Here is a 55,968-nt window from a genome sequence, read left to right as displayed (position 1 = left end):
GCCGCGAAAGACGAGTGGGCAGACCAGCGCGCCGCCGCCAGCGCCCAGCAGGATGCACAGCGCAAAGCAGAGCGTGTTTTCAATCAGCAGGATTACGGCGATATGGCGGCGGCCCAGCCCGAGAATGGCATACAAGGCCAGCTCGCGGCTGCGGTTTTTGAGCAGGTAGCTGTAAATATAGACCAGAAACGGCAGGAGGACGACCGGCATCAGGAAATACCCCACGCTCATCAGGATTTGGATATTCCCGCCGTTCGGGATGCTCCGCCCGAACGATTCGTTATATACAAAGGCGGCGATCACAAAATACACCATTGCCATGAAAGCGGTTGCAAGCAGGAACGGCAGGTACAGGCGGCGGTTTCCGTACAGGCCGCGCAGGGCGAGGCGGGGGAGCAGCGTGTTACGCAAGACGGACACCTCCCTGCTGCAGCGCGGTCTGACAGGCGGCAAGGCGGGGGTAAAAGTCCGCGCGCGCCAGCCCCTCTCGGCACGCCTCGCCCGCAATCAGGCCGTCGCGCAGGAATAAAACGCGCGAGGCATGGCTCGCCGCGTCCAGACTGTGGGTGACCATGACGGTGGTTTGTCCCTCCGCGTTACATTCGTCCAGCATGCCGAGCAGCTGCGCAGCCGAGCCGGAATCGAGCGCGCCGGTCGGTTCATCCGCAAGGAGCAGGTCGGGGCGTGTGATCAGCGCGCGGGCGGCTGCGGCGCGCTGGCGCTCGCCGCCGGATACCTCGTACGGGAATTTTTCGAGCAGCGGTGTGATGCCCAGCCGTCCGGTCAGAGGAAGCAGGCGGGCTTCCATCTCGCTGCGGGCGGTTCCCGCCAACACAAGCGGGAAAACGATATTTTCCCGAAGAGAAAGCGTGTCCAGCAGGTTGCAGTCCTGGAAGATAAAGCCCAGCCGGTCCCGCCGGAAGGCGGAGAGAGCGCGGCTGGGGATCGCGGCCATATCCTCTCCATTGAGCAGGATCCGCCCATCCGTCGGTCGGTCGAGCGCGGCGAGCAGGGTGAGCAGTGTGGTTTTGCCGCTGCCGCTTTCCCCCATTACGGCAACAAATTCGCCCTGTTCCACTGAGAAGCTGACGCCGCGCAGCGCAGGCACCCTGCGCCCGCCAAAGCGGGTCACATATTCCTTTACCAAACCATCCACTGTAAGCAGCATAAAAAAACCTCCATACCAATGTATTAAATTAATGATACAATAATACAACGAAAAAGCGGGATTGTCAACCACTTTTTCGGAACGGGGGAGGAGCAAAAAGTCGGGGCGCCGCCCGAAAGTGGGGGAGCGGCCGCACCGCTCGCGGTTTCGATTGAAAATCGCTAAAACCCTTTGCAAAATGAGCCGTGATAGGGTAGAATAGAAAACAGGAAAATGAAGCAAGAGGAGTGTGGAATATGGAAGCACACAAATATAAACGCGTACTGATCAAAATCAGCGGCGAAGCCCTTGCGGGTGACAAGCATTTCGGGCTGAATTTTGATGTGATCGGACCGGTGTGCGATGTGATCAAGAAGTGCAACGAGCAGGGTTGCGAGATCGGCGTTGTAGTAGGCGGCGGCAACTTCTGGCGCGGCGTCAAGGACGGCGGCGGCAAGATGGAGCGCACCCGCGCCGACCATATGGGGATGCTGGCCACCACAATCAACGCCCTTGCGCTGGCGGACGCGCTCGAGCAGCGCGGCGTGCCGGTGCGCGTGCAGACCGCGATCGAGATGAACCGCATCGCAGAGCCGTACATCCGTCAGCGCGCGACGCGCCACTTGGAAAAAGGCCGCGTGGTCATTTTCGGCTGCGGCACGGGCAACCCATTTTTCTCGACCGACACCGCGGCGGTTCTGCGGGCGGCAGAAATCGGCGCGGAAGTCATCCTGCTGGCCAAAAATGTGGACGGTGTGTATGATTCCGACCCGGCGAAAAACCCGAACGCAAAAAAATATGACCACCTTTCCTACATGGATGTGCTTAATCAGGGCTTGGGCGTAATGGATACCACTGCAACTTCGCTTTCCATGGATAACCACATTCCGATTTTGGTGTTTGCACTTTCCGATCCGGAAAATATTTACCGTGCAGTGTGCGGTGAAAAGATCGGCACGATCGTAGAGGAGGAAAATTAAAATGAAAGCTCAACTGACCGCGTATGAGGAAAAAATGAAGAAAACGCTCGACGTGCTGGCAAAGGAGCTGGCCGCAGTCCGCGCAGGACGGGCCAATCCCGCGGTGCTGGATAAGATCACGGTCGAGTATTACGGCGCGCCGACCCCGCTCAACCAGGTGGCGGCCATCGCGACGCCCGACCCGCGCTCGCTTTCGATCCAGCCCTGGGACGCTTCGGTTCTCAAGGCGATTGAAAAGGCGATCCAGACCTCGGACCTGGGCATCAACCCCCAGAACGATGGCAAGCAGATCCGGCTGAATTTCCCGCCGCTGACAGAGGAGCGCCGTAAGGAGCTGATCAAGGGCGTGTCCAAGACCGGCGAGGAAGCCAAGGTCGCGCTGCGCAATATCCGGCGCGACGCGATTGAAAAGTTCAAGGCAGCGCAGAAAAAGAGCGAGATGACCGAGGACGAGCTGCACGAGGGCGAGGAGAAAATGCAGAAGCTGACCGATAAGTACGTCAAGGAGATCGACGGTATGGTCGCGAAGAAGTCCAAGGAGCTGGCGGAAGTGTAATGTCTCGAAAGAGGACCGTCCTGCCCTGGAAAGCTGAAAATAACGTGGGGGCGGCGGGAGCGCCGCCCCTTTGCATGGGGGAAGTATAGTTGGGCCTGTTTACACGGAAAAGGAAAAGAGCGCCCGTGCCGGCGGACCGGCCGGTACCGCGCCATATCGCGGTCATTATGGATGGAAATGGGCGCTGGGCGAAAAAACGCGGCCTGCCGCGTCAGGCGGGGCATAAGGTCGGCGCGGAAACCTTTCGCACGATCGCGACCTACTGCAAGGATATCGGCGTGCAGTACTTCACGGTATATGCGTTTTCCACCGAGAACTGGAAGCGCCCGCAGGAGGAGGTGGACGCGCTGATGAACCTGTTCCGCACCTATCTGAAAGAGGCGGCGGAAACCATGTTCCAGCGCGGCGTGGCCGTGCGTGTGCTCGGCGACCTGTCGCCGCTGCCGGAGGATATCCGCGCGCAGATACGGGAGGTGGACGGGATCGCCGACCGGCTGGGACCGGATGCCGCGACCGCCTCCCTGTGCATCAACTACGGCGGACGGGATGAAATCAAAAACGCGGTCCGCGCGATCGCGCGGGAGGTTCAGGCCGGCGCGCTGGCGCCGGGGGATATCACCGAGCAGACGATCGGCGCACATCTGTACACCGCCCATATGCCGGATCCGGATCTGATCATCCGGCCGTCGGGCGAGGTCAGGACCTCGAATTTCCTGCTGTGGCAATCCGCCTATTCGGAATATTATTTTACGGATGTGCTGTGGCCGGATTTCAAAACAGCGGATATGGATGCGGCGATCAACGCATTTAACAAGAGAAACCGCCGCTTCGGCGGGGTATAAACCGAAAGTTCGGGGTGCAAGGATATGAAAGCAAGAGTGTTGTTCGGCGTGATCGGCTTTGTTTTTGTGCTGCTCGCGCTGTATGTGTTCCCGCCTGTTGTGCTGGAAGCGGCGCTTGCCGCGCTTTGCGTGCTGGCAACGTATGAGGTGCTTGGTTCGACTAAGCTGGTGCATAACCGGCTGGAGCTGATCTTATGCGGCTTGGTGTCGCTTCTACTCGCAGCGGGGCATTCGTCATTGGCCCCGTTTTCCCTGGACTGGACGCTGCGTGGTCTGGCGTTCCTGCTGCTGGTTGGCTCGTTCCTGATTTTGCTGCGCTTTCACGACAGCATGAACGCCTCGCAGGTGCCGTGGGCCTTTTTCGGCGCGTTGCTGGTACCCTACCTGCTGCTCAGCCTGCTGCGCATCTTCCAGATGGAGGAGCATAGCGGCCCGTTCATCGTGCTGCTGCCGCTGCTCGCCGCGTGGGGCGCGGATACCTGCGCGCTGTTTTCCGGCATGCTTTTCGGCAAGCACAGGCTCGCGCCGGTCGTCAGCCCTAAAAAAACGGTTGAGGGCGCGATCGGCGGCGTGATAGGCGGCGCGGTTCTGGTAATGCTTGCGGCGCTGCTGATGAATGTCCTGCTCGATCTGGATATGCCGGTCTGGGCGGCGGCTGTGCTTGGCGGTCTGGGCGCGGTGCTGGGCGAGATCGGGGACCTTTCCTTCTCGGTCATCAAACGGCAGACCGGTATCAAGGATTACGGCCATATCTTCCCAGGGCATGGCGGGGTACTCGACCGGTTCGACAGCGTGCTGTTTGTCGCGCCGATGGCGGAGATGCTGTTCCGGCTGATCTGGTAAGTGCAGGACCGAAAGATGCCAAAGCGCCGCATCAGGGGCGCGTACAGGAGACTGTTGAAATGAAAAAAATAGCGATTTTAGGCTCGACCGGCTCGATCGGCACGCAGACTGTCGATATTTTGCCGTCGGTTGGGGCTGAAGTCGTCGCATTGACGACGAATAAACGCATAAACTTACTTGAGGAACAGGCGCGCGCGCTGCACCCTGAAATGGTATGCGCATTTGACGAGGCGGCGGCGCGCGACCTGAAAATAAAACTTGCGGACACGGATATCCGCGTGCTCTCTGGTATGGGGGGATTGACCGCCTGCGCCGCGGAGAGCGGCGCGGATATGGTCGTGACCGCAGTGGTCGGCATGGTTGGCCTGTTGCCCACGCTTGCCGCCATCGACGCGGGCAAGGACATTGCGCTGGCCAACAAGGAGACGCTGGTCTGTGCGGGTGAGCTGGTCATGCGCGCGGCGCGCGAAAAGGGCGTGCAGCTCCTGCCAGTGGATTCCGAGCATTCGGCGATTTTCCAGTGTGCGCAGGCGGCGCAGGGCAACCGGCTGGCGAAAATCATCCTGACTGCGTCGGGCGGCCCATTTTTCGGCTGGACCGCTGCGCAGATGCGGGATGTGACCAGAGAACAGGCGCTCGCGCATCCTAACTGGTCGATGGGCGCGAAGATCACCATTGACTCCGCGACCATGATGAATAAGGGGCTCGAGCTGATCGAAGCCATGTGGCTGTATGACATGGCGCCGGAGGATATCGAAATCGTGATCCACCGCGAGAGCATCGTGCATTCTGCGGTTGAGTTTGACGATGGCGCGGTGCTCGCGCAGCTTGGACTGCCGGATATGCGCCTGCCGATCCAATACGCGCTGACCTGGCCGCAACGCGCGGCCTGCAAGGTGCCGCGCCTGCGCTTGGCGGAGGCCGCAAAGCTGACCTTTTTCGCGCCGGATTACGAGGCGTTTCCGGCGCTCGGCTTGGCCCAGCGTGCGGCGGCGCAAAAGGGCGACCGCGGCGCGGTACTCAACGGGGCGAACGAGGCGGCGGTCGGCCTGTTCCTCGCGGGCAGGCTCGGCTTTGCCGAGATTGCGGAAAGCGTCGCCCGGGCGCTGGACGCGATTCCCTGTCAAAAGGAACTCACACTGGACGGCGTCCTTGCGGCGGATGCCGCCGCGCGCGAGCTGGTGCTCGCGCACAGCCCGATCTGACCCGCTGAAAGGAGAACTGCTTTGCTGCAAATCATTCTGGCTATATTAGCGTTCGGCATTCTGGTCATTGTGCATGAATTCGGCCATTTTATCACCGCCAAGCGCGGCGGGGTTCAGGTAAATGAATTCTGGATCGGTATGGGGCCGACGCTGCTCAAAAAGCAGCATAACGGCACGCTGTACTGCTTAAAGCTCCTGCCGTTCGGCGGCGCGTGTGTGATGGAGGGAGAGGACGGAGAGAGCGAAAACGAGCGCGCGTTCGGCAAGGCGAGCCTGCCGCGCCGCATGCTGATCGTGGCGGCGGGCGCGCTGATGAATTTCCTGATCGGCTTCCTTATCGTACTTGCCGTTATCCGGCCGAACGGGCCGGAGGGGGGCTATGTTGTCTCCACGCTTGACAGCGTGGATCCGGCAAGCACCGCCGCAGCGGAGGGCGGCCTACAGGCGGGGGACGAGATCCTTCGGGTGGACGGCTACCATATTTTGCTGCGCGGCGATTTTGAAACCGCGCTGGCTCGCGGCACGGATACGGTCTACGAGGTCGTTGTGCGGCGGGATGGGCGGAAAATAACGCTGCCCGCGGTCACGCTGGCGCCAGCGATAGAGGGGGAGGACGGCCGCATGCTGATCGGGCTGAACTTCGCGGAACAGCCGAACAGCATTGGCATGCACCTGAATATGGCGGCGCGCACCTCGGTAAATTACGCGCGGCTCGTCTGGTCGAGCCTTGGCATGCTGGTAACGGGACAGGTCGGCGTGGACCAGCTTTCCGGACCGGTCGGTGTGGCAGAGGTGATGGCGAGCACAGCCAGATACAGCATATCGGCGTTTTTGCAGTTGGTGGCGTTTATTTCCATCAACCTCGGTGTGATGAACCTGCTGCCGCTGCCCGCCCTGGACGGAGGGCGGCTGGTATTCCTGCTGATCGAGGCGGTCCGCCGCAAGCCGGTGCCGCCCAAATATGAGGGATATATCCACGCGGCGGGGCTTATGCTGCTGCTTGCGCTGATGGTCTATGTGACTGGACAGGATATTTTGCGCATCGTTTCCGGCAGATAGGCGGGCGGACCGCCGTTTGCCGCGACAGGCAAAGGAAAGGACGGAATATGAAACAGACAAAGCAAATCAGGCTCCGCGACGTGCGGATCGGCGGCGGCGCGCCCGTTTCGGTCCAATCCATGACCAACACGGACACGCGGGACGCGCAGGCGACGCTGGCCCAGATCCGCGCGCTGGCCGAAGCAGGCTGCGATGTCGTGCGCTGCGCCGTGCCGGATGCACAGGCCGCGGAAGCGCTCAAAGCGATCTGCGCCGCCTCGCCCATACCGGTCGTGGCGGATATCCATTTCGACTACCGGCTTGCGCTGGCATCGATCGAAGCGGGCGTGGATAAGATACGGCTTAATCCCGGCAATATCGGCGGCGCGGACCGCGTACACGCGGTCGTGCAGGCCGCGAAAGAGCGCCGCATCCCGATCCGCATCGGGGTCAACTCCGGTTCGGTGGAAAAGCATATCCTGGAGAAGTTCGGCGGGCCGACGCCGGAAGCCATGGTCGAATCCGCGCTGTACCATGCCGGACTGCTGGGCGACTGTGGGTTTGACGATATCTGCATTTCCATCAAATCCTCCTCTGTGCCGGACACCATGCAGGCCTATTTGCTCGCGCACGAAAAAACCGCTTACCCGCTCCACCTCGGCGTGACCGAAGCGGGGACGGAATACATGGGTACCGTCAAGTCCGCGGCCGGTATCGGCGGCTTGCTCGCACTTGGCGTGGGCGATACCATCCGCGTTTCCCTGACCGATGATCCGGTCAAAGAGGTTTACGCGGCGAAGGCGATCCTGAAAGCTGTGGGGTGTGCGGAGGAAGGCATCAATGTGGTTTCCTGCCCGACCTGCGGGCGTACCCGCATCGACCTGATCGGCATTGCCAGAGAGGTCGAGCGGCGCTGCATGGAAATACGCGGCAAGCGCTTGAAGGTGGCGGTCATGGGCTGCGCGGTCAACGGACCGGGCGAGGCGCGCGAGGCCGACCTCGGCATCGCGGGCGGGGACGGCGTGGGTCTGCTCTTCCGCCGCGGCGAAATCATCAAAAAGGTGCCGCAGGAGCAGCTTGTGGACGTGCTGATGGAGGAGATCGCGCATTTTGAAGGAGAATGACCGTGTCTGGCAAGCTCATTGATATTTTTGGAAACTGCAAAAGCGTGGCGGAAGAACAGCACCTCGCCGGGGGCGAGGTGCGTTCTCTCGCGTTTGGGGATAACAATACCGTGATGGTGGTCGAGTTGGGACTTTCGCAGGTGGTCAGCCGAAAAGCGATCGCCCAGGTGGAAAAGCAGATCGCAAAGCAGTACGGGCTGGAGCGCGTGTGTATCGAGCCGCGCTACAGCATGCCGGACGGGCTGACCGATGCGTACATAGGCTCGCTGTATGAGGATATGGCGTACCGCATGCCCTCCGCGCGCGGTCTGCTCGACTGCGCCAAGTGGAAATACGAGGGCGGCGCGCTGTATATTCCGATGGACGAGGTGAGCGAAAAGCATTTTGCCAACGCGCTGCGCCATCTGGAAGCGCGAATCCGACGCGAGCTGGATATGGTGTGTCCGGTGCATGCGGTGCGCGCGGCGGCAGAGGATTACGCGCCCCCGTCCGACGCGCCGAAGCGCGAGGAGATTTTGCAGCAGGCGGTCGCGGAAGCAGTGTCCGCGGCTCCGGCGGCGCCCAAGCCGAAAAAGCCGCGTCCCGCGCCCCGGCCGGAAAATGCGGGCTACCAGCGCCCGCGCACGGAAAAGGTGCGCGACGACGACCTGATCTTCGGCAAGCTGATACAGGATCCGATCGTGTCGGTCAACGAGGCGATCGCAGCTTACGATATGGTCACCATTCAGGGCGAGGTGTTCTTCACCGACAACAAGGACATCCACAGCAAAAAGACCGGCAAGGACTATGTAAAGATTGCGTTCGATATGACCGACCGCACGAACTCGGTGCGCGTGTCCAAATTCCTGGCTGCGGACAAGGCGGGCGACACGGCCTCCCACATCAAAAACGGCCTGTACTGCACGGTGCAGGGCAAGATGGTGTATGACTCGTTCGCCAAGGAGATGGTTTTGGAGCCGACCGGTATCGTCAAGGCGAAAAAGCCCGTACGGCAGGACAAGGCCGAGGGCATGAAGCGCGTCGAACTGCATCTGCACACCAATATGAGCGCGATGGATGGTATGTCCTCCACTGCGGCGCTGTTGTGCCGCGCTGCGCAGTGGGGACACCGCGCCATGGCGATCACCGACCACGGTGTAGCGCAGGCCTTTCCCGAAGCCCTGCATGCGCAGGAGGGCAAGCAGAAGGACATTATTGGGGATATGAAGATCATTTATGGCATTGAGGCGTACTATGTCAACGATGCGGACAGCCTTTCGGTCGTGCGGGGCGGCTCGGTCGAACCGCTGGAGGGAACGTTCATCGTGTTTGACCTGGAAACCACCGGCCTCAATCCCGCGAGCGAGGAGATCACCGAGATCGCGGCCGTGCGTGTGACCGACGGGGCGATCCACGACGCGTTCCAGACCTATGTCAACCCGCACAAGCCCATTCCCGAGGAAATCACCAAGCTGACCGGCATTTCGGATGAGACGGTCGCGGACGCGCCCGACCTCGGCGAGGCGGTCCCCAAATTCCTCGCTTGGGCGGGGGAGGGGCGGTATCCCCTTGTTGCGCACAACGCGGGCTTTGATATGGGTTTTCTGCGCGCGGCCTGCAAGCGGCTTTCCATCGAGCGGGAATTCACCGCGATCGACACGCTGGAAATGTCGCGCATGATGCTGCCGCACCTGCATAAATTCAAACTGAACATTCTGGCCAAGGAGCTGCAGGTCGGCCCGTTCGAGCACCATCGCGCGAGCGAGGACGCGGCCGTGCTGGGGCGCATCTTCGTCAAGCTTCTGGCGCGCCTGCGGGAGGAAATGCACGCGCGGACCGTGGCGGATATCAATCCGGTGCTCGCCGCGACGACCGACCGCAAGAACAAGCTGAAAAACCTGCCGCGCTATCACTTCATCATCCTGGTGAAAAACCAGGCGGGGCTGCGCAACCTGTACCAGCTCATCTCCAAGAGTTTTCTCGAATACTACAATAAGCGGCCGATCATGCCGCGCTCGGAGCTGATCCGCCACCGCGAGGGGCTGATCTTCGGTTCGGCGTGCGAGGCGGGCGAGGTGTTCCGCGCCTTGACGAGTAATGCGGAGTGGGACGAGCTGAAACGGCTCGCGTCCTTTTACGATTATCTGGAGATCCAGCCCATCGGCAACAATAACTTTATGATCGGCAAGGGCATGGCCAAGGATGAGGAGCAGCTCCGCGACTGGAACCGCGCGATCCTGCGCCTTGCGGACGAGCTGGGCAAGCCCTGCTGCGCGACCGGCGACGTACACTTCCTCGAGCCGGAGGACGAGGCGTTCCGCCGCATCCTGATGGCAGGGCAGGGCTTCGGCGACGCGGACAACCAGGCGCCGCTGTACTTCAAGTCCACGGACGAGATGCTGAAGGAATTCGCCTACCTGGGCGCGGACCGCGCGTACGAGGTCGTGGTCAGGAACACGAACAGGATCGCGGACATGTGCGACGTCATCCGTCCCGTGCCGCGCGAAAACTACCCGCCGCACATCGACGGCTGCGAGGACGACCTGCGCAATATGTGCTATGAAAAGGCGAGGCGCATCTACGGCGATCCGCTGCCCGAGTTGGTGCAGGCGCGGCTCGACCGCGAACTGAACTCCATCATCGGCAACGGCTACGCGGTCATGTACATCATCGCGCAGAAGCTTGTGACCAAGTCGCTCGCGGACGGCTATCTGGTCGGCTCGCGCGGGTCGGTCGGCTCGTCGCTCGCGGCGTTTATGTCGGATATCACCGAGGTAAACTCGCTCGCGCCGCATTACCTGTGTCCGGACGACAAATACGTCGAGTGGCACGAGGAATACTCCTGCGGCGTGGACCTGCCGGACAAGGTATGCCCGACCTGCGGCAAGCCGCTGACCAAGCAGGGCTTTAACATCCCGTTCGAAACCTTCCTCGGCTTCGAGGGCGATAAGGTGCCGGATATCGACCTGAATTTCGCGGGCGAGTACCAGTCGCGCATCCACCACTACACGGGCGAGATCTTCGGACACGACCATGTGTTCCGCGCGGGTACGATCGGCACGGTGGCGGAAAAAACCGCTTACGGCTATGTCAAGAAATACATGGACGAGCGCGGCATCGAGTGTTCGCGCGCGGAGGAGAACCGTCTCGCCGCGGGCTGCACGGGCGTGCGCCGCACCTCGGGCCAGCACCCGGGCGGCGTGGTCGTGGTACCCAAGGAGATCGAAATTTACGATGTGTGTCCGGTGCAGCATCCGGCGGATGATCCGGATTCGGACATCATCACCACCCATTTTGAATATCACTCGATCGACGCCAACCTGCTCAAGCTCGACGAGCTGGGACACGATGACCCGACCATGATTAAGCACCTGGAAAACCTGACCGGCGTTAACGCGCAGGAAATCCCGCTTGACGATCCGGACACCATGAGCCTGTTCCATTCGTGCAAGGCGCTGAAATACACGGGCGAAAATCCGGATACCGACCCCATCCTGGGCGACCTCGGCTGCCTGGCCGTACCCGAGTTCGGCACCAAGTTCGTGCGCGGCATGGTCAAGGAGACCCATCCCTCGACGTTTGCCGAGCTGGTTTCCATTTCCGGCCTGTCGCACGGCACGGACGTGTGGCTGGGCAACGCGGCCGAGCTGGTGCGCCGCGGCATCCCGCTGTCCGGCTGCATCTGCTGCCGCGACGATATCATGAACTACCTGATATTGCAGGGCGTCAAGCCCAAGCTCGCGTTCAAAACCATGGAAAGCGTGCGCAAGGGCAAAGGTCTGACCGAGGAAATGGAAGCCGCGATGAACGAGCAGAGTGTGCCGGACTGGTACATCGATTCGTGCAAAAAGATCAAATACATGTTCCCAAAAGCGCACGCGGTCGCTTATGTGATGATGGCGTTCCGCATCGCGTGGTTCAAGGTACACCGGCCGCTGGCGTTCTATTCCGCGTATTTTTCCGTGCGCGCCAAGGGCTTTGACGCGTCCTGCATGATTAAGGGCGATAAGGTGTGCATTGACAAGATTAAGGAGCTGCAGATGAAAGACCGCGAGAAGACGATCTCCGCGGCGGAAAAGGAAATGATGACCACGCTCGAGGTGTGCCATGAGTTTTACCGGCGCGGCTTCGCATTCGAGCCGATGGACATTTACACCTCGGCCGCGACCGATTTCATCGTGACCGAAAAGGGACTGATCCCGCCGTTTACCTCGATGCCCGGCATCGGCGAGCAGGCGGCGCAGAACATCGTGGAGGAACGGCGGAACGGCAGGTTCCTCTCCGCCGAGGAGATGGCGGTGCGCTGCCCCAAGGCGTCCAAGGCGGTGGTCGAGCTGCTCGACCAGATCGGCGCGCTCGGCTCGATGCCCAAGACCACGCAGATCAGCCTGTTTGCGTAATACGGGAAAGGATAGGATAGATATGGCAAAATACGAAAAACAGTTAACCGGAGACTTTGACGACGTGTTGAGCCGCCTGTTTGACGCAGTGATGAACGGCAGCATGTCCGCTTCCTATGAGGATGGGAGTGACTGGGAAGCGAACGGCGTGCGCTGCGCGGTGCGCGTGTTCGAGCGTTACAGTTGGGCGGGCGGCAACCGCGTGAGCATGAACCTGACGCTTGCGGGCTATGGGAACAGCCTGTTCCTGTCAGCCATCACCTCGGGCGGCAGCCAGGCAATGTTTTGGAAAGTCAACACCATGGGAGAGGAAAGCTTTCTGGAAACGCTGGTGCCGGTCGCGGAAGAGTACGCGGCAGGGCGGTAAGGAGGGCGCGCGGATGTACTGGATATGCTTTGGGGAAAGCGCCAAAGGCTGTCTGTCTGTTGCCCGACACCGCATTGCGCCGGACATGCCGAAAGAAAAAATCATTGCACTGCTGGATGATTACACGCAGGGTGATATTCGCAATGTAGGCAACCGTGCCGCGCGGGAGGATATTCTTTTCCCGTGGCAGGAGGAGCAAGACGCGGACCCTGCATGGATGCGGGATTACATTGACCGGCATTGGGAGGCGTTCGGACGCCTGGACGAAGTGGACAAGGCGGTGATCTGGGCTGCCGGAGGGAATGCCGTGGAGCAGTGCGGTCTGCGGTATGTAGTCAGCCGGCTGTATGAGCGGCGCGTGCCGGTTTGGCTGGCCGAAGTGGAGGAGATTCCGCTGGGTGAGATCAAGGAGGAGGACGAGGGGAGGATCGGCGGTGCGGTCTCGGTCGTTACAGGCAGCCGTGTACTGAACTTCCTCCTGCGTTTTGTGCCGCAGCCGCTGGTGCGGCGGTATGCGGCGCACGTCTCGCGCCGTGTCAGGAGCGAGCGGGCAAAAGAGGGACGGGTACGGTACAGCGGTGTAGGGGAGATGGACTCGGGGGCGGCGCGGTATTTTTACAGGCGCCGCCGCCTGCTGACCGAGACTGAGCAGGGGCTTTTGCTGACCGAATGGAAGCGCATGCAGGAGGAAAACGCTCCTCTGCGCGTGATGGCATCCGGCAGGCCGCGATCCGCAGCGATAGATTTTTACGACGAAGCGATCCTTGCCTGTGTGTCGACGCAGGAGAGACGCGCTGCGTTGACCGTTGGCAAGGCGCTGGTTAAACTCGCTGAGGCGGGCGACTGTGTGAGCGATATGATGATCTTCTCGCGGATCCGCGCGCTCGGCGCGGCAGGACGGCTGGAGATCGTGCGCGACGCGCCGACCTATCGGGACATGACCATCCGCAAAATCAGGTCTTGACAAGGATAGACGTTTTATGCTATTATTTTAACGCGATAAATCGATAAAGGAGTTTTCGGCCATGAACCGTTTTCGTATTTCCACACCAGAGGGGACGCGCGACCTGCTGTTCTCCTCCTGCCGCGCCTTGCGGCAGACCGAGAACACCATACGCGCCTCCCTGGAAAACCGCGGCTACAGTGAGATTATCACACCGGCTGTCGAATATTTCGACGTGTTTGCGCAGGCCAATCCAGAACTGGATCAGGAGCAGATGCTCAAGGTGATCGACCGGTCGGGACGCATCTGCGTGGTGCGTCCGGACAATACGACACCGATCGCCCGTATCGCGGCGACGCGCCTGGATAACGCGGCGCTGCCCGTACGGCTGTATTACAGCCAGAAGGTGTTCCGCTCGGTTGTGGGCGGGCATGGCCACAAGGGGGAATTCCTGCAGGTCGGCGCGGAGTTAATCGGCGCGGACGGGCTGGAGGCGGATAAGGATATCCTTTCCGCGGCGTTCGGCGCGCTGACGGAAACCGGCGCGGCAGGCTTTCGCATCGAACTGGGGCATGCGGAGATCTATAAAGCCCTGATTGAGGAGCTGGGCGTGGACGCAGCGGCGGCAGAAAGCATCCGCCGCCTGATCGAAAATAAATCGTTCGCTGCCTTGGGCGACACGCTCTCGCCTTATGGCGACCGTCCGGCGGCGGGGGCGCTCCGCGCGATGCCGCAGTTGTTTGGAGGCATGGAAGTACTTGATCAGGTCGAAGCGCTGACCGGAAACGTGCGTGTACTCGGCGCGGTTTCCTATCTGCGCCGGCTGTACCGCGCGCTGGACGAAACCGGCTATGGGGACCGCATCATGATCGATCTGGGCTTGGTGCATGAGATGGATTACTATACGGGTGTGATGTTCCGCGGCTACATCGGCGGCGCGGGCGCGGCTATCCTTGCGGGCGGGCGGTATAACGCGCTGTGCGCCAAGTTCGGCAAGGACATGCCGGCGGGCGGCTTCGGTATCGATGTGGAAAGCGTCGCGGAAAGCCTGCAGGGCGCTGCGGGTACGGAAACCGGAACCCGACGCGATACGGTGCGCATCGCGCTGACCAAGGGGCGGCTGGAGAAGAAGACGCTCGCGCTGCTCAAAAGCGCGGGGTATGATATTTCCGAGTTGGAAGCCGGCTCGCGCAAGCTGATCTTTGCCCTGCCGGATACGGGCGTGGAGATCGTGCTGGCCAAGGCGGCGGATGTGATCACCTATGTCGAGCACGGCGTTTGCGATATGGGCGTGGTCGGCAAGGACACGATCATGGAAAAGGGCGGCAGCTTTTACGAAATGGTAGACCTTGGGTTCGGCAAATGTCGCTTCGCATTGGCGACCAAAAAGGGGAAGGACGTTTACGGCGGCTATCAGACACCGGTCATCGCGACCAAATATCCGGCGGTCACTAAGGCGTTTTTTAACCGCAAGAATATGGACGTGGAAACCATCAAGATCGAGGGTTCGGTTGAGCTTGCGCCGCTTTTGGAGTTGGCGGACGCGATTGTGGACATCGTGGAAACCGGTACGACGCTCAAGGAAAACGGGCTTGAGGTGATCGAGGACGTCGCGCCGATCTCGGCGCGCGTAATTGTCAATCTGGCGAGCGCCAAGCTGAAAAAGGCCGCGATCCAGAAGGTGATTGCCGAGCTGGAAAGCGGGTTGGAGGGATAATATGTTTTTGAAGACCGTTCTTGCGGACGGGCAGGCCGAGCAGGCTGTTATCCGCGAGATGAAAGCCCGCGCCGCCGGCGCGCGCGGGGATATTGAGCAGACCGTGCGCGCGATTATGGACGACGTGCAGGCGCGCGGCTGTGATGCGGTGTGCGAATATGCGGGGAAGTTCGATGGTAAGGCGCCCTATATCGTCGCGCCCTCCGAGCTGGAAGCGGCATATGCCGCGTGCGCGCCCAGCCTGACCGCGGCGCTCGAAAAGGCGGCCGCGAATATTCGGGATTACCATGAGCAGATGCTCATAAAATCTTGGGAATGGGAACGCGGCAGTGGGGAAACGCTTGGACAGACCGTGCGCGGGCTGGCGCGCGTGGGCATCTATGTGCCGGGCGGCACGGCGGCGTATCCGTCCAGCGTATTGATGAACGCCATACCGGCTCAGGTCGCGGGGGTAGGGGAGATTATCATGGTTACCCCGCCGACCGAAAACATGTCGATCGAGGTGCTGGCCGCAGCGAAGATTGTGGGCGTGGACAAGGTGATCGCCGTGGGCGGCGTGCAGGCGGTGGCCGCGCTGACCTATGGCGCGGGCATGATTCCCCAGGTGGATAAGATCGTTGGCCCGGGCAACGCCTATGTCGCGGCGGCGAAAAAGCTGGCTTTCGGCACGGTGGATATCGATATGATCGCGGGGCCGAGCGAGGTGCTGGTCATTGCCGACCACACAGCCAACCCGACCTGGGTGGCGGCCGACCTGCTGAGCCAGGCCGAACACGATCGGTTGGCCTCCGCCGTGCTGCTGACCGATTCAATGGCGCAGGCGCAGGCGGTTTCATGCGAGATGGAGCGCATGGCGCGCGCGCTGCCGCGCTGGGAGATCATCCGTGAGAGCGTGGCGGGTTACGGCTGCGCGATCGTGTTCGAGGATCTGAAGGAGGCCTGCAAAATGGCGGATATGGTCGCGCCCGAGCATTTGGAGGTCATGACCGCCGCGCCGCGCGAGCTGCTGCCATATCTGCATAATGCGGGCGCGATCTTCCTCGGCCGGTATGCGCCCGAGCCGCTGGGAGACTATATGGCAGGACCCTGCCACGTCCTGCCGACCTCGGGTACGGCGCGGTTTTTCTCGCCGCTTTCGACGGACACGTTCCTGAAGAAAACCAGCATCATCGAATACACGCGCGACGCGCTGCAGGGCTACGCGCAGGATATTATTGCGCTCGCGCAGAGCGAACACCTGGACGCGCACGCGAACTCGGTCGCGGTGCGCTTTGCGGAGGAAGCACAAGATGAGAAATGCTGAAATCAAACGCAAAACCAAAGAGACCGATATCACGGTCGCCCTCGACCTGGAGGGCGGCACACGGAAAATCGACACCGGTATCGGCTTTTTTGACCATATGCTGAACAGCTTTGCCGTACACAGCGGCTTCGGGCTGACGCTTACCTGCAGGGGAGACCTTGCGGTGGACGGACACCACACGGTGGAGGACTGCGGTATCGCGCTCGGACAGGCGCTCCGCCAATGCTTGGGCGACAAGGCGGGCATCGCGCGGTTCGGCCAGGCGTTCGTACCCATGGACGAGGCGCTCGGTTTCTGCGCGCTGGATATTTCGGGACGGCCGTATCTGGTATACGACGCGCCCATGCCCCAGCCCATGTGCGGCGGGTATGATACCTGCCTGACGGTCGAATTCATGCGCGCGTTCAGCGTGAACGCGGGGCTGACCCTGCATCTCAAATGCGAATACGGCGACAACGCGCACCACATCACCGAGGCGCTGTTCAAGGCGCTCGCGCGGGCGCTCAAGCAGGCGGTGGCGCAGACAGGCGGCGGTGTGCTTTCCGCGAAAGGGGTGCTGTGATTGAAATATGTGTTCGCGGGGCTGGGAACGGTTGCTGCGGTATTTGTTATTGCAGCGTTTGCCGCTGAGATGTGGCCACTTGCCGCATCGGTGGATCTGGGCGTACGCTTTTGCATGTATGCACTCTGTATTGGCTGTGGGCTGGTCGTAGGCTTTGGCTGGAAGATACTCGATGTGGTCAAAGCCCTGAAAAACACCTTAATGGATAAAGAGGACGGTCAATGAGCTATATTGCGATCGTAGATTACGGCGCGGGAAATCTGATGAGCGTACATAATTCGCTTGATTTCCTGGGTTATGAAAATAAAATAGCGGACACCGCGGAGGATCTTGAGCGGGCGGCGGGCGTGATCCTGCCCGGCGTGGGTGCGTTTCCGGACGCGATGGACGCGCTGTATGCCTCCGGACTGACTGGCGCGGTGCTGGAAGCGGCGCGGAAAAAGCCCTTCCTGGGCATCTGTCTCGGCATGCAGATGCTGTTCGAGGGCTCGGATGAGGTACGCCCCTGTGCCGGGCTCGGCCTGCTGCCGGGACGTATCACGCGCATCCCAACCGCGCTCAAGCTGCCGCAAATCGGCTGGAACGCACTCGACATCCTGCGCCCGAACGCAATGACCGCGGGGCTGGAAAACGGCGCGTATGTGTATTTTGTACACAGCTTCATGGCGCGGCCGGCGGTGGAGGACGACTTGGCTGCCGTGACGGACTACGGTGTGCGCGTACCCGCGATGGTGGCGCGCGGAAACCTGTTCGGTTGCCAGTTTCATCCAGAAAAAAGCGGAAAAGTAGGGCTGCGCATGCTGCAGAGCTTTGCAAAATTGACGGAGGTGGGAAAATGAGGGTTCTCCCTGCCATTGACCTGAAGGACGGGCAGTGTGTGCGCCTGCAGAAAGGTGATTACGGCACCGCGCACAGGGTCGCGGAGGACGCGGCGCAGACCGCGCGGGCTTTCCTCGACGCAGGCGCGGAGTTGATTCATATGGTTGACCTGGACGGTGCGAAGGACGGTTCGCACGCGAATTACAACGTCGTCCAGCGCGTGATCGAGGAGACGGGCGCGGCGGTCGAGCTGGGCGGCGGCATTCGGACGATGTCGGATGTGGAAGCGGTACTGGCGCTTGGCGTGACGCGCGTGATCATTGGCTCGGCGGCGGTGCGCAGCCCGCAGTTCGTGGCTGATGCGGTGGAGCGGTACGGAGACCGGATCGCGGTCGGCATCGACGCGCGCGGCGGCACGGTCCGCACCGAGGGCTGGCTGGTCGACAGCGGCACGGATTATATCGCGTTTGCCAGACAGATGGACGGTTACGGGGTGAAAACCATTATATTCACGGATATCGACAAGGACGGCATGCTCGAGGGGCCTAACTTCGACCAGCTCGCCGCGCTGCGGCAGGCGGTAACGTGTGGTATTGTCGCGTCGGGCGGTGTGTCCACGTTAGAGGATATCCGGCGGCTTAGGACGCTGGGCATCGATGAGGCGATTGCAGGCAAAGCGGTCTATTCCGGCTCGCTTGACCTGGCTGCGGCGATCAGGGAGGCGAAGTGATGCTTGCAAAACGGATCATTCCCTGCCTGGATGTCAAGGACGGGCGGGTGGTCAAGGGCGTGAACTTTGTCGGCCTGCGCGACGCGGGCGATCCAGTCGAGCTGGCGAAGTTCTATTCCGCCGAGGGCGCGGACGAGATCGTGTTCCTCGATATCACCGCGACGAGCGATGACCGCGCCACGATCGCGGACGTGGTGCGCCGCACCTGCCGCGAGGTGTTTGTGCCGGTCACGGTCGGCGGCGGCATCCGTACGGTGGAGGATTTTCGCGAGATCCTGCGCGCGGGCGCGGACAAGGTTTCGGTCAACTCGGCGGCGGTCAAAAATCCAGGGCTGATAGACGCGGCTGCGGAGAAGTATGGAAGCCAGTGCGTTGTCGTGGCCATCGACGGGCGGAAGACCGGAAAGACCCCCTCGGGCTTTGAGGTATATGTTGCGGGAGGGCGCACGCCGACCGGCATCGACGCGGTCGCATGGGCGGGCGAGGTATCCGCGCGCGGCGCGGGCGAGATCCTGCTCACCTCGATGGATCGGGACGGCACTAAGTCCGGCTTTGACTTGGATCTGACAAAGGCGGTCGTGGAGACGGCCGGCATTCCGGTGATCGCGTCCGGCGGCTGCGGCGCGCTTGATCATTTTTCCGAGGTGTTCGAGTGGACGGACTGCGATGCCGCGCTGGCCGCAAGCCTGTTCCATTACAGAGAGCTGACCGTGGGGCAGGTCAAGGCGCATCTGCGCGAAAAAAACATTCCGGTGAGGTTGTAAATCATGGAACTAAACAAATTTTTTGTCAAGGCGCCGCTGGTTCCGGTTATCTGTCAGGACGAGCGCAGCGGCGAGGTCCTCATGCTCGGCTATGCGGACGAAGAGGCGCTGCGCCTGACGATGGAGACTGGCACGGCGTGGTTTTTTTCGCGCTCGCGTCAGAAATTGTGGAACAAGGGCGAAACCTCGGGCAACGTTATTTTTGTGTCCAAAATACTGTCCGACTGTGATGACGATACGCTGATCTATGTCGGCACGCCCAAGGGACCGGTCTGTCATACGGGCAACCACACCTGTTTTTTTACAACGCTGTGGGAGAAAGAAAGGCACCTGTAGCGGGGCTTCCCAATTGTTTTTGATAGCAGGCGGCGGTCGCGGTGATGGGCGGCTCTATCATAGTGGCCGTTGACTGGAATGGAAGCGGCAAAAAAGATAGGAGGATGAATAGCATGAATTCCTTTGAGCAAATGGAGGCTGTGATCGCACAGCGTAGGGCCGAGCCGCAGGAGGGCTCGTATACCTGCTACCTGTTTGAAAAGGGTCTGGATAAGATTTTGAAAAAGGTCGGCGAGGAGTGCGCCGAAACCATTATTGCGGCAAAAAACGGCGATAAGGCCGAGCTGGTGGGCGAGATCAACGACGTGTTCTATCACATGATGGTGATGATGAACGAATGCGGCGTGACGCTCGCGGACGTGTGCGCGGAAATGGATGTCCGCGCACAGAAGATCGGCAACCTGAAGCAGTTCCACGCTTCCGACCATAATACCTGAGAACAAGCCTCGTCCCTGTGCCGTGTTGCTTACAGGAGGGAAAAAGCCCCCGTTCGCCGCAGATATTCTGCAACGGATCGGGGACTTTCTGACTCTTATAGATAGAAGGGGTCAGAAAATCTTAAGAAATCCCCTGCCGGAATCTTAAGAAAGGCCCGCTATACTGTAAACACGGTACGGCGGACGCGCGCAAAGCGCCCGTCGGGAAAGGGAACGGATATGACGACACGATACATCAGCATACCAGGGGAGACGGTACGCCGGTCGGCCGCGGCCGCGCCGGGCAGGACAGCCCCGCGCCGGCGCAGGCGGGTGAAAAAGCGCCGCCATCCCCTCCGCGCGCTGTTACTGCTGGCGGTGCTGGCCGCGGTGGCGTGGGGCGGCCTGCGCCTGCTGGACGGCCTGCGCGTGGAGGCCGACTGGGCCGCGCGCGGCATCGCCGTGAAAGACGGGACGGCTGCGTCGATCGTCCAGCTCGCGCACAGGGACAGCCGCGCGCAGGCGATCGTGGACGCGCCGGAGGCTTATCCGCCGGAATACCTCGATCTGCTCGCCCGCAACAGCGAAACGCTGGAGTTTGTGCTGGGATATCCGGCGCACCATGGGGACGCGCCGGGGCAGTCCCTCACGGAACCGCTGGACACCATGCCACTGCTGCTGCAATGGGATATGCGGTGGGGGTACCAGCCCTATGGGGAAAGTACGGTTGCGGTCAGCGGCTGTGCGCCGGCGTGCCTTTCCATGGCAGCGGCCTATCTGACCGGCGACCCGACGCTCACCCCTTACCGCGTGGCGCAGTTCGCCGCGGAACAGGGATACTATGTGCCGGGGCAGGGGACAAGCTGGTCGCTGCTGAGCGAGGGCGCGCCCTCTCTGGGCGTACAGTGCCGCCAGCTTGCGCTCGACCAGGCGCAGGTCGACGCTGCGCTGGACGCGGGCCATCCGGTGATCTGCTCCATGCTGCCGGGAGATTTTACGACCGAGGGACACTTTATTGTGCTGTACGGCCGCGCGGATGGAGGGTATACGGTCCGCGATCCGAACAGCGTGGAGCGGAGCGGAAAGGTATGGTCCTATGATACGCTGTCCGGACAGATCGCCGGTCTTTGGGAGTGCTCTGCCGCCGGATAGGGGTTGCCCAAAAGGGAAAAACATGGTATGCTTGTCCAGAGGTGAAGAAAAATGCGCAGAAAAGACAGAGAGATCACAGGGCGGGAGAATATAGAGCCGATCCTCCGTGCCTGCAAAACCTGCCGCGTGGCGATGAGCGCGGAAGGGATGCCGTATGTGATCCCGCTCAATTTCGGCTATACCTGGGATGAAAGCGGCCTGACGCTGTATTTCCACAGCGGCCTGAAAGGGAAAAAGATCGACGCGCTGCGCAAAGACCCGCGCGTGTGCTTTGAACTGGACACTGAGGATGGGCTGACCGGAGAGGGCGATCTGGCGTGCCGGTACAGCTTTGCGTTTTCGTCCATTGTGGGCTACGGCAGCGTGCAGTTCGCGCAGGATAATGAGGAAAAACGCCACGGTTTTGACATTATCATGCAACACCAGACCGGACGTGGCGGCTGGACATATACCGACGCGGCTCTGTCGGTGGCCGAGGTGTTCTGGGTGCGCGCGGATTCGTTTGAGGCATCGCGCAAAGTGCGGTAACAACATGAAAAAGAGGCTTCCACTGAGGAAAGCCTCTTTTCTATTCCATGCTGCGCTTGCTCAAGCCCAGAAGTGCGCGGCGATCTGGTCGGCCTGCTTTTCAGCCTGCTGGAGCAGGGCTTCGACATCGTTTCCGATGATATCCAGCCCTTGCGCCGCGAGGGTGTCAAAGCGGCCGCCGCAAAGCAGCTTACAGATGGATTCCAGATAGGCGCTGCCATGGTCGGCGAGTGCGGGATCGCTGTTATCGACGATGCCGCCGCGCGTTGTCACATAGAGCAGCCGCCGCGGCCTGCAGTCCGCAACCGGCTGGCCGTATTGGTTATAGTGGAACGTCAGGCCGGTCACGCACAGGCGTTCCAGATAGGCGCGCACCATGGCGGGAAAGCTCAAGTCCCAGAAAGGGCAGGCCAAGACGACGGCATCCGCGTTTTTGAACTGGTTTGCAAGCGCAAAAAACGGGGCGTCGAAAGCGCCGGCGCGGGAAAGTGCATCCCGTTCAGCGATCTCTGCCGCGCCGTAGGGCGTCAGATGGAGGGCGGGAAGCAGAAGCACATCGATATCCGCATCCGGAATGCGGCTGATAACGTGCTGGGCAAGCCGCAGGGTGCGCGAATCCCTGCCACGGATACAACCATTGACAAACAACAGGTTTTTCATCATATACGGTTACTCCTTTATTCGTTTTCTGCCGCGTATGCGGCAAAGAATGTGCAGCAAAACATTGATCGCGAGCGGTGGGGAAGCCGCGCGCCGGTCCGTCCCCATCATAACACGGCGGAAGGGCAAAGGCAAGAAAAAGCACATCCCCCTTTTGCCCAAAGAGGGATGTGCCGGAAAGCAAGAGGAAACGCCGCTATGCTTCGCTTCGCTTGACGAACTTGCTGCGCGGCGCGCGGCAGATCGGACAGATGAAATCGTCTGGAATGTCCTCAGCCAGCCGGACATAGCCGCATACCGTGCATTTCCAGCCCGCGTCCGCGGATAATTCGTGATAGACCGGCGCAACGGGTGGAACATCCTCGCCGCGCTTCTCAAACTCCTTGACGGTCAGGCAATCGCCGTCGCCGAGCACCTCCGCGTCGAGCAGCTCGCAGATAAATAGCGTGTAGGAGCCGATCGCAACGGTTTCCGTTACTTTCAGGCTCAGGCGGGACACCATGCCATCCGTCAGATAGGGGCAGCCTTGGCTGTCGGTCTGAACGGCAAAAGAAGCAAACTTATCGATCGCGCGGCCGGATTTGTAGCCGAACTCGTTGACGAGCCGGTCCTCCGCCTGCTTGGCGAGCAGGGTGGCCGCGGCAACGCCGCTCTTCTTGAGCGCCGCACAGGTCGCGGAATCATTGTTCAGAGAAAATGTGAATTTGGGAGGACGGGACGAGGTGACCTGGTGCAAGGAGTTGATGATGCAGCCGAAATTTTTGCCGCCCTCTGCGGTGGACAGCAGCGCAAGGCTGTAGTCCAGCTTTTTATATGCAGCGTTGTTCATAAAACCGTTCCTTTCTTGTCAATGCTCGTTATTGAAAATGAATATCAATTACAAATTTATACTATCACAATTGACAGGAAAAAGCTATATTTTTTTCCACAAAAAAGAATGAATTTTTTTGTGCTTTTAGAACAGGTTTTTCAGGTTCGGCTGTTCCAGATCAGGCAGATGGCGGAGTTGAGCGAGCAGCTCTGTCCGGTCGAGCAGAAGGTCGTCCGTTATTTGCTCCTTCTGGGCGGTGCGCACACGAGCGAACAGGCGGTTAACCTCGTCCAGCTCTTCGTGCAGGAGCAGGGAGCCGAGCAAGGTCTGCGCGGCCGACCATTTTTCGTAGGCCTGTTCCAGCCGGCCGCTTTCCATATCCTGAACGATGGCGTCCACCGTGGCTTCCACCGTCCGGCTGCTCCACAAGCTGCCCCAGATCAACAGGGCGAAAAGGGAGAGGGCAAGAAAAAGCCGCTGCATATCACGCATCCCCCTTTCGTTGAATAAAGGAATTGCCGCAGTCATCCAGCGTCATTAGAAAAACCTCGGATAAGGCGATGCTTTGGTTTTTCAGCCGGTTTTCGATATCCCGTGCGTCAAGGCGGAGAAGCTGGAGCGAGCGGGCGACCAGCTTGCCGTCCGACACCACAACGAGCGGCAGACCGGTGTCCTTGGGGGTCAGGCCGAGCATTTCCGCCGTGACCGGTTGCTGCGGCTGCTTGAGAATGACGGTCAGCGTGCCGTCCGGCTCGATCACGCCGTATTTGACGTCCGAGACCGATGCCACATTCTGCTTGCGCAGGGTTTCGATGATTTCGTCCGTGGTCAGCCGCATCTGGCGCAGCTTTTTGACATCGAGCAGCCCGCCGCGGATGATGATTGCCGGCTGCCCGTTGAGCAGGCGCCGGAAAAGGCGGCTTTTCAGCGCGACATAGCTCATCAGGATTTCGAGCGCGACCAGCGTGGCGATTGGAACCAGTCCGGCGAACATGGGGATACCGAGATCCTGCATGGGAACCGCCGCCAGGTCGGAAACAAGAATGGTGACCACCAGCTCGGAGGGGTCGAGTTCGCCGATCTGCCGCTTGCCCATGGCGCGCACGGCAATCACAACGGCAAGATAAAGGATCAGTGTACGCAACAGTGGCACAGCCATAACGCATCCTCTTTTCTTGATGGATTCCGGTGTAGTATGGCCGCAAAAACGGGAGAATATTCCTGTGACAAGAATTTAACACAGTAAAATGCGAAAAGGTGTTGACATTTCCCGAAAGCGGTCTTATAATATGAATAACATTTTGAATATTGCAATAGGCGATGACCGGAAAAGTAGCGCCTGGAATCCAGCGAGAGAGCCGTCGGTTGGTGCGAGACGGTGGAGGAAAGGAAGCGCGAAAGTCCTCCGCGAGCAGAGCGTCTGAAAAGGGATGAAATAGGGCCCCGTGTAAGGTGTTCCGCATGATCTGCGTTAAAGGATCGGGTTGAGTGGTCGCGTTCGGCAATTTGGCGCGCGGCAAAAAGAGTGGTACCGCAGAGTGATAGTCTTTGTCTCTTTGAAGAGGCAGAGGCTTTTTTTATTTTTGCTTTAAGACAGGAAAGGAGGCGGATCCGCATGGTAAAGAACGGTTCGGAGATTTTGGTGGATGTACTCGTCGAGCAGGGAGTTGATACGATATTCGGCTATCCGGGCGGCGCGGTCCTCAATATCTATGATGCGCTTTACAAAAACAGCGACCGCATTCAACATATTTTAACGGCGCATGAGCAGGGCGCCGCACACGCGGCGGACGGCTACGCCCGCGCGACCGGCAGGGTAGGCGTATGCTTGGCGACAAGCGGCCCGGGCGCGACCAATCTGGTGACCGGCATCGCCACGGCTTACATGGATTCCATCCCGATGGTCGCCATCACAGGCAACGTCGGCACCAGCCTGATCGGACGCGATTCGTTCCAGGAGGTATACATCGCCGGCATCACTATGCCGATTACCAAGCACAACTTTGTGGTGCGCCATGTGGAGGAGTTGGCGGACACGATCCGCAGCGCGTTCCGCATCGCAGCGTCCGGCCGGCCGGGACCGGTGCTGATCGACATTCCCAAGGATGTGACCAGCGCCACCTGCGACTATGTCACGGGCGAAAAGGTAGAGGTGCATGAAACCTATGAGGTGACCGGTGAGCAGTTCCAGACGGTTGCCGACATGATCGCGCAGGCTGAACGGCCGATGATCTATTACGGCGGCGGCGTGGAGACCGCAAACGCGGGGACGGCCCTGCTGGAGCTGATGAAAAAAGCGGATATCCCGTCCGCCCATACCATCATGGCGATCGGCTGTATTCCGGATACCGAGCCGCTCAGTCTGGGGCTGGTCGGCATGCACGGTACGGTTTCGGCCGCGTGGGCGGTCGAGCGGTGCGACCTGCTGCTGTGCATCGGCGCGCGTTTTTCCGACCGTGTGGCGACCAATCCGTCGCGCTTCGCGCCGAAGGCAAAGGTCGTGCATATCGATATCGACGCTGCCGAGATCAACAAAAACATCGGCGTGGATTACGCTGTGGTCAGTGACGCGGAGAATTTCCTCGAAAAGCTGCTGCCCTATGTGCAGAAAGCCGACCACGGCGCATGGCGCGCGCAGATTGCCGAATGGCAGAGGACGCTCGATTATGTACCGCAGGACGACGACAGTGTCATCCACCCACACCAGTTGCTGCGGACGATTTACGAGATGGCGGGGGACGATGTGATCGTCGCCACCGATGTCGGCCAGCACCAGCTTTGGTCCGCACAGTATAACTGCTGCAAAAAAATCCGGCATTTTCTCACGTCAGGCGGGCTTGGCACGATGGGCTTCGGCTACGGCGCTGCGATGGGGGCGCAGGTTGCGTTTCCAGATAAGCCGGTTATCCATATCACCGGCGACGGTTCGTTCCATATGAACCTGAACGAGCTGTGTACATCGGTTACCTATAACCTGCCGGTCATCACGGTTATCATGAATAATAATGTGCTGGGCAATGTCCGCCAGTGGCAGACCATGTTTTATGAAAAGCGTTATTCCCAGACCAACCTGTACCGCAAGACGGATTACATCAAGTTGGCGGAAGCGTTTGGTGGCCGCGGTTTCCGCGCCACCAACATCGCCGAGCTGCGCGCGGCGCTGGGCGACGCGCTGCAGCGCACCGGTCCGGTGCTGATCGACTGCCAGATCGACAAGGACGAACGCGTCCTGCCCATGATACCGGCGGGCGGCACGGTCGACGATATCGTGGCGGACTGAGAAAAGGAGAGGACAGCATGCAAAAATATATCCTTTCTGTGACCGTGCAGAATAACGCGGGCGTTCTGGCCCGTGTGTCCAGCCTGTTCGGCCGGCGCGGCTACAACATTGATTCCCTTACCGTGTCCGCGACGACCGACCCCAAGGTTTCCCGCATGTCGATCATCGTGCAGGGCGACGAACCGATTCTGGAGCAGATCATGAAGCAGCTTTCCAAGCTGGAGGAGGTCATCTGCGTCGACCATCTGCAGGAGGAGGACTCCTGCTGCAGCGAGCTGGTGTTCGTCAAGCTGAAGGCCGAGGCGGGCGATGTGCGCGACGCTATCCGGCAGCTTTGCGAGCTGTACGGCGCCGCTATTATCGAATCCACCGAGCGCGCCCTGATTGTTGAGCTTTCCGAGGTACCCAGCCGCATCGACGCGTTCCTGGATGTAATCTCCAACTTCGAGGTGCTGGAGATGAGCCGTTCGGGCGTAACGGCAATCGAAAAATAGTTGAGGGCAGTCTCCCTTTTCTATATGCGCGCCGCAGGCGTAAAATCAATTCGTTTTCCTGATTCATTTTATATAAACTTAGGAGGAAACAAAAATGGTAAAGATGTATTATGATTCGGACTGCAACCTGTCCCTGCTTGACGGCAAGACCGTTGCCATCATCGGCTTTGGCTCCCAGGGTCATGCCCATGCCGAGAACCTGCATGATTCCGGCGTGAACGTCGTCGTCGGCCTGCGTCCGGGCTCCAAGCACGAAGCAAAGGCGAAGGCTGCCGGCCTGACCGTTATGACGCCGGCCGAGGCTGCTGCGGCGGGCGATATCATCATGATGCTCGTTCCGGACGAGAAGCAGGCGGATATCTATAAGGAAGTGATCGAACCCAACCTCAAGCCGGGCAACGTGCTTGCTTTCGCGCACGGCTTCAACATCCATTTCAAGCAGATCGTGCCGCCGGCAGATGTTGACGTAATCATGATCGCGCCGAAGGGTCCCGGCCATACGGTCCGCCGCACCTATGTGGAAGGTTCGGGCGTTCCGGATCTGGTCTGCGTACATCAGGATGCTTCCGGCAAGGCGATGGACATTGCGCTGGCGTATGCCTGCGGCATCGGCGGCGGCCGCGCGGGCATTCTGGAGTCCACGTTCCGTGCTGAGACCGAGACCGACCTGTTCGGCGAGCAGGCTGTGCTCTGCGGCGGCGTCTGCGAGCTGATGAAGGCCGGCTTCGAGACGCTGGTCGAGGCAGGCTACGCGCCGGAGAACGCGTATTTCGAGTGCGTACACGAGATGAAGCTGATCGTCGATCTGATCAACGAGGGCGGCTTTGCCAAGATGCGCTACTCGATCTCCGACACTGCGGAATACGGCGATTACCGTACCGGCAAGCGCATCATTACCGAGGAGACCCGCAAGGAGATGAAGAAGATCCTGCGCGAGATTCAGGACGGCACCTTCGCTTCCGAGTGGATTCAGGAGAACCGTGCGGGCGGCCGCGCCCGTTTCCTGGCGAGCCGTCAGGTCGAGGCGGAGAGCCAGCTGGAGGAGACCGGCAAGCAGCTCCGCAGCATGATGAGCTGGCTGAAGAAGTAAAAAACTTCGTTTGAAACTACCGTTTCAAACGAGAGGACGTGCCGCGCGGCGCGCGGACACGTCCGGGGCTGCGAAAAGTTCCGACAAGCGAAACTTTTCTCCGCTCTTGTATCAAAAGCACGGGCAAAGCCTGCGCTTTTGATGAAAGATCCAGCATGCTGGGTCTTCTATGAAAATGCGCCTGCGGCGCGGAGTGGCGGCAGGTGCAGACGACGAACAAGCGCACAGGCGGGCGGGCTTCCGCCCGCCTGTGTTGCAAAAAGGAGGAAGCCCCCATGTCCAAAAGAAGCGACAACATCACCGCGGGTGCGGAGCGTATGCCAAACCGCTCGCTGCTGCGCGCCTGCGGCCTGACCGAAGAGGAGATGAACAAGCCGATCATCGGCGTTGTTTCCGCATACAGCGAAATCATCCCCGGCCATATCAACCTTGACAAAATCGCGGATGCCGCCAAGGCGGGCGTCCGTATCGCGGGCGGCACACCTGTACTCGTTCCGGCGATCGGCGTGTGCGATGGTATTGCGATGGGCCACATCGGCATGAAGTATTCGCTGCCCAGCCGCGAGCTGATCGCGGACAGCGTGGAGACGCTGGCGCAGGCGCACCAGTTCGACGCGCTCGTGCTGATCCCCAACTGCGACAAGATCGTACCCGGCATGCTGATGGCCGCGGCGCGGCTCAATATCCCGTCCATCATTGTATCCGGCGGCCCGATGCTCGCCGGCCATTACAACGGGGAGGAGATTTCGCTCTCCAAGACCTTTGAAACGGTCGGCGCGTACAAGGCCGGCCTGATCGACGACGAAAAGCTCATGGAATGCGAGTGCGGCTCTTGCCCGGGCTGCGGCTCATGCTCGGGTATGTACACGGCCAACTCGATGAACTGCCTGTCCGAAGCCATTGGCATGGCGCTGCCCGGCAACGGCACCATTCCAGCCGTGCATGCGGCGCGCATCCATCTGGCCAAGCACGCCGGCATGCAGGTCATGGAGCTGCTGCGCCGTGACATCAAGCCGCGCGACATCCTGACGCCGGCGGCGTTCCGCAATGCGCTGACCTGTGAAATGGCGATCGGCTGCTCGACCAACTCGGTGCTGCACCTGCTCGCGCTGGCGAACGAGGCGGGCGTGCCGCTCGACCTGGCCACGCTCAATGAGCTGTCCGCCAAGGTGCCGAACATCTGCCACCTTGCGCCCGCAGGCCCGCACCACATCGAGGAACTGTATATGGCGGGCGGTGTGCCGGCTATCATGAAAGAGCTGACCAAACGCGGCCTGCTCGACCTGTCGCTCATCACCGCGACCGGCAGGACGGTGGGCGAGAACCTTGAGGGCGTCGTGAACAAGAACCCCAAGGTCGTGCGTCCGCTGGAAAGCCCGTATTCCGAAACCGGCGGTATTGCCGTTTTGTGGGGCAATATTGCAAAGAATGGCTGCGTGGTCAAGCGCTCCGCAGTCGCGCCCGAAATGATGGTGCATGAAGGCCCTGCGCGCGTGTTCGATTCCGAGGACGACGCGATCCAGGCCATTTACGCGGGTAAGATTCAAAAGGGCGATGTGGTCGTTATCCGCTACGAAGGCCCGAAAGGCGGCCCCGGCATGCGCGAGATGCTCAATCCGACCTCTGCGCTGGCGGGTATGCAGCTCGACAAGGACTGCGCGCTGATTACGGACGGCCGCTTCTCCGGCGCGTCCCGCGGCGCGTCCATCGGCCATGTGTCGCCGGAAGCGGCGGCGGGCGGCGAGATCGCGCTCATTCAGGAGGGCGATATCATCGCCATCGACATCCCGAACAGCAAGGTCAACGTCAAGGTATCCGACGAGGAGCTGGAAGCGCGCCGTGCGAAGTTCGTCCCGCGCGAGCCGAACATCAAGTCCGGCTGGCTCTACCGCTACTCCCGCATGGTCAGCTCCGCCGACCAGGGCGCGGTGCTGAGATAACAGGAAAAGCCCCGAAACCGGTGGTTTCGGGGCTTTTATTGTGTTATTTTTTCGGCGGGGCGGGATTGTTGGTGCGGCCCACGATATAATCGATGGAGGTATTGTAAAAATCGGCTAATGCGATCAAAGCATCAATTGGGATGCGATGTGCTCCGCTTTCATAGCCGCTGTATGTCGTTTGCTTAATATGCAGGATTTCGGCAACCTGTGTTTGTGTAAGATTATTGTCCTCGCGTAAATCGCGCAAGTGTTGAAAAATCATATCATCACCTCAAAGTTATTATATATTAACGAGAAACTCGGTATTGACTTTTAACGAGAATCTCGGTAATATAAGCGTAAGAGGTGATACATATGGAATCCATAACAACGCTGCTGTACGACGCAGTCATAAGCGGTCTTCACTATCACGAAACCGAGGTCGAGGACCGCGTTTACCGTCAGGTAGACCGCTGGGCGGAAAAGGGCGGACGGAAGAAAAAGCAGTTTCAGAACGACCTGATGGCGCTTTTGACACAGTATCAGGAGCAGAGCTTTGCCCTTGGCCTGAAATGCGGCCTTTTGCTCGCCGAGGAGCAGCTTTTCCGGTAAACCTTGTGGGGGGCGTATAAATCTGGTATAATGGAAGCAGACCAAAAAAAGGACGGTATGATAATATGCTGACAGCTTCCAAAAAGGAATTTATCGAATTCATGATGAGCGCGGACGTGCTTCGCTTCGGTGACTTTACCACCAAGTCCGGTCGCAAAACGCCGTATTTTGTCAACACCGGCAACTATAAGACAGGGCTGCAGAACTCCCGCCTGGGCGAGTTTTACGCGGCGCTCGTCAAGGAGACGGTCGGCGGCGATTTCGACGCGATGTTCGGCCCTGCGTACAAGGGCATCCCGCTGGCGACCTCGGTTTCCGGCGCGCTTGCCCGCAATTACGGGATTGATAAGCCCTTTTTCTTCAACCGCAAGGAGGCCAAGGACCACGGCGAGGGCGGCAGCATCGTCGGCTACAAGCCGCAGGACGGGGACCGCGTCATTATCATTGAGGACGTAATTACCGCAGGCACCGCAATCCGCGAAACCATGCCGGTGCTGAAAGGCTGCGCGGATGTGAAGGTGACCGATATGTTCATTTCGGTCAACCGCTGCGAGGTCGGCACGACCCCGGGCAAGACCGCGGTCATGGAGGTCGGCGAGGAGTTCGGCATCAAGGTGCATGCGCTCGTCACGGTGCAGGATATCCGCGAATATCTGGCGGATAAGGAGGAATACGCGCACCTGCTGCCGCTGATGGACGCATATATGGCGCAGTATTGTGTATTCTAAATCCATGGGATTGGAAGCGGAACAAAACAGAAAATATCTGCCCTGGATCTATCTGGGCGTGTTCCTGCTGGTGACTGTCGGCTGCTATGCGGTGCTGCAGTACGTTGTGCCGATGGGGGACGACCTGTTTTACGGCCGGTGGGGCAGGCTGGGCGCGGGGGAGCTTCTGGCGCGCATCGCGCAGCATTACCAGACGGCCAACGGGCGCAACCTTGTTCACCTGCTGGACGCGGTCCTGCTGGGTTCGGACGGGCGCGTCGTGTTTGCGCGGGTGTTTATCGCGGCCCTGCTCGGCACGATCGCGCTCAACCTGACGCGGCTCGCGGCGGACGGCTGGAGGCAGGCGGTCGCCGCCGCGGTGCTGTGCGCGTGCGGCATCTTTCTGCTGCCCGCTGTGCTGACAAGGCAGAGCGTGTACTGGATTACCGGCGCGATGAACTATGTTCTGCCGCTGGCGCTCTTTCTGGAATATTGGGTGCTGCTGCGCGATGCGCTTTCCGGCAGGCGGGGATGGCTGCCGGCGGCGGTGTTCGGGGCGCTCGCGGGTCTGACGGTCGAGCAGGCCAGCATGATGACGGTCGGGCTGACCGTGCTGCTGGTCGGGGAACATTGGCTCGTCCGCAGGCAGGGGTTCCCGAAAAAGGCGCTGTGGCCGCTGCTGCTTTCGGCCGTGGGCGCGGCGAGCATTCTGCTCGCCCCGTCGGTCGCCTACCGCGCGTCTATCACGCCGCCGCCGGTTGAGGGCGGCACGCTGGCTGTGGTGAAGTATAACGTCCTGCAGCTGCGGCAGACCTTTCTGTTTGGGGATACGCTTTTCCCTATCCACTTCCTGATGCTCACCGCGATACCGCTGTGGCTGCTGCTGCGTGCGGCGCGCCGCCGGAGCGTGCCGGACGGTGTGTTCGCCGTGCTGTCGGTCATTTCGTTTTCCGTGTGGTTCTGGTTGCCGGAACAGGTGCCGGAGCTGCTGTGGAACAGTCCCGAGGTGCCTGCCCGCGTCGCGGCCTATGCGCTGGCGGTGTTGGGAGGCTATCTGTTGTGCGCGTTCTATATTTCCGTCCGCTCCGCGATGGAACAGGAGTGGACGCCGTTGTTCGCCCTGATATTGGGAGTCGGTTCGCAGGTGATGATGCTGGTGTCGCCCACGGTCGGGCCGCGCACTATGCTGTGCGGCGCGGTGATGCTTTTGCTGCTTACCGCCTGCCTGATGCGGGAAGCGCCGTATCTGTACCTGCTGGGCGCGGGCTCCATCCTTGCCTGGCACTGGGGACAGGGGTGGGCGGCGGCTGTTGTGGCCGCGGCCGCGCTGCTGTGGCTGTTGTGCCGGTATTTTCCCGCGCGGGCCGTATGCGTGGCGCTGTGCTGCGTGCCTTTGTTGTTCTGCGCGTGGACGACGCTCAAGGGTCAGCATGACGGGTATCGGGCAAATGCTGCGGTCGATGCGGCGAACCGCCTTGCGATCGCCGCCTATGATGGCAGCGATCGCCTGACGCAGCATCGGTTTGCGAACGACCTGTACGGCTGGGCTATGCCTTATCACAACGATTACTATGACGCGTATTATAAAGAATATTACGGCCTGCCGCGTGAGGTAGAGTTGATATGGGAATAACGCAAAACGGACTGCCCCAAAAGGGCGGTCCGTTTTCTGTGCGCAGATGGGAATTATAAAGACTGCAGGAATTTCCGCATGCGGAAGCAGGCCTCGCGCAGATGGTTCATGGAATAGGAATAGGAGATGCGAACATGCCCATCGCCGCTTTTGCCGAACGCGCTGCCGGGTACAACGGCGACCTGCTGCTCATGAAGCAGACGTTCGCAGAATGCCTCGGAGGAGAGGCCGGTCGAGGCGATGGAAGGGAACGCATAGAACGCCCCCTGCGGTTCAAAGCACGTCAGCCCCATCGAGCGCAGCTCGCCCAACAGGTAGCGGCGGCGGATGTCATACTGCGTGCGCATGCGTTCGATATCGTCCTCGCCGGTCCGGATGGCTTCGATGCCGGCGAACTGCGCCGTGGTCGGCGCGGACATGATGCCGAACTGATGGATTTTGCAGATGTGCCGCATCAGCTCCTTGGGACCCATCGCCCAGCCAAGGCGCCAGCCGGTCATCGCATAGGATTTGGAGAAGCCGTCCACAACGATGGTGCGCTCGCGCATCCCGTCCAGCTCGGCAAAGCAGACGTGCGGCGCGGCGCCGTAGGTCAGGCTGCAGTAAATCTCATCCGAAATGACGATGATATTGGTGTCGCGTAGCACGGCGGCGACGGCCTCCAGTTCGTCCCGCGTCATGATCGCGCCGGTTGGGTTATTGGGATACGGCAGGATCAGCAGCTTGGTGCGCGGCGTGATTGCCGCGCGCAGGCGGTCGGGTGTCAGCTTGAACTGGTCCTTCGCCAGCGTCGGCAGGGGGACAGGGGTGCCGCCAGCCATCTGGGTCAGCGGGGTATAGCAGACGAAGCTGGGCTCGGGGATGAGCACCTCGTCGCCGGGGTTGACCAGCGCGCGGATGGCGTTGTCGATCGCCTCCGAACCGCCGACTGTAACGAGGATCTCCTTGTCCGCGTCATAGCAGAGCTGATATTTGCGGCGGGCCAACCCCGCGATCTGGCTGCGCAGCTCGGCAAGGCCCCAGTTGGAGGTGTAGAACGTCTGTCCCTTTTCCAGGGACTGAATGCCCGCGCGGCGAATCTGCCACGGGGTCTCGAAATCCGGCTCTCCGACGCCGAGCGAGATCGCATCCGGCATGGCTGCCGCTGCGTCAAAAAAGCGGCGGATGCCGGAGGGCTTTACGATCTTGACACGGTCGGAGAGCAGCTGCTCGTAATCTACCATGCCATCATGACCTCTCTTTTATCGCGATCGGAGGGGTCGAATTCTACACCGTAGTCCTTGTATTTCTTGAGGATGAAATGCGTGCCGGTGGACAGGACGTTTTCCATCGGCGCGAGCTGCTCGGAGACAAAGCGCGCAACCTCGCGCATGGTGCGGTCCTTGATGATGACCGTCAGATCGAAGCCGCCCGACATCAGGTAAACGCTTTCTACCTGATGATGGGAATAGATCTGGCGGGCGATCTCGTCGAAGCCCATGCCTTTTTCCGGCGTAATTTTGACCTCAATCAATGCAGTGACGCTTTCCTTGGAGGTCTTGTCCCAGTCGATAACGGTTTTATAACCAAGAATGGTATCGTTTTTTTCAAAGGTGCGGACCGCGTCAACGACCTCTGCTTCGGTCGCGCCTGTCATGGCGGCAAGCTGCGCCGGCGTCAGGCGTGCGTCCTGGCTGAGCAGATCCAGCAATTTTTCAGGGTTTTCCATGATAACGCCCTCCTGTTTCAGATAAAGATTGGGTTTATTATAGCACCAATCCGGCGGCTTGTCCACTGTGTGTACACAGCCCAGGGCGGGAAAGCCGGGCAGACGGCCGGAACAAGGAGGGGAGCGGCGGGGCAGGGCAAGATGATAGCGCCGCCTGCTGCAGACTACAATATTTTGCGGCATACGCGGGATAAGTCTGCAAAATACTGTTGCGGAAACCGGTAAAACGCGGTACAATGATAAGCAGAAAGGTGGTACCCTTTTCCATGGCATTCACAGGCTTTCCTGCCGCGGGCATCGACCTGCTGCAGCTCAACCGTCTGCAAAACAGCAGAGAATTTTACGAATCGCATAAAGAAGAGATCAAACGGCTGGCGATCCAGCCATTTCATGAATTGATCGCGGAGATGACCCCAGCCATGCTGGAGATCGACCCGCTGTTTGTGGTCACGCCCTCGCGCATGGTATCGCGTGTACGGCGCGATACCCGCTATACCAAGGATAAGACGCTTTACCGCGCGAATATGTGGATGTTTTTCCGCCGCCCGCGTCGGGAGCATGAGTCCGTGCCGTGCTATTATTTCGAAATTCATCCGGAGTTCTGGGGCTTTGGCTGCTGGGGCGCTTGGGGGAAAGGCGAGATGGAGGCGCTGCGTGAGATGATTCTGAAAGAGGATAAGCTGTTTCTGGAGGCGTATGAAGCGGTCCGCGCCTGCCCGCAGGTGCGGCTGGATGGGGAATTGTATAAGCGTCCGAAATTTCCGGATGCAAAGCCCGCCTACCAGACCTGGTTGAACCGGAAAGAGATTGGTGTGGACTTTCGGGAAACAAACGACTTCTCCCCCGTGTTGGACGGGTCGTTTGTCGGGCCGATGGTGGATACCATGCGCCGGCTCGCGCCGCTGTACCGTTTCCTGCTCGCGGCAAAGGAAAGAGCGGGCGCCGCACCGCGGGAGGCGCTCGAATGAGGTATGTTGCGCTCGATTTTGAAACAGGAAACGCTTCCCCGCTCAGCGCCTGCGCGCTTGGCGTGGCGGTGTTTGAGGATCGCAGCCTGATCCGTGAGCAGGTATCGCTTATCAAGCCGCCCGCTTGCGTTGGGAAGTTCCACTGGGGCAATGTCAGGGTCAACCATATCAAGGAACGCATGGTGGCAGACGCGCCGGCGTTTGATATGGTTTGGAACACAGTGGCGCAGGAGGCGGAGGGTAGTGTTCTGGTCTGCCATAACGCGATGTTTGATACGGCGGTGCTGTGCGCATGCCTGAGCCATTACCAGCTGCCGGCGCCGGAGTGCCGCTATATCTGTACGGTAAAGGTGGCCCGGCGCGTATGGCCGGCGCTGAAAAATCATAAACTGGATACGGTATCCGCAGCGCTCGGTATTGAGCTGAATCATCACGAGGCATGCTCGGATGCACGGGCGGCCGGCTGGATTCTGCAGGCGGCGCTGCAGGAAACGGGGAGCACGGACGCGGATGCGCTCGCGGCGAAGATCGGGATGCGGCTGGGCCGGATCTCGTCCATGGGGACGACGCCCTGCAGCATCGCAAAGGATATACGAATCGAAAATACGGTGTGACCGGTTTCACATATTTGTCAAAAGGAGAGAAAAGCTATGAAAAATTATCTGGATTCCATCGACCGTGAGGCGTTGCGCAGCCGCGCCAATCAGGTGCTTGGCTATGCGAACGATGCGCGCGACTGTGCGGCCCGTTGGACGGACCACGCGGTGTCCAAGGCGCAGGGGTTCTCGATGTTTGATTTCGCGGTATTCAAGATCTGCATGCTGTCGTTCGGGCTGTGGCTCGGTGCCTGCTTTGCAAAGTTCTTCAAAAAGTTTCGGGGTGTCTTGTTCGTCGCGTTTGCTGCGACCTGGATGTACTTGTTCTGGCGTATTTTCTTTGATGATGAAGAATAACCAGTGGCCGGAAGGATAGGAGAGGAGCGTGTCCGTGCAGGAACCAACAGAACATCATAGGACGGAAGCGCAGAATCAGCCCCACTATTTCCAGTGGGGCTTAACGGCGTTCTGCGTGATCGTTTCCAGTGTGCTTGTTTTTTATTTTCTGGGCTGGCTGCCGATCATCTGGCGCATGATCAAAAAGCTGCTCGGCATTCTGAGCCCGTTTATCTACGGCTTTGTGATGGCATACCTTCTGATGCCGGTATTCAACGGTCTGTACCGCGTGCTGCAGCCCAAGCTGGCGCAGCGGATGAAACGGGGGACGCAGATCGCCAAGGGGCTTTGCAGCATCCTGTCCCTGCTGATTGGTCTTGCGGTCGTGGGCGTGCTGCTGTGGATGGTGCTGCCGCAGCTGATCGTAAGCGTGTTCTCCCTGCTGGAATCCATGGATACCTATCTGGACGAGATATCAACTTGGGTCGCGTCGCTGCTGAAAGACAATCCGGTGATCGAACGGAATTTTCTACAGTTGTATGAGCAGTTCTCCACACAGGTCGTCGACTGGGTGCAGAACAGCGCGCTGCCGCAGCTAGTCGCGCTGATGACCGGCGTTGTAACGACGGTTTCCGTCCTGTTCGACCTGCTGATCGGCATTATCATCGCGCTTTATATCCTCAACAGCAAGGATACCTTTTGCGCGCAGGCCAAAAAGACGCTGTACAGCGTGTTTTCCATCCAGCGCGCCAACCGTATCATCAAGCGTGTTGCTTATATCCACCGTGTATTCGGCGGGTTCATCACCGGCAAGCTGATTGATTCGCTCATCATCGGCCTGCTGTGCTTTGCTGGGCTGCGCATCCTGATGGGTTTCGGGCTGATGACGATGGACCAGTCGTATGCGCTCCTGATTTCGGTCATTATCGGCGTGACCAATATCATCCCGTTTTTTGGCCCGTTTATCGGGGCGGTGCCGAGTACCATCCTGATCATGGTCATCAGTCCGGTGCAGGCGGTATATTTTGTGCTGTTCATCCTGGCGCTCCAGCAGTTTGACGGGAATATCCTGGGGCCGAAAATACTGGGCAATTCCACTGGCCTGTCGAGCTTCTGGGTCATGTTTGCGATCCTTGTGTTCGGCGGCGTGTTCGGCTTTGTGGGGATGGCGGTCGGCGTGCCGCTGTTCGCCGTACTGTATACGATGGCGACCGAGGCGGTCAATAACCTGTTGAGAAAACGCGGCCTTTCGGTTGACACCAATGCTTACCGTGGGCCAAAACGTCTCGATCCGGAAACGCGGGCGTTTGTCGAGATCAGGGAGGAGGCCCCGCCGGTCAGCGCAAAGGAGCGGCGGGAAGCCGCACAGAAGGCGCGTGCGCAGGCGCAAAAGGAAAACGAAAAGGACTGACCGGCTGGTCAGTCCTTTTTTGCTTGATGTTTGCCGTGCGGTGTCGGGTTATTTCAGGCCGGCGGTGATGATCGCCATCTGATAGACCTCATCCGCGTTACAGCCGCGGGACAGATCGTTGATCGGCGCGTTCAGACCCTGCAGAATCGGGCCGTAGGCCTCGAAGCCGCCCAGACGCTGGGCGATTTTGTAGCCAATGTTGCCCGCGTTGATATCAGGGAAAATAAAGGTGTTGGCCTGGCCGGCAACCGGAGAGCCCTTGCACTTGGTCGCCGCAACGACAGGGGAGAACGCGGCGTCGAACTGCAGTTCGCCGTCTACCGCGAGATCAGGCGCAGCCGCTTTAGTTTTTTCGGTTGCATTCTTCATCATATCAACCGTTTCGCCCTTGCCGGAGCCTTTGGTCGAGTAGGATAGCATGGCCACCTTGGGGTCGATACCGAACGCCTTGGCGGTTTTTGCAGTTTCAATGGCGATTTCCATCAGATCGTCCTCGCTCGGATTGATATTGATCGCGCAGTCGCCCATCGCGTACAACTCGTCGCCGCCATCCTTGCCGTCGCGGCGCAGGATGAAGCAGGAGGATACGATCTTGTTGCCCGGCTTGGTCTTGATGATCTGCAGAGCAGGGCGGACGGTGTCCGCAGTCGAATAAGTAGCGCCGCCGAGCAGGGCGTCTGCCTTGCCCAGCTTGACCAGCATGGTGCCGAAATAATTGCCCTTGGAAAGCGCTGCGCGGCACTGCTCCTCGGTCATCTTGCCCTTGCGCAGCTCGACCATCCTGGCGACCATCGCGTCCATTTCCGGATAAGCCGCAGGGTCGATGATTTCCATGCCCTCGATGTCAAAACCGCCTGCGGCAGCGGCGGACTTGACTTCGTCCACATTGCCGACCAGGATAGAATCCAGCAGGCCGTCTTTCTTCAGGCGGGAGGCGGCTTCCAGAATGCGGGGGTCCGGCCCCTCGGTGAATACGATTTTACGCTTGTCGGCCTTGAGCGTGGCAATCAGATTTTCAAACATGATGCATTCTCCTCTAAATTTTTGTTCGTCTGTCAAACAGTTCCGATACCTCATTATACACCCAATGCTGATACTTCTACAAGTGTTATTTTGGGTATATTTTGGTTGCTTTATGGAGCGGTTTGGAAGAGCGTCCGAACGGTTGCAAAAGGGCAAACCTGGGCAGAATAAAGGGGAAAGGAGGTGGTCCGCATGCGCGTGGTGCGTTATTTGAACGGGAAGCGGCTTCACGGTGTGCTGCCGCCGCTGCTGCTTGACCAGGAAGGGATCGGCATGCTGCTGCGCGAGGCGCGCTTCCGGCAGGAACTTCCGTTGCCGGAGCCGCCGCCCTCTGCTATACTGGAAGCGGAGGAACGCGGTCTTGGAAAGGATATTTCATGAAACACACCGCATTATATCTGCGCGTATCGACCGAAGCACAGGCGGACGAAGGATACTCGCTCGCGGCGCAGGCCGAAAAACTGGAAGCGTACTGCCGGATGAAAGGGATCACCCGCTTCCGTCGGTATGTGGACGGCGGTTTTTCCGGCTCAAACCTGACACGGCCGGCCGTTACCGAGTTGGTGGAGGAAATCCGCGCCGGCGCGGTCGAGCGCGTCGTTGTCTACAAGCTTGACCGCCTGAGCCGAAGCCAGAAAGACACGCTTTACCTGATTGAGGACGTTTTTCTGCCACATGGGGTGGACTTTGTATCGATCAATGAAAATATTGATACCGGCAGTCCGTATGGGCGCGCGATGATCGGTATTCTGTCCGCATTTGCTCAGCTCGAACGAGAGAACATCTTTCTGCGCACCCGTATGGGCATGGTCGAGCGCGTCAAGCAGGGCTTCTGGCCGGGCGGCGGCAAAATACCGTTTGGATATGATTACGACGCGGGGAAGGGCATCCTGGTTCCCAACAGCGATGCGGATACCGTACGCGAGATCTACGCGCGGTATCTGGAGGGCCAGTCGGCCGGACGCATCGCGCGCGAGTTGGGGCTGAAATACGAGCATCTGGTGCGGCAGATATTGGATCGGGAGAGCAACACAGGCGTGATCGTCTATAAAGGCGAGCGCTACGCGGGGCGGCATGAGCCGCTTATTGACCGCGAAACCTTTGCGCGAGCGCAGCGCCGGCTGCACCGCCCCAACCGGCCGCGCGCTGCGGGGGCGGGCAAGCTGCTGGCCGGCCTACTGGTCTGCGGACACTGCGGCGCTAAAATGCGCTATCAGAAATGGGGCAACGCGGGGGATAAGCTGGTCTGCTACTCACGGGATAAGTCCAAGCCCCATCTGGTGCATGATGCCGCCTGTCCGAATCGGGGGGTGATGGCGCGCGAGGTGGAGGCGATTGTCATACGCGATCTGGCGAGGCTGTCCGCGCAGCCGTCGGTGCCACGCCAACGGCAGGGGGATGCGGCAGAGTGCCGCCGGACGCTGGAGCGGGTCCAGCGCAAGCTGCGCCGCCTGTACGAGCTGTATGCCGACGCGGAGGACGATACGCTGCGCGAATCGATCGAGCGCGTCAAAAAAGAGCGGGAACGGGCCGAGCAGGCGCTTTCCGCCGCGCAGCGGCAGGAGCAGCGGCGGGAGGATGAGGAAGCGCGGCGGGCGTTATATACCATCGGCGCCTGTTGGGACAGCCTGGCCGGTGAGGAGCGGCAGGCGCTGATACGCGCCTGCGTGGAAAAGATCGTGCTGCAAAACGGCAAGGTCGAAATATATTATGCCATTGAGGGCGCCAGCGGATACGGAACGGTAGCGGGATAGCTGTTTTCTCCTTTGTACGTTCATGCCGATGATTATAGGGGAAATCCGGCGCTACCTGCGGGACAACAGCGCGCTGCGGGTATCCCGCAGCCTTCGGGATACCGCCTATAAGGCGCTGCAGGCCAAGGAAGCCTTCATGCGCGAGCACCAGCGCGAGCCGGATATCGTGGAGCTGGCCAAGGCGATGGACGTACCCAAGGAGGAGGTGGTATTCGCGCTTGACGCGATTCTTGATCCGGTGTCCCTGTTTGAGCCGGTTTTTCATGACGGCGCGGACACGGTATGTGTGATGGACCAGGTGGGAGACAATAAAAATACCGATGAGAACTGGCTCGCCCGCATCGCGCTGCGCGAAGCGATCGACAGCCTGAGTGAGCGGGAGAAACGCATCATCCGGCTGCGCTTTTTCGAGGGGCGGACGCAGATGGAGGTGGCGGAGGAGATCCACATTTCGCAGGCGCAGGTATCCCGTCTGGAAAAGGGAGCGCTCGACCACATTAGGAAGCAGATCTAGCAAAAACGATGGGAAGGCGCGCCGCGGTTCCAAAGCGGCGTCCGGTAGGAAAAGAACACGGCACAGCTTTAAGCTGTGCCGTGTTTTGCATGACAGATACGCAGGTAGCTATCGGGTATCGGAAGTGCTGTTGATCGGTGTGGCGCTCAGTATGACGCGGGACGAGGGGATGCCCTGTCTCGACATATAGGCGGAAAGCGAGCGCACGGTCTGCGCTGTGGAGGCGCTGTGATGCAGGCGGACCACGACGGTCGCAGTCGTTGAGACAAAGTTCTGGGCGGTGGTGGCGTATGCCCTTGCCGCGGACTGGGTGGCGTCCCCGCTGTCAAAGGTGGAGTCCCACAGCCGGTAGCCGGCGCCGATCAGGGCGTCGCGCTGTGCCTGTGTCAATTTGACGCAGCCCGTATCGTTGGAAACGATGCGCGTGGATACGCCGGTGAGCAGCGTCAGACGCTCGTTTGCAGCGGTCAGGCTGGCAACCAGGTCGGCGGGCGCGGTCTGGGGGGAAGCGTTCAGCAGCAGTGCGGGGGTATGCCCCTCCGCAACGATGCGGCGCACGGTGTCGTCCGTCCAGGTGGACGCATCCACGGGAAGGAAAAACGTTGCCAGGCGGCCGGCGCTGTGGAGCGCGTCCAGCACGGCGGGGGTGTTGGTGGTCGGCGCGCCATAGAAAGTCAGGTAAACCCGCGCGGGCTTCTGCGTCGGTTTTTCTTCAACCGGTGGGATGGGAGGCTCGGCCGGCTGCTCGGTCGTTTGGCCGCTGCCGTCCGATGGAGTGGACGGCGTGACGCCCTTGTATGTATTGATTGCGCTTTGGATCGAATCTGCATTGGAGGAGGTGAACGAGGAGTCGCTTTGCGCCGAACCGTCGGTCACGCGCAGTACGGTTTCACCGGAAAAGGACAGCGTGGAATAGCTCAGGCCGAATTTGCCGCAGCACAGCTTGACCGGCACATAAACCGTTCCGTTCCGATGGTATGCAGGGGGAGAATAGCTGTTCAGGTTCTGGTCGTATACATATCCCTCGTCGGGGGAGAAGCTGAGCGTTTCCCCGTTTGCAGAGAGACTCAGCACGCCGCCCTCCTGCGAAGCGGAAACGCCAAGCATGGTGAAGACGCTGTACGGCACATACAGCTCGCCGCCGAGACGCGCGGGCATGGTGCCGTCGTCAAGCGGCAGAAGCGTATCATTGACCGCGGTCAGCGTAAGCGCGCGGGCGGGGACGGGGCAAGTAAACAGGACCAGCGCCGCGCACAGCAGCACACTGAGCAGCTTTTTCCATTTCTGTTTGATGCGCGGTCACCCCTTTCAGCAATTCATACGAACTTATTATATCAAAACACGGCGGGTTTGTCACCCTTTGTATCGAAAAACGCCTTGCTTTATCTTGGCAAAGTGCTATAATAAAAGAAAAAACAAATAGAAAGAGTGAATCCACCATGCTGCAGATCAAAAAACAGCTCACAGCCAACAAAAAGTCCAAGCCGGATGAAAACAGCCTCGGCTTCGGCGTCTATTATACCGATCACATGCTGATCATCGACCACGATGAGGAGCAGGGCTGGCACGACGCGCGTATCGTACCGTATGAGCCGCTTCAGATCGATCCTGCAGCCATGGTCCTGCATTACGCGATGGAGTCGTTCGAGGGCATGAAAGCCTACCGCACGCCCGATGGTTCGATCCAACTGTTCCGGCCGGACAAAAATGCGCAGCGCATGATTAACACCAATCACCGCATGTGCCTGCCGAGCCTGCCGGTGGAGGATTTTGTGCAGGCGGTTAAGGAAATTGTTTCGGTTGAAAAGGATTGGGTGCCGCATGCGGAAGGTACCAGCCTGTATATCCGCCCATTCGTGATCGCGACTGAGCCGCACCTTGGCGTGCGCCCGTCCAGAACGCACCAGTTCATCATCATCTGTTCGCCGGTCGGCGCGTATTATTCGACAGGTATCAATCCGGTCAAGATCTTTGTGGAGGATGAATATACCCGCGCCTGCCCGGGCGGCACGGGTTTTACCAAGTGCGGCGGCAACTATGCGGCCAGCCTGATCTCGCAGGTAAAGGCGCATGAGCTTGGCTATGAGCAGACACTGTGGCTGGACGGTGTGGAGCATAAATATGTGGAGGAAGTGGGATCGATGAACTGCTTCTTCAAGATTGGCGGCACGGTCTACACCGCGCCCTGTATGGGTACGGTCCTGCCGGGCGTTACCCGTATGAGCTGCATCGATCTTCTCAAGCACTGGGGCGTTCCGGTGTCTGAGGAGCGCCTGCCGATCGCGGACGTGATGCAGGCCTCCAAGGACGGGAAGCTGGAAGAGGTGTTCGGCACTGGTACGGCGGCGGTCATTTCTCCGGTCGGCGAACTGCGCTACGAGGGCGACGTTGCCTATATCAACAACGGTGAGATCGGCGAGATCACCCATAAGCTGTACAATACTCTGACCGGCATCCAGTGGGGTACCATGCCGGATGAGCTGGGCTGGACGGTCAAGGTTGATTGATCGCAGGATAAATTTGTGAAAAGAGGCTCGGAATCATTTCCGAGCCTCTTTTTAACGGCCGTGCTACAGCAAACATGGTCCGCGCGGCGTGCGCCGGTCAATCCAGCAGAGAGAGCTGCCGTTCCGCAAGGTTGACGATGCGCAGGCCCCGCTGCCGCGCCATGCGCACGGTCTGCGCGGTGCCGCCGGGCTGTCCGTCAAAGAAGCAGATCAGCAGGGAGGCCGCGTCCACCATGAACTGGTTGCGTGCGGCATAGCAGCCGGTATGATACTCCCGTGACAGGGAGTATACCCCGTCCGCCGCGAGCAGGCAACGATTGAACCGGCGCTTCCATTCCGCTGCATAGCGGGACGCCTGCCCGTCAAACGGGACCGCGCATAAAAGCTGCACCGGAAGCTGCGCGCGCGTCCGAAGCACGGCTTCCGCGGCCCAGAGGTCAAAACCGGTGGACATACCGGACAGAAAGCGGGTATAGCCCTGGCCGGCGGCATGGCGGATTGCCCGGTCAAGCGCCTCCCGTAAGGCGCTGGCGGCCGGGGAATCGTCCGTCCGAAACGGCATTTTTTCGATTCGATATCCGGAAAAACAACAGGTTTCTCCGCGCAGGCTATCCATGGACATCCCCTCCGACGAGAACAAATGTTCTGATTATGGACAGTATACACCGGATGCCGCCAAAACGCAAGTTGAAAATCAGAAAAAAGCTGGTACAATAGAAGTACCTTAGAGGAAAGGGGGATGGGGTCGTGAATGGGCAAAACCGGCTGGCATACCTGATAAAACGGATGGTTTACCGTTTTTTTTCGGACGGGATCCCGCAGGCGGCGGCGGAGCTGTCGTATTTCCTGTTGTTTTCCATGTTCCCGCTGCTGATGTTTGTCAACTCGGTTCTGGCACAGCTCGATATTTCGATCGAGAGCATACAGCCCGTGCTGGAGCTGCTGCCCAAGAGCCTGCAGCAGTTGATCACCTCCTATCTGGCGCAGCTTTCCAACTCCCCCTCGTTCAGTCCCATGCTGATCGGCATTGTGCTGACCTTGTATTTTTTGTCCCGCGCGGTCCGCTCCATGATGCGCACGGTCAATGACATCTACCATGTCGAGGTACAGCGCGGCGTCCTGCGCGATGTGCTGATCTCGTTCGGCATTACGGCGGGCTTTCTGGTATCGGTCGTTTGCAGCTTTATTCTGGCGGTTGCGGGACGGACGATCATCCGCATCCTGCCGCGGCTGATGCCAGTGCCGCAGGCGGCGCTGGATTTGACACATGACGCGAGCTTTTGGGTGATGATTGCGTTTATTTTTGTATTCCTCATGCTGTTCAACCGTGTGGTCCCCAACCTTCATCTGAAATTTCAGGAGGTATGGCCGGGGGCGCTGTTTTCCTTGGTCGCTTGGCTGCTGGTATCGTGGGCGTTTTCGTTTTATGTGGATAACATGGCCAATTATTCCGTGCTGTACGGCTCGCTCGGCGCAATCATCGTTTTGATGCTTTGGTTGTATATCGTCAGCATGATCCTGCTGATGGGGCCGCAGCTCAACCATACGTTAGTCATTATGCGGCTGTACCGCATGGAGGCCGAGAAGCATTTTCAATAAAAGGAGGTTTACTCGCCTCCTTTTTTATTTGTCAAAATGCAATATATAATTGACATTATAAAAAATATATCGTATAATTAAGAAAGCAAAAGAGGGGTAGCGCATGAAAAATAAAAAACTCAAACTCGCTCGGGTGGAAAAGGATCTGTCTCAGGCAGAACTGGCAGAACTGGTCGGTGTAACGCGACAAACCATTGGTTTGATCGAGGCGGGCGGCTATAACCCGACGCTCAACCTGTGTATTGCCATCTGCAGGGCGCTGGATAAGACACTCGATCAATTATTTTGGGAGGAAAACTGAGATGGAGCAGAGAAAACAATGGATGATGGGGACTGCTGGACGAGCGCGGCAGGGAAATGGAATGGCTTGGGCGGCTGTGATCGTAAAAGCCGTCTTAAGTTTGTGATACGGAGGTGGAAAAGATGAAGCTGATTCGCAAAGCAAAAGATGAACGGGTGGTTGCGGAGATCAACCGGATCTATAAAGTTGGGTTTTATTTCCTGACGGCTGGTATTTTGGCTGATCTGGTGCTGCAGGCGCTGGGGATAAGCGTACAGAACGAAACGATAGGCGGAGCGGTCAACTTGGTGGAATTTGCTGTCGTGATGCTGGCACAGCTCTTTTGCATAGTACTGATGGCGCGCAAAGGCATGATGGATGACAACGCGTTTGCCGAAGCGGACTGTTATCCGTGGAAGCACTACCTGGTGCAGGGGGCGCTGGGGGGAGTAGCAGCCTCCGTCGTAGTCTGTGTACTCCAATGTGCGACCGGCGCAGTCTGGGTAGGGATGGGGGTGCCGGCTATTCTTCTGGTGTTTGCTGCGCAACTGCTGTTAACGGTGCCGCTGACTACGGTATTGGTGCTGCTGCTTACTTACGCTTCGTTCCGATATGCAAAGCGGCGCCGCGCCGGAACGGAAGAGGAGTGAGCGGTGCTTTATGATGCTGCTATAGTAAAAATTCACAGAATTTTCACACTCTGTTACCGAAATGTCGTTGCAGGCTTGCGATTTTCCATATACAATATATACATCGGGTAGTATGTATTGGAAAGGGGAGGACACAAGATGACGGCAGACCACAACATTTTAGAGGTGACACCGCGCGTGGAGGCGCTGGCGGAGATATGCCGGACAAACAGCCGGATCGATCCCGCGCTGTACAAGCAATATGACGTGAAGCGCGGCCTGCGCGACTTGAGCGGGAAGGGCGTACTGGCAGGGCTGACCAATATTTCGGACATCATATCGCAAAAAGAGGTCAATGGAGAAACGGTACCCTGCGAAGGGGAACTGTACTACCGGGGCATCAACATAAATGATCTGGTGCAGGGCTTCATGAAGGAGGGGCGCAAAGGCTACGAGGAGGTCGCCTACCTGCTGTTGTTCGGCAAGCTGCCGGACGCGGGCCAGCTTGCCGACTTCAAGGGTCTGCTTGCCCAGGGACGCACGCTGCCGACCAATTTCACACGCGATGTTATCATGAAAGCGCCGCCGCATGATATGATGAACAGCCTGTCGCGCAGCGTGCTGACGCTGGCTTCCTACGACAATTATGCGGATGATATCAGCCTGCCGAACGTGCTGCGCCAATGCCTGATGCTGGTTTCCGTGTTTCCGATGCTCGCGGTATATTCCTATCACGCCTATAATCACTATGAGTGCGGCGGTAGTATGTACATCCATTACCCCTCGGACAGCCTTTCCACGGCATCCAATTTCTTGCGCATGCTGCGTCCGGACATGCAGTACACGCCGCTGGAAGCGAGTGTGCTGGATCTGGCGCTTGTGCTGCATATGGAGCACGGCGGCGGTAATAATTCGTCCTTTACCACGCATGTGGTCACCTCTTCGGGAACGGATACCTATTCGGCGATCGCGGCGGCGCTCGGCTCGCTGAAAGGGCCTAAGCATGGCGGCGCCAATTATAAGGTTGTGCAGATGTTCGAGGACCTCAAGCGCAACGTTTCCGATGCCCATGACGACGAGCAGGTGGCCGATTATCTGGATAAGCTGCTGCGGCGCGAGGTGTTTGACCGCAAGGGGCTGATTTATGGCCTGGGGCATGCCGTGTATTCGATCTCCGACCCGCGCGCGCAGGTGTTCAAGTCGTTCGTCGGGCAGTTGGCCAAGGAAAAGGGCAGGGATGAGGATTTCGCCCTCTATTCCACGGTTGCGCGGCTGGCACCCAAGGTTATTGCAAAAGAGCGGCAGATTTACAAAGGCGTTTCCGCCAATGTGGATTTTTATTCCGGCTTTGTGTATTCCATGCTGGGGCTTCCGCCAGAGCTTTACACGCCTGTATTTGCCATGGCGCGTATCGTCGGCTGGAGCGCGCACCGGCTGGAGGAGCTGATTAATACGGACAAGATTATCCGGCCTGCCTACCGCTGTGTACAACCGGAAATCGGATATACCCCCCTTGGGGAACGGTAAGAAAAAGCGCGGATTCCGGTCCGCGCTTTAGACACATATACGCAAGGAGGAAAAATGATGAAAACAGTTGGGTTTATTGGCGTGGGCGTGATGGGGCGCTCCATGGTGCGCAACCTGCTGGGTGCAGGTTACGAGGTCGCGGTTTATTCGCGCACCAAGGCAAAGCTTACGGATTTCCTTGCCGAAAATGAAGTGCGCTGGTGCGACAGCGTTGCGGAATGCGCGAAAGGGCGCGATGCGGTTATTACGATGGTAGGCTATCCGAAGGATGTGGAGCAGGTCTATTTCGGCGGGGAGGGCATTCTGGCGGCGGCGAAGGCCGGCGCCTATCTGATCGATATGACCACGACCGATCCGAAGCTTGCGGTTCGGATTTCCCAGGAGGGGAAGCAGCGCGGGCTGCGCGTGCTGGATGCGCCGGTTTCCGGCGGCGACACAGGGGCGAAAAACGGCACGCTGTCCATCATGGTTGGTGGGGCGGAAGCGGATTACAAGGCGTGCCTGCCGCTGTTTGAAGCGATGGGAAAGCAGGTCGTTTATGAAGGTCCGGCCGGCGCGGGACAGCATACCAAGATGGCCAACCAGATTGCGATTTCGGGGACGATCGCCGGCGTGTGCGAAGCGCTCGCCTATGCAGAACACGCGGGGCTGGAGCCGGATAAGCTGCTCGCCAGCATTTCCAAGGGGGCGGCCGGCTCGTGGCAGATGGAGAACCTGATGCCAAAGATGGTAAAAGAGGATTATGCGCCGGGGTTTTTCCTCAAGCATTTTATCAAGGATATGAAGATTGCCCAATCGCAGGGCGGACCCGCGCTGCCGGTGTTGGAGCGCGTCTGCGCCATGTACGGCGATCTGGAAGCGGAAGGCATGGGTGACCTTGGCACACAGGCATTGATCCGGCATTACCGCGAAAGCTGAAAAAAGAGGGCCGCTCCTGCGGCCCTCTTTTCCGTTTCCCGCGCGGGGTACGGAAACCTGACCCGACCAGAACAACCTGCGCTGGTCGGTTATTTTTCGCTGAACGCGTCCTTTACCTTATCCCAGAAGCCCTTGCGCTTGCTCTGATTTTCATCGGTCGCGGATTCTTCAAATTCGCGCAGCAGCTTTTTCTGCTTTTCGGACAGATTTTTCGGCACTTCGATATTTACGCGGACATACTGATCGCCGCGGCCACGGCCGCTGACGTTCTGGATACCCTTGCCTTTCATACGGAACACGGTGCCGGTCTGCGTCCCTTCCGGCACCTTATATTCCACGCGCCCGTCGATCGTCGGCACCTGAAGCGTGTCGCCCAGCGCCGCCTGCGCGAACGAAATCGGGATCTCGACGTACACATCCTGCCCCTCGCGGGTAAAGATGGGATGCGGCCGGATGGACACGGTCACAAACAGGTCGCCCGCCGGCCCGCCGTTCACACCCGCGTTGCCCTGTCCGCGCTGCTGGATGGACTGTCCCTCGTCGATACCGGCAGGGATGTTTACCTTGAACTTGCGCGTTTTGCGCACGCGGCCTGCGCCGCCACACTTGGCGCAGGGCTTTTTGATGATCTTGCCGGTGCCGCGGCAGTTGGGACACGCGGTTTGCGTTTGGAACACACCGAGCGGGGTGCGCTGCGTCTGGGTCACAGAGCCCGTGCCGCGGCAGTTCGGGCAGGTTTCAGCGCTGGTACCCTTGGCCGCGCCCGTGCCGCCGCATTCGTCACAGGACTCGATGCGGTTTACCGAGATCTCCTTCTCGCAGCCGAACGCAGCCTCCTCGAACGAGAGGATGACCGTCTGCCGGATGGATTCGCCGCGCTGCGGCGCATTGCGGCGCTGTGAGCGACCACCGCCAAAGCCGCCGCCGAAGAACGAGCCGAACAAGTCGCCGAGGTCGCCCATATCGAACCCGCCGAAGCCGCTCGCTCCCGCGCTGCCTCCGTAGCTCGGGTCCACGCCCGCGAAGCCGAACTGGTCATACTTGGCGCGTTTATCCGCGTCGGAAAGGACCTCATAGGCCTCGTTGACCTCTTTGAATTTGTCGGCCGCATCGGGATTGTCTTTGTTCAGATCAGGGTGGTACTTGCGGGCCAGGCGGCGGTAAGCCTTTTTCAGCTCGTCCTCACTCGCGCCTTTTTGCACGCCCAGTACCTCGTAATAATCTCTTTTGTCAGCCATTATGCTCCCTCAAATAACGGAAAATGACATGCCGCAGGGCGGAACGGAGACCGTCCCGCCCCACGCGGCATGGAATTACTTGTTCTTATCGTCGTCGTCCTTGACCTCGGTGAAGTCCGCGTCGACGAAATCGCCCTGCGGGCCGGACTGTGCGCCCGGCTGGCCGCCCATGTTCGGGTCACCCTGCGGCGCCTGCTGCTGGTAGATCTTACCCGCCAGATCGCTGAACCTCTTGGACAGGCCATCGGTCGCCATCTTAATCATCTCGGTGTCGGTACCCTTGAGCGCCTCCTTAACCTTGTCGATCTCGGCCTGTACGCCGGCCTTTTCATCGGCGGACAGCTTATCGCCCAGGTCGGTCAGCGCTTTCTCGGACTGGAAGACAAGCTGCTCGGCGTTGTTGCGCACCTCGACCGCTTCCTTGTTCTTCTTATCCTGTTCCGCGTACTGCTCAGCCTCGTGCATGGCCTTGTCGATCTCGTCCTGCGAGAGATTGGTGGACGCGGTAATGGTGATCTTCTGCTCCTTGCCCGTACCCAGGTCCTTGGCGGATACGTTTACGATGCCGTTCGCATCGATATCAAAGGTAACCTCGATCTGCGGCACACCGCGCGGCGCCGGGGCGATACCGTCCAGCGTGAAGCGGCCGAGCGTCTTGTTGCCCGCAGCCATCTCGCGCTCGCCCTGCAGGACGTGGATTTCAACCGACGGCTGATTGTCGGCTGCGGTGGAGAAGATCTGGCTCTTCTTGGTGGGAATGGTGGTGTTGCGGTCAATCAGCTTGGTGCATACGCCGCCCAGCGTCTCAATGCCGAGGGACAGCGGGGTGACGTCGAGCAGCAGTACGTCCTTGACCTCGCCGCCAAGCACGCCGCCCTGGATGGACGCGCCAATCGCGACGCATTCGTCCGGATTGATGCCCTTGAAGCCGTCCTTGCCGGTGATGCCCTTAACGGCCTCCTGCACGGCGGGAATGCGGGTCGAGCCGCCCACCAGCAATACCTTGGACAGGTCGGAGGCGGACAGGCCGGCATCGCTCATCGCCTGCCGTACCGGACCCATGGTGCGCTCGACCAGGTCGGCGGTCAGCTCGTTGAACTTCGCGCGGGTCAGCGTCAGCTCGAGGTGCTTCGGGCCGGTCGCGTCCGCGGTGATATACGGCTGGTTGATCGAGGTCTGCGCCATGCCGGACAACTCGATCTTAGCCTTTTCCGCCGCCTCCTTCAGGCGCTGCATGGCCATCCTGTCGGCGGACAGGTCGATGCCGTTGGATTTCTTGAACTCCGCGACCATCCAGTCGATGATGCGCTGGTCGAAGTCGTCGCCGCCGAGATGGGTGTCGCCCGCGGTGGACAGCACTTCGAGCACGCCCTCGCCGATGTCGAGGATGGAAACGTCGAACGTGCCGCCGCCGAGGTCGTAGACCATGATCTTCTGCTCGGCTTCCTTATCCACACCGTAAGCCAGCGCAGCCGCGGTCGGCTCGTTGATGATGCGCAGAACCTCAAGACCCGCGATCTTGCCCGCGTCCTTGGTCGCCTGGCGCTGGGAGTCGGAGAAGTACGCCGGCACGGTGATGACCGCCTGGGTCACCGGCTGACCGAGGTAGGCTTCCGCGTCCGCCTTGAGCTTTTGCAGGATCATTGCGGAGATCTCCTGCGGGGAATAGGGCTTGCCATCAATGTTGACGCGGTAGTCCGAGCCCATGTGGCGCTTGATGGAAATAATCGTGCGGTCTGCGTTGGTCACAGCCTGGCGCTTGGCCACCTGGCCCACCATACGCTCGCCGTCCTTGGAGAACGCGACTACCGACGGAGTCGTGCGCGCGCCTTCCGCGTTGGGGATGACGACAGCCTCGCCGCCTTCCATAACGGATACGCAGGAATTTGTTGTACCAAGGTCGATACCAATGATTTTGCCCATGTTGATAGCACTCCTTTATATGATTCGATATTGTTTTCTCTGTATCAGGGATGCGCGGTGACGCGCGCGTTTATCAGGAACTTTCCGCAAGCGGAAAGTTCCATAAAATCCGAGAGCATGTATCTCGGATTTTATTCCTCGATTCAGCCGCCTTAGACGGCGGCATTCGGGTGTCGAAAGCAAGTTTCAAAGGAACTTGCTTTCGTATAGGGGGCTTTTGAAGTCCCCTATAGGGTTTTCAGTTTGCAACCTTTACCATCGCGTGCCGGATCACCTTGTCGCCTATCTGGAAGCCCTGCTGGAATACCTCGGCGATCACACTTTCTCCCAGCGCTTCATCTTCGACATGCATCACGGCGTTGTGGAAATTCGGGTCGAACGTGGTGCCGGCCGAAGCCTCGATCACGGTGACGTTCAGGCCTTTCAGGCTGTCGGTCAGTTGGGTCATGGTCAGTTCCACGCCCTTTTTGTATTCCGCATCCGCGGTCTCGGCCTTGAGCGCACGCTCAAGGTTGTCATAGGTGGGGAGAAGCGCGGTCACCGCGCGGCTGACCGCGTCCGTATACGCCTGCTCGCGCTCACGCTGGCTGCGCTTGCGGAAGTTGTCGTATTCCGCCGCCATGCGGAGATAGCGGTCATTCAGCTCCTCGTATTTTGCTTTCCAGTTTTCGGCGGGCGCAGCCTGTTCCTCCTGTGCGGCGGCCTTTGCCGTTTCATCCTCGGACGGGGTTTCCGGCGCCTTCTGCTCGGCTTCGGCCGGATCGGACTGCTTTTTCTTGCTCATATTGTTTTCATGCCTCCATTTGCTGAAAATCCCGATGTTCAGGGATTTCCGTCTTTCTCGTCTAAAAAGGTCTCGGCAATCAACTGATTCAGCCCCTTGGCGAAGCGGCTGAGTTGCGCGGACAGCTTGGCGTAATCCATGCGGGTCGGCCCCACGATGCCGATCGCGCCCTGACCGATTTTGCCGATATCGTATTTTGCATAAATCGCGGATGTATCGCTAAGCGGGTTCTCCCCGTTTTCCGGCCCGATGAAGAACTGGATTCCGTCAATCTTACGGGTCGTAGGCAACAGGTGCCGGCTGTCATCCTCCATATAGTCAAGCAGCGCCTGCGCTTTGTGCAGGTCCTTGTATTCCGGAAAGCGCAGCAGCTTGTTGGTCCCGTCCAGAAAGACCTTCTGATCCCCCAGCTCTTCGATCAGTTCGGCGACATATTCGGCCACGGGGGCCAAAAGGGCGGTCAATCCCGCGGCCCTGCGCACGATATCGAAACGCTCGGCCGTGATGTGGCTGAGCGGCAGGCCGGTCAGCGTCTGGTTGAGGACATAGGTGAGAAGCTCGGCCTCGTCCTTGGTGACGTCGGTCATGGTCCGCACCATTTTATTTTTGACCGAGCCGGAGTCGGTTACAACCACGATGACAAAATTCATTTTGTCAATGGCGATGATCTCAAACTGGCGGATGGATGCCTGGGTCATAGCGGGGGTGATCGCGACGGAAGCGTAATTGGTCAGGCTGGAAATCAGCTTGCCCGCCTCGCGTATCAAATGGTCGAGCTCGCGCACCTTGGTCTGCAGGATGCTCTGCAGCGGCGCGGCGTCGTCCGGCGTTTCAGCCGGCTGCTCCATCAGCTCGTCGACATACAGACGGTAGCCCTGCGGCGAAGGAATGCGGCCGGCGGAGGTATGCGGCTTTTCCAGAAAACCCATTTCCTCCAGCTCGCTCATCTCGTTGCGGATGGTGGCGGAGGAAAACGGAAGCGCATGCCCCTCGGTCAGTGCCTTGGAGCCGACTGGCTCGGCTGTGCGGATATAATCGCCGATGATGGCCTTGAGGATCTGCTTTTTTCGTTCCGAAAGCTCCACCTGAGCGGACTCCTTTCCTGTGTGAAAACGGGTTAGCACTCCGCCTATCTGAGTGCTAAAACTAATTTACCACCGCGTAGCGGCAAAGTCAAGTCTCGTTTATGAATATTTTGTTAAATGATTAGGAAACGGGCTGTCACAGCCGGATAGGGACTGCTAATGTGCTGGAAAGAGCAGGGGAGCGGGCGGCCCGCTTGTGCAAAAGTATGCTTGTGGGGCGGCGTAAAACGTGGTATAATATTTCCATATTGCTATTAAGGAAAGGTAAGGAGCTTTCGGTGTGAAAAATCGCGGGCAAATACGGAATTTTTCCATCATCGCGCATATCGACCACGGCAAGTCGACGCTGGCGGACCGCCTGCTCGAACAGTGCAAGGCCGTGTCCCAGCGTGAGATGGAGGAACAACTGCTTGACAATATGGATCTGGAGCGCGAGCGCGGCATCACGATCAAGGCGCGCGCGGTGCGCATGGAATACGAGGCCGACGACGGCCAGACCTATGAGATGAACCTGATCGACACGCCCGGGCATGTGGACTTCAATTATGAGGTTTCTCGTTCGCTCGCCGCGTGCGAGGGCGCGCTGCTGGTGGTGGATGCGGCACAGGGGATCGAGGCGCAGACGCTGGGCAACACCTACCTCGCTATTGACGCGGGGCTGGAGGTTGTACCGGTCATCAACAAGATCGACCTGCCCGCGGCGGACGCGCCGCGCGTCAAGCAGGAGATCGAGGACATCATCGGTATCCCAGCCGAGGATAGTCCGGAGATCTCGGCCAAAATGAATATCAACATCCACGCGGTACTCGAACGCATCGTGTCCGACATCCCCGCACCGCAGGGCGACGCAGACGCGCCGCTGCGCGCGCTTATCTTTGACAGCCAGTACGACCCCTATAAGGGCGTTATTGTTTATATGAGGCTGATGGACGGCAGCATCCGGCCGGGCATGAGGGTGAAAATGATGGCCACGGGTGCGGAGTTCCAGGTACTCGAATGCGGCTATATGCTGCCGCTCGGCCTGTCGCCCCAGCGGGAGCTGTGCGCGGGCGAGGTCGGCTACTTTACCGCGTCTATCAAGACCGTGTCCGATACCCGTGTGGGCGACACGGTCACCGAGGCGGGACGGCCGACCGCGGAGCCGCTGCCCGGCTACCGTCCGGCGCAGCCCATGGTGTTCTGCGGCATCTATACCGAGGACGGCTCCAAATACCCCGACCTGCGCGACGCGCTGGAAAAGCTCCAACTCAACGATGCGGCGCTGTCGTTCGAGCCGGAAAGCTCGGTCGCGCTGGGCTTCGGCTTCCGCTGTGGTTTCCTCGGCATGCTGCATATGGAGGTCATCCAGGAGCGGCTTGAACGCGAGTTCGACCTCGACCTGGTCACCACGCTGCCCTCGGTCGTGTATGAGATCGTGCGGACCGACGGCGCGGTTGTCCATTGCGACAACCCGCACGACTACCCCGACCCCGGCCTGATCGACGAGGCGCGCGAGCCGTTCGTCAAGGCCACCATTATGACCCCGCAAGAATTTGTCGGCAATATCATGCCCATGTGCCAGGAGCGCCGCGGCGTGTTCAAGGATATGCAGTATCTTGACTCCAACCTGGTCGAACTGCACTACGAAATGCCGATCAATGAAATCATCTACGACTTTTTCGACGCGCTTAAGGCGCGCACCAAAGGCTACGCTTCGCTTGACTATGAGCTGCTCGACTACCGGCCGAGCGACCTGGTAAAGGTGGACATGCTGCTCAACGGCGACCAGGTGGACGCGCTTTCCTTTATTGCCCACCGCGAGAAGGCCTACGGCCGCGCGCGCCGCATCTGTGAAAAGCTCAAGGAGAATATCCCGCGCCAGCTGTTCGAGGTGCCTATCCAGGCCGCGATCGGTGGCAAGGTGATTGCGCGCGAAACGGTCAAGGCGATGCGTAAGGATGTACTCGCCAAGTGCTACGGCGGCGATATCACCCGCAAGAAGAAGCTGCTGGAAAAGCAGAAGGAAGGTAAAAAGAAGATGCGTTCGCTCGGTACGGTGCAGATCCCGACCGAGGCGTTCATGGCGGTGCTCAAGCTGGACGAGGAATCATGAGTAAATTTAGTTATCGAAACAAGCCGCTCGGCCTGTACCTGCATATCCCGTTCTGCGTGCAGAAATGCGGCTACTGTGATTTTTACTCCGTGCCGGACAAGGAACTGATGAAAGACTAT

The 55,968-nt window shown here is 59.5% G+C and carries 58 protein-coding genes, 2 pseudogenes and 1 other annotated feature (2 of these 61 only partly in view); of the genes and pseudogenes, 44 read left to right on the top strand and 16 right to left on the bottom strand.

Annotated elements, in window-relative coordinates:
* Both OCV66_RS04570 and OCV66_RS04565 read right to left on the bottom strand, forming a co-directional pair.
* A protein-coding gene (locus OCV66_RS04570; RefSeq protein ID WP_147573841.1) for an FtsX-like permease family protein crosses the window boundary here: on the bottom strand, positions 1-411 show its 5' end (the start). The gene continues 999 nt to the left of window position 1, outside the view; 411 of the gene's 1,410 nt are visible here — the first part of the coding sequence; its start codon is at positions 409-411; its stop codon lies beyond the left edge, outside the window.
* Entirely contained in the window at positions 404-1,168 is a 765-nt protein-coding gene (locus tag OCV66_RS04565; RefSeq protein WP_054326190.1) for an ABC transporter ATP-binding protein, read from the bottom strand. The genes OCV66_RS04570 and OCV66_RS04565 overlap by 8 nt, the downstream gene beginning before the upstream one ends.
* Before the next feature lie 236 nt (positions 1,169-1,404).
* Here OCV66_RS04565 and pyrH point away from each other — a divergent pair, with 236 nt between their 5' ends.
* The 22 genes and pseudogenes from pyrH to OCV66_RS04455 all read left to right on the top strand — a co-directional run bounded on the left by pyrH (position 1,405) and on the right by OCV66_RS04455 (position 21,751).
* On the top strand, positions 1,405-2,127 hold the full coding sequence (gene pyrH, locus OCV66_RS04560; protein WP_107630647.1) for a UMP kinase: 723 nt from the start codon (positions 1,405-1,407) through the stop codon (positions 2,125-2,127).
* A 1-nt stretch (position 2,128) separates the two neighbouring features.
* Positions 2,129-2,683 (top strand): ribosome recycling factor, encoded by a 555-nt coding sequence (frr, locus tag OCV66_RS04555; RefSeq protein ID WP_054326191.1) that lies wholly within the window; start codon positions 2,129-2,131, stop codon positions 2,681-2,683.
* 89 nt (positions 2,684-2,772) lie between these two features.
* A complete protein-coding gene (locus tag OCV66_RS04550) occupies positions 2,773-3,525 on the top strand; it encodes an isoprenyl transferase (protein ID WP_082396737.1) in 753 nt (250 codons plus the stop codon).
* Positions 3,526-3,549: 24 nt separating this feature from the next.
* Positions 3,550-4,368: a phosphatidate cytidylyltransferase gene (locus OCV66_RS04545; protein WP_107630646.1), complete on the top strand. Its 819-nt coding sequence runs from the start codon at positions 3,550-3,552 to the stop codon at positions 4,366-4,368.
* A 59-nt stretch (positions 4,369-4,427) separates the two neighbouring features.
* A complete protein-coding gene (locus OCV66_RS04540) occupies positions 4,428-5,573 on the top strand; it encodes a 1-deoxy-D-xylulose-5-phosphate reductoisomerase (protein ID WP_147573840.1) in 1,146 nt (381 codons plus the stop codon).
* Positions 5,574-5,594: 21 nt separating this feature from the next.
* The gene (gene rseP, locus OCV66_RS04535) at positions 5,595-6,632 is read left to right on the top strand and encodes an RIP metalloprotease RseP (protein ID WP_054326194.1); all 1,038 of its coding nucleotides are present in this window, start codon (positions 5,595-5,597) and stop codon (positions 6,630-6,632) included.
* A 47-nt stretch (positions 6,633-6,679) separates the two neighbouring features.
* Positions 6,680-7,735 carry a flavodoxin-dependent (E)-4-hydroxy-3-methylbut-2-enyl-diphosphate synthase gene (gene ispG, locus OCV66_RS04530; RefSeq protein WP_054326195.1) on the top strand — a complete coding sequence of 352 codons (1,056 nt, stop codon included), beginning with the start codon at positions 6,680-6,682 and terminating at the stop codon, positions 7,733-7,735.
* A 2-nt stretch (positions 7,736-7,737) separates the two neighbouring features.
* Positions 7,738-12,114 (top strand): PolC-type DNA polymerase III, encoded by a 4,377-nt coding sequence (locus tag OCV66_RS04525; protein ID WP_147573839.1) that lies wholly within the window; start codon positions 7,738-7,740, stop codon positions 12,112-12,114.
* A 22-nt stretch (positions 12,115-12,136) separates the two neighbouring features.
* Positions 12,137-12,481 carry a DUF6054 family protein gene (locus tag OCV66_RS04520; RefSeq protein WP_147573838.1) on the top strand — a complete coding sequence of 115 codons (345 nt, stop codon included), beginning with the start codon at positions 12,137-12,139 and terminating at the stop codon, positions 12,479-12,481.
* 13 nt (positions 12,482-12,494) lie between these two features.
* Positions 12,495-13,445, top strand: coding sequence for a DUF3658 domain-containing protein (locus tag OCV66_RS04515; RefSeq protein ID WP_107630642.1), 951 nt, complete (start codon positions 12,495-12,497; stop codon positions 13,443-13,445).
* A 61-nt stretch (positions 13,446-13,506) separates the two neighbouring features.
* Positions 13,507-14,463, top strand: a pseudogene (hisZ, locus tag OCV66_RS04510) (ATP phosphoribosyltransferase regulatory subunit); the annotation flags it as partial.
* A 54-nt stretch (positions 14,464-14,517) separates the two neighbouring features.
* Positions 14,518-15,141 (top strand): ATP phosphoribosyltransferase, encoded by a 624-nt coding sequence (gene hisG / locus OCV66_RS04505; RefSeq protein ID WP_054326335.1) that lies wholly within the window; start codon positions 14,518-14,520, stop codon positions 15,139-15,141.
* Between the two features lies 1 nt (position 15,142).
* Positions 15,143-16,444 (top strand): histidinol dehydrogenase, encoded by a 1,302-nt coding sequence (hisD, locus tag OCV66_RS04500; RefSeq protein ID WP_147573837.1) that lies wholly within the window; start codon positions 15,143-15,145, stop codon positions 16,442-16,444.
* Positions 16,431-17,006 (top strand): imidazoleglycerol-phosphate dehydratase HisB, encoded by a 576-nt coding sequence (gene hisB / locus OCV66_RS04495; protein WP_054326199.1) that lies wholly within the window; start codon positions 16,431-16,433, stop codon positions 17,004-17,006. The genes hisD and hisB overlap by 14 nt, the downstream gene beginning before the upstream one ends.
* Positions 17,007-17,231, top strand: a complete 225-nt coding sequence (locus tag OCV66_RS04490) for a hypothetical protein (RefSeq protein ID WP_054326200.1) — start codon at positions 17,007-17,009, stop codon at positions 17,229-17,231.
* Entirely contained in the window at positions 17,228-17,845 is a 618-nt protein-coding gene (hisH, locus tag OCV66_RS04485) for an imidazole glycerol phosphate synthase subunit HisH (protein ID WP_054326201.1), read from the top strand. Before OCV66_RS04490 ends, hisH begins: the two co-directional genes overlap by 4 nt.
* Positions 17,842-18,555, top strand: coding sequence for a 1-(5-phosphoribosyl)-5-[(5-phosphoribosylamino)methylideneamino]imidazole-4-carboxamide isomerase (hisA, locus tag OCV66_RS04480; protein ID WP_054326202.1), 714 nt, complete (start codon positions 17,842-17,844; stop codon positions 18,553-18,555). The genes hisH and hisA overlap by 4 nt, the downstream gene beginning before the upstream one ends.
* A complete protein-coding gene (hisF, locus tag OCV66_RS04475; RefSeq protein ID WP_054326203.1) occupies positions 18,555-19,319 on the top strand; it encodes an imidazole glycerol phosphate synthase subunit HisF in 765 nt (254 codons plus the stop codon). The genes hisA and hisF overlap by 1 nt, the downstream gene beginning before the upstream one ends.
* Positions 19,320-19,322: 3 nt before the next feature.
* Positions 19,323-19,655 (top strand): phosphoribosyl-AMP cyclohydrolase, encoded by a 333-nt coding sequence (hisI, locus tag OCV66_RS04470; protein ID WP_107630639.1) that lies wholly within the window; start codon positions 19,323-19,325, stop codon positions 19,653-19,655.
* A gap of 113 nt (positions 19,656-19,768) precedes the next feature.
* The gene (gene hisE, locus OCV66_RS04465; RefSeq protein ID WP_054326204.1) at positions 19,769-20,092 is read left to right on the top strand and encodes a phosphoribosyl-ATP diphosphatase; all 324 of its coding nucleotides are present in this window, start codon (positions 19,769-19,771) and stop codon (positions 20,090-20,092) included.
* Positions 20,093-20,311: 219 nt separating this feature from the next.
* On the top strand, positions 20,312-21,223 hold the full coding sequence (locus tag OCV66_RS04460; protein WP_082396746.1) for a C39 family peptidase: 912 nt from the start codon (positions 20,312-20,314) through the stop codon (positions 21,221-21,223).
* Positions 21,224-21,274: 51 nt separating this feature from the next.
* The gene (locus tag OCV66_RS04455) at positions 21,275-21,751 is read left to right on the top strand and encodes a pyridoxamine 5'-phosphate oxidase family protein (RefSeq protein WP_054326205.1); all 477 of its coding nucleotides are present in this window, start codon (positions 21,275-21,277) and stop codon (positions 21,749-21,751) included.
* Positions 21,752-21,811: 60 nt separating this feature from the next.
* Here OCV66_RS04455 and OCV66_RS04450 read toward each other — a convergent pair whose 3' ends face one another.
* From OCV66_RS04450 to OCV66_RS04435, 4 genes are all read right to left on the bottom strand, one after another.
* Positions 21,812-22,414: an NAD(P)H-dependent oxidoreductase gene (locus OCV66_RS04450; protein ID WP_107630636.1), complete on the bottom strand. Its 603-nt coding sequence runs from the start codon at positions 22,412-22,414 to the stop codon at positions 21,812-21,814.
* Between the two features lie 193 nt (positions 22,415-22,607).
* On the bottom strand, positions 22,608-23,240 hold the full coding sequence (locus OCV66_RS04445) for a flavin reductase (protein WP_054326208.1): 633 nt from the start codon (positions 23,238-23,240) through the stop codon (positions 22,608-22,610).
* Between the two features lie 126 nt (positions 23,241-23,366).
* Positions 23,367-23,705 carry a DUF4363 family protein gene (locus tag OCV66_RS04440; protein WP_054326209.1) on the bottom strand — a complete coding sequence of 113 codons (339 nt, stop codon included), beginning with the start codon at positions 23,703-23,705 and terminating at the stop codon, positions 23,367-23,369.
* Position 23,706: 1 nt separating this feature from the next.
* On the bottom strand, positions 23,707-24,381 hold the full coding sequence (locus OCV66_RS04435; protein WP_054326210.1) for a DUF421 domain-containing protein: 675 nt from the start codon (positions 24,379-24,381) through the stop codon (positions 23,707-23,709).
* A 152-nt stretch (positions 24,382-24,533) separates the two neighbouring features.
* Positions 24,534-24,781: a binding site (T-box leader), on the top strand.
* Between the two features lie 56 nt (positions 24,782-24,837).
* On the opposite strand from OCV66_RS04435, the gene ilvB reads away from it, so the two are divergent.
* The 4 genes from ilvB (at position 24,838) to ilvD (ending at position 30,026) form a co-directional block, all read left to right on the top strand.
* Positions 24,838-26,502, top strand: coding sequence for a biosynthetic-type acetolactate synthase large subunit (gene ilvB / locus OCV66_RS04430; RefSeq protein ID WP_147573836.1), 1,665 nt, complete (start codon positions 24,838-24,840; stop codon positions 26,500-26,502).
* A gap of 17 nt (positions 26,503-26,519) precedes the next feature.
* Positions 26,520-26,996: an acetolactate synthase small subunit gene (gene ilvN, locus OCV66_RS04425; protein WP_054326211.1), complete on the top strand. Its 477-nt coding sequence runs from the start codon at positions 26,520-26,522 to the stop codon at positions 26,994-26,996.
* Positions 26,997-27,090: 94 nt separating this feature from the next.
* On the top strand, positions 27,091-28,086 hold the full coding sequence (gene ilvC / locus OCV66_RS04420; RefSeq protein WP_054326212.1) for a ketol-acid reductoisomerase: 996 nt from the start codon (positions 27,091-27,093) through the stop codon (positions 28,084-28,086).
* 275 nt (positions 28,087-28,361) lie between these two features.
* Positions 28,362-30,026 (top strand): dihydroxy-acid dehydratase, encoded by a 1,665-nt coding sequence (ilvD, locus tag OCV66_RS04415; protein WP_147573835.1) that lies wholly within the window; start codon positions 28,362-28,364, stop codon positions 30,024-30,026.
* 43 nt (positions 30,027-30,069) lie between these two features.
* Here ilvD and OCV66_RS04410 read toward each other — a convergent pair whose 3' ends face one another.
* Positions 30,070-30,288, bottom strand: a complete 219-nt coding sequence (locus OCV66_RS04410) for a helix-turn-helix domain-containing protein (RefSeq protein WP_262563823.1) — start codon at positions 30,286-30,288, stop codon at positions 30,070-30,072.
* A gap of 92 nt (positions 30,289-30,380) precedes the next feature.
* On the opposite strand from OCV66_RS04410, the gene OCV66_RS04405 reads away from it, so the two are divergent.
* The 3 genes from OCV66_RS04405 to OCV66_RS04395 all read left to right on the top strand — a co-directional run bounded on the left by OCV66_RS04405 (position 30,381) and on the right by OCV66_RS04395 (position 32,957).
* Positions 30,381-30,617, top strand: coding sequence for a hypothetical protein (locus OCV66_RS04405; RefSeq protein WP_147573834.1), 237 nt, complete (start codon positions 30,381-30,383; stop codon positions 30,615-30,617).
* A gap of 65 nt (positions 30,618-30,682) precedes the next feature.
* Positions 30,683-31,345, top strand: a complete 663-nt coding sequence (pyrE, locus tag OCV66_RS04400) for an orotate phosphoribosyltransferase (protein ID WP_147573833.1) — start codon at positions 30,683-30,685, stop codon at positions 31,343-31,345.
* Positions 31,335-32,957, top strand: a complete 1,623-nt coding sequence (locus tag OCV66_RS04395) for a DUF6056 family protein (protein WP_147573832.1) — start codon at positions 31,335-31,337, stop codon at positions 32,955-32,957. The genes pyrE and OCV66_RS04395 overlap by 11 nt, the downstream gene beginning before the upstream one ends.
* A gap of 53 nt (positions 32,958-33,010) precedes the next feature.
* Here the strand turns inward: OCV66_RS04395 and OCV66_RS04390 are convergent, their stop codons facing one another.
* Entirely contained in the window at positions 33,011-34,180 is a 1,170-nt protein-coding gene (locus tag OCV66_RS04390) for a pyridoxal phosphate-dependent aminotransferase (RefSeq protein ID WP_054326217.1), read from the bottom strand.
* Positions 34,174-34,665, bottom strand: coding sequence for an Lrp/AsnC family transcriptional regulator (locus OCV66_RS04385; protein ID WP_107630632.1), 492 nt, complete (start codon positions 34,663-34,665; stop codon positions 34,174-34,176). Before OCV66_RS04385 ends, OCV66_RS04390 begins: the two co-directional genes overlap by 7 nt.
* Positions 34,666-34,931: 266 nt before the next feature.
* Here OCV66_RS04385 and OCV66_RS04380 point away from each other — a divergent pair, with 266 nt between their 5' ends.
* The 4 genes from OCV66_RS04380 to OCV66_RS04365 are packed head-to-tail and all read left to right on the top strand — an operon-like array spanning position 34,932 to position 37,976.
* The gene (locus OCV66_RS04380; RefSeq protein ID WP_054326218.1) at positions 34,932-35,633 is read left to right on the top strand and encodes a DUF2461 domain-containing protein; all 702 of its coding nucleotides are present in this window, start codon (positions 34,932-34,934) and stop codon (positions 35,631-35,633) included.
* Complete coding sequence (locus OCV66_RS04375) at positions 35,630-36,247, top strand: 3'-5' exonuclease (protein ID WP_054326219.1); 618 nt, start codon at positions 35,630-35,632, stop codon at positions 36,245-36,247. The genes OCV66_RS04380 and OCV66_RS04375 overlap by 4 nt, the downstream gene beginning before the upstream one ends.
* Positions 36,248-36,283: 36 nt before the next feature.
* A complete protein-coding gene (locus OCV66_RS04370; RefSeq protein WP_054326220.1) occupies positions 36,284-36,586 on the top strand; it encodes a hypothetical protein in 303 nt (100 codons plus the stop codon).
* A 34-nt stretch (positions 36,587-36,620) separates the two neighbouring features.
* A complete protein-coding gene (locus OCV66_RS04365; protein ID WP_147573831.1) occupies positions 36,621-37,976 on the top strand; it encodes an AI-2E family transporter in 1,356 nt (451 codons plus the stop codon).
* Positions 37,977-38,024: 48 nt separating this feature from the next.
* Here OCV66_RS04365 and pta read toward each other — a convergent pair whose 3' ends face one another.
* Positions 38,025-38,999, bottom strand: coding sequence for a phosphate acetyltransferase (pta, locus tag OCV66_RS04360; RefSeq protein WP_054326222.1), 975 nt, complete (start codon positions 38,997-38,999; stop codon positions 38,025-38,027).
* 192 nt (positions 39,000-39,191) lie between these two features.
* Here pta and OCV66_RS04355 point away from each other — a divergent pair, with 192 nt between their 5' ends.
* From OCV66_RS04355 to OCV66_RS04345, 3 genes and pseudogenes are all read left to right on the top strand, one after another.
* Complete coding sequence (locus OCV66_RS04355; RefSeq protein ID WP_054326223.1) at positions 39,192-39,380, top strand: hypothetical protein; 189 nt, start codon at positions 39,192-39,194, stop codon at positions 39,378-39,380.
* Positions 39,377-40,753: a recombinase family protein gene (locus OCV66_RS04350; RefSeq protein WP_107630628.1), complete on the top strand. Its 1,377-nt coding sequence runs from the start codon at positions 39,377-39,379 to the stop codon at positions 40,751-40,753. The genes OCV66_RS04355 and OCV66_RS04350 overlap by 4 nt, the downstream gene beginning before the upstream one ends.
* A 22-nt stretch (positions 40,754-40,775) precedes the next feature.
* Positions 40,776-41,267: pseudogene (locus tag OCV66_RS04345) on the top strand (sigma-70 family RNA polymerase sigma factor); the annotation flags it as partial.
* 108 nt (positions 41,268-41,375) lie between these two features.
* Here OCV66_RS04345 and OCV66_RS04340 read toward each other — a convergent pair.
* Positions 41,376-42,530: a polysaccharide deacetylase family protein gene (locus tag OCV66_RS04340; RefSeq protein WP_107630627.1), complete on the bottom strand. Its 1,155-nt coding sequence runs from the start codon at positions 42,528-42,530 to the stop codon at positions 41,376-41,378.
* Between the two features lie 176 nt (positions 42,531-42,706).
* Between OCV66_RS04340 and OCV66_RS04335 the strand changes: the two genes are divergently transcribed.
* Positions 42,707-43,774 (top strand): branched-chain amino acid aminotransferase, encoded by a 1,068-nt coding sequence (locus OCV66_RS04335; protein WP_107630626.1) that lies wholly within the window; start codon positions 42,707-42,709, stop codon positions 43,772-43,774.
* A gap of 97 nt (positions 43,775-43,871) precedes the next feature.
* On the opposite strand, the gene OCV66_RS04330 is transcribed toward OCV66_RS04335, so the two are convergent.
* Complete coding sequence (locus OCV66_RS04330) at positions 43,872-44,390, bottom strand: SLOG family protein (protein ID WP_159068032.1); 519 nt, start codon at positions 44,388-44,390, stop codon at positions 43,872-43,874.
* A 131-nt stretch (positions 44,391-44,521) separates the two neighbouring features.
* Between OCV66_RS04330 and OCV66_RS04325 the strand changes: the two genes are divergently transcribed.
* The 5 genes from OCV66_RS04325 to OCV66_RS04305 all read left to right on the top strand — a co-directional run bounded on the left by OCV66_RS04325 (position 44,522) and on the right by OCV66_RS04305 (position 48,727).
* Complete coding sequence (locus tag OCV66_RS04325; RefSeq protein WP_147573830.1) at positions 44,522-45,373, top strand: YihY/virulence factor BrkB family protein; 852 nt, start codon at positions 44,522-44,524, stop codon at positions 45,371-45,373.
* Between the two features lie 103 nt (positions 45,374-45,476).
* Positions 45,477-45,674 carry a helix-turn-helix transcriptional regulator gene (locus OCV66_RS04320; protein WP_054326229.1) on the top strand — a complete coding sequence of 66 codons (198 nt, stop codon included), beginning with the start codon at positions 45,477-45,479 and terminating at the stop codon, positions 45,672-45,674.
* A gap of 122 nt (positions 45,675-45,796) precedes the next feature.
* Entirely contained in the window at positions 45,797-46,303 is a 507-nt protein-coding gene (locus tag OCV66_RS04315) for a DUF6773 family protein (protein ID WP_147573829.1), read from the top strand.
* Between the two features lie 138 nt (positions 46,304-46,441).
* Entirely contained in the window at positions 46,442-47,809 is a 1,368-nt protein-coding gene (locus OCV66_RS04310; RefSeq protein ID WP_054326231.1) for a citrate/2-methylcitrate synthase, read from the top strand.
* A gap of 57 nt (positions 47,810-47,866) precedes the next feature.
* Positions 47,867-48,727 (top strand): NAD(P)-dependent oxidoreductase, encoded by an 861-nt coding sequence (locus tag OCV66_RS04305; protein ID WP_107630621.1) that lies wholly within the window; start codon positions 47,867-47,869, stop codon positions 48,725-48,727.
* A gap of 89 nt (positions 48,728-48,816) precedes the next feature.
* Here the strand turns inward: OCV66_RS04305 and dnaJ are convergent, their stop codons facing one another.
* From dnaJ to hrcA, 4 genes are all read right to left on the bottom strand, one after another.
* Entirely contained in the window at positions 48,817-49,965 is a 1,149-nt protein-coding gene (gene dnaJ, locus OCV66_RS04300) for a molecular chaperone DnaJ (RefSeq protein WP_147573828.1), read from the bottom strand.
* Positions 49,966-50,040: 75 nt separating this feature from the next.
* Complete coding sequence (dnaK, locus tag OCV66_RS04295; protein WP_054326233.1) at positions 50,041-51,888, bottom strand: molecular chaperone DnaK; 1,848 nt, start codon at positions 51,886-51,888, stop codon at positions 50,041-50,043.
* Positions 51,889-52,126: 238 nt separating this feature from the next.
* Complete coding sequence (gene grpE, locus OCV66_RS04290) at positions 52,127-52,672, bottom strand: nucleotide exchange factor GrpE (protein ID WP_054326234.1); 546 nt, start codon at positions 52,670-52,672, stop codon at positions 52,127-52,129.
* Positions 52,673-52,710: 38 nt separating this feature from the next.
* Positions 52,711-53,757 (bottom strand): heat-inducible transcriptional repressor HrcA, encoded by a 1,047-nt coding sequence (gene hrcA, locus OCV66_RS04285; RefSeq protein ID WP_054326235.1) that lies wholly within the window; start codon positions 53,755-53,757, stop codon positions 52,711-52,713.
* Between the two features lie 280 nt (positions 53,758-54,037).
* Here hrcA and lepA point away from each other — a divergent pair, with 280 nt between their 5' ends.
* Positions 54,038-55,849: a translation elongation factor 4 gene (gene lepA, locus OCV66_RS04280; RefSeq protein ID WP_054326236.1), complete on the top strand. Its 1,812-nt coding sequence runs from the start codon at positions 54,038-54,040 to the stop codon at positions 55,847-55,849.
* Positions 55,846-55,968 carry the 5' end (the start) of a radical SAM family heme chaperone HemW gene (gene hemW, locus OCV66_RS04275; RefSeq protein WP_054326237.1) on the top strand. It continues 1,032 nt past the right edge of the window, so the window shows 123 of its 1,155 coding nt (coding positions 1-123); its start codon is at positions 55,846-55,848; the stop codon falls past the right edge of the window. Before lepA ends, hemW begins: the two co-directional genes overlap by 4 nt.

Origin of the sequence: Agathobaculum ammoniilyticum (assembly GCF_025567315.1) — a bacterium.
GTDB lineage: Bacteria > Bacillota > Clostridia > Oscillospirales > Butyricicoccaceae > Agathobaculum > Agathobaculum ammoniilyticum.
Note: the sequence above shows the minus strand (reverse complement) of the source record. Positions and strands in the feature narration are given on the sequence as shown.

What these genes read in the sequence shown, in the direction of transcription:
- OCV66_RS04565 (WP_054326190.1), bottom strand. Translation starts at nt 1,168, where the DNA reads ATGCTGCTTACAGTGGATGGTTTGGTAAAGGAATATGTGACCCGCTTT.
- pyrH (WP_107630647.1), top strand. Translation starts at nt 1,405, where the DNA reads ATGGAAGCACACAAATATAAACGCGTACTGATCAAAATCAGCGGCGAA.
- frr (WP_054326191.1), top strand. Translation starts at nt 2,129, where the DNA reads ATGAAAGCTCAACTGACCGCGTATGAGGAAAAAATGAAGAAAACGCTC.
- OCV66_RS04545 (WP_107630646.1), top strand. Translation starts at nt 3,550, where the DNA reads ATGAAAGCAAGAGTGTTGTTCGGCGTGATCGGCTTTGTTTTTGTGCTG.
- OCV66_RS04540 (WP_147573840.1), top strand. Translation starts at nt 4,428, where the DNA reads ATGAAAAAAATAGCGATTTTAGGCTCGACCGGCTCGATCGGCACGCAG.
- ispG (WP_054326195.1), top strand. Translation starts at nt 6,680, where the DNA reads ATGAAACAGACAAAGCAAATCAGGCTCCGCGACGTGCGGATCGGCGGC.
- OCV66_RS04520 (WP_147573838.1), top strand. Translation starts at nt 12,137, where the DNA reads ATGGCAAAATACGAAAAACAGTTAACCGGAGACTTTGACGACGTGTTG.
- OCV66_RS04515 (WP_107630642.1), top strand. Translation starts at nt 12,495, where the DNA reads ATGTACTGGATATGCTTTGGGGAAAGCGCCAAAGGCTGTCTGTCTGTT.
- hisD (WP_147573837.1), top strand. Translation starts at nt 15,143, where the DNA reads ATGTTTTTGAAGACCGTTCTTGCGGACGGGCAGGCCGAGCAGGCTGTT.
- hisB (WP_054326199.1), top strand. Translation starts at nt 16,431, where the DNA reads ATGAGAAATGCTGAAATCAAACGCAAAACCAAAGAGACCGATATCACG.
- hisH (WP_054326201.1), top strand. Translation starts at nt 17,228, where the DNA reads ATGAGCTATATTGCGATCGTAGATTACGGCGCGGGAAATCTGATGAGC.
- hisA (WP_054326202.1), top strand. Translation starts at nt 17,842, where the DNA reads ATGAGGGTTCTCCCTGCCATTGACCTGAAGGACGGGCAGTGTGTGCGC.
- hisF (WP_054326203.1), top strand. Translation starts at nt 18,555, where the DNA reads ATGCTTGCAAAACGGATCATTCCCTGCCTGGATGTCAAGGACGGGCGG.
- hisI (WP_107630639.1), top strand. Translation starts at nt 19,323, where the DNA reads ATGGAACTAAACAAATTTTTTGTCAAGGCGCCGCTGGTTCCGGTTATC.
- hisE (WP_054326204.1), top strand. Translation starts at nt 19,769, where the DNA reads ATGAATTCCTTTGAGCAAATGGAGGCTGTGATCGCACAGCGTAGGGCC.
- OCV66_RS04460 (WP_082396746.1), top strand. Translation starts at nt 20,312, where the DNA reads ATGACGACACGATACATCAGCATACCAGGGGAGACGGTACGCCGGTCG.
- OCV66_RS04455 (WP_054326205.1), top strand. Translation starts at nt 21,275, where the DNA reads ATGCGCAGAAAAGACAGAGAGATCACAGGGCGGGAGAATATAGAGCCG.
- OCV66_RS04450 (WP_107630636.1), bottom strand. Translation starts at nt 22,414, where the DNA reads ATGATGAAAAACCTGTTGTTTGTCAATGGTTGTATCCGTGGCAGGGAT.
- OCV66_RS04445 (WP_054326208.1), bottom strand. Translation starts at nt 23,240, where the DNA reads ATGAACAACGCTGCATATAAAAAGCTGGACTACAGCCTTGCGCTGCTG.
- OCV66_RS04440 (WP_054326209.1), bottom strand. Translation starts at nt 23,705, where the DNA reads ATGCAGCGGCTTTTTCTTGCCCTCTCCCTTTTCGCCCTGTTGATCTGG.
- OCV66_RS04435 (WP_054326210.1), bottom strand. Translation starts at nt 24,381, where the DNA reads ATGGCTGTGCCACTGTTGCGTACACTGATCCTTTATCTTGCCGTTGTG.
- ilvB (WP_147573836.1), top strand. Translation starts at nt 24,838, where the DNA reads ATGGTAAAGAACGGTTCGGAGATTTTGGTGGATGTACTCGTCGAGCAG.
- ilvN (WP_054326211.1), top strand. Translation starts at nt 26,520, where the DNA reads ATGCAAAAATATATCCTTTCTGTGACCGTGCAGAATAACGCGGGCGTT.
- ilvC (WP_054326212.1), top strand. Translation starts at nt 27,091, where the DNA reads ATGGTAAAGATGTATTATGATTCGGACTGCAACCTGTCCCTGCTTGAC.
- ilvD (WP_147573835.1), top strand. Translation starts at nt 28,362, where the DNA reads ATGTCCAAAAGAAGCGACAACATCACCGCGGGTGCGGAGCGTATGCCA.
- OCV66_RS04410 (WP_262563823.1), bottom strand. Translation starts at nt 30,288, where the DNA reads ATGATTTTTCAACACTTGCGCGATTTACGCGAGGACAATAATCTTACA.
- OCV66_RS04405 (WP_147573834.1), top strand. Translation starts at nt 30,381, where the DNA reads ATGGAATCCATAACAACGCTGCTGTACGACGCAGTCATAAGCGGTCTT.
- pyrE (WP_147573833.1), top strand. Translation starts at nt 30,683, where the DNA reads ATGCTGACAGCTTCCAAAAAGGAATTTATCGAATTCATGATGAGCGCG.
- OCV66_RS04390 (WP_054326217.1), bottom strand. Translation starts at nt 34,180, where the DNA reads ATGGTAGATTACGAGCAGCTGCTCTCCGACCGTGTCAAGATCGTAAAG.
- OCV66_RS04385 (WP_107630632.1), bottom strand. Translation starts at nt 34,665, where the DNA reads ATGGAAAACCCTGAAAAATTGCTGGATCTGCTCAGCCAGGACGCACGC.
- OCV66_RS04380 (WP_054326218.1), top strand. Translation starts at nt 34,932, where the DNA reads ATGGCATTCACAGGCTTTCCTGCCGCGGGCATCGACCTGCTGCAGCTC.
- OCV66_RS04375 (WP_054326219.1), top strand. Translation starts at nt 35,630, where the DNA reads ATGAGGTATGTTGCGCTCGATTTTGAAACAGGAAACGCTTCCCCGCTC.
- OCV66_RS04370 (WP_054326220.1), top strand. Translation starts at nt 36,284, where the DNA reads ATGAAAAATTATCTGGATTCCATCGACCGTGAGGCGTTGCGCAGCCGC.
- pta (WP_054326222.1), bottom strand. Translation starts at nt 38,999, where the DNA reads ATGTTTGAAAATCTGATTGCCACGCTCAAGGCCGACAAGCGTAAAATC.
- OCV66_RS04355 (WP_054326223.1), top strand. Translation starts at nt 39,192, where the DNA reads ATGCGCGTGGTGCGTTATTTGAACGGGAAGCGGCTTCACGGTGTGCTG.
- OCV66_RS04350 (WP_107630628.1), top strand. Translation starts at nt 39,377, where the DNA reads ATGAAACACACCGCATTATATCTGCGCGTATCGACCGAAGCACAGGCG.
- OCV66_RS04335 (WP_107630626.1), top strand. Translation starts at nt 42,707, where the DNA reads ATGCTGCAGATCAAAAAACAGCTCACAGCCAACAAAAAGTCCAAGCCG.
- OCV66_RS04330 (WP_159068032.1), bottom strand. Translation starts at nt 44,390, where the DNA reads ATGGATAGCCTGCGCGGAGAAACCTGTTGTTTTTCCGGATATCGAATC.
- OCV66_RS04320 (WP_054326229.1), top strand. Translation starts at nt 45,477, where the DNA reads ATGAAAAATAAAAAACTCAAACTCGCTCGGGTGGAAAAGGATCTGTCT.
- OCV66_RS04315 (WP_147573829.1), top strand. Translation starts at nt 45,797, where the DNA reads ATGAAGCTGATTCGCAAAGCAAAAGATGAACGGGTGGTTGCGGAGATC.
- OCV66_RS04310 (WP_054326231.1), top strand. Translation starts at nt 46,442, where the DNA reads ATGACGGCAGACCACAACATTTTAGAGGTGACACCGCGCGTGGAGGCG.
- OCV66_RS04305 (WP_107630621.1), top strand. Translation starts at nt 47,867, where the DNA reads ATGAAAACAGTTGGGTTTATTGGCGTGGGCGTGATGGGGCGCTCCATG.
- dnaJ (WP_147573828.1), bottom strand. Translation starts at nt 49,965, where the DNA reads ATGGCTGACAAAAGAGATTATTACGAGGTACTGGGCGTGCAAAAAGGC.
- dnaK (WP_054326233.1), bottom strand. Translation starts at nt 51,888, where the DNA reads ATGGGCAAAATCATTGGTATCGACCTTGGTACAACAAATTCCTGCGTA.
- grpE (WP_054326234.1), bottom strand. Translation starts at nt 52,672, where the DNA reads ATGAGCAAGAAAAAGCAGTCCGATCCGGCCGAAGCCGAGCAGAAGGCG.